The sequence below is a fragment of the Limosilactobacillus sp. genome (assembly GCF_041859915.1).
Taxonomy (GTDB): Bacteria; Bacillota; Bacilli; order Lactobacillales; family Lactobacillaceae; genus Limosilactobacillus.
This window is the reverse complement of record NZ_JBFLGB010000004.1, coordinates 1-57,671: the sequence shown is the minus strand read 5'-3', so window position 1 is coordinate 57,671 and position 57,671 is coordinate 1. Positions and strand designations below refer to the sequence as shown.

At 43.2% G+C, this 57,671-nt stretch carries 59 protein-coding genes, 1 riboswitch and 1 other annotated feature (1 of these 61 running past the window's edge); of the genes, 52 read left to right on the top strand and 7 right to left on the bottom strand.

Translation table 11 applies throughout. The annotated features are described in order from the left end of the window. Positions 1-114, bottom strand: partial view of a lactonase family protein gene (locus ACEYV4_RS01565; RefSeq protein WP_373841687.1) — the 5' end (the start) only. The gene continues 915 nt to the left of window position 1, outside the view; the window shows 114 of its 1,029 coding nt (coding positions 1-114); it begins with the start codon at positions 112-114; its stop codon lies off the left edge, out of view. Between the two features lie 93 nt (positions 115-207). On the opposite strand from ACEYV4_RS01565, the gene ACEYV4_RS01560 reads away from it, so the two are divergent. From ACEYV4_RS01560 to ACEYV4_RS01550, 3 genes are all read left to right on the top strand, one after another. After that, a complete protein-coding gene (locus ACEYV4_RS01560; RefSeq protein ID WP_373841686.1) occupies positions 208-1,062 on the top strand; it encodes a methyltransferase domain-containing protein in 855 nt (284 codons plus the stop codon). Positions 1,063-1,239: 177 nt separating this feature from the next. After that, positions 1,240-1,749 carry a tRNA (uridine(34)/cytosine(34)/5-carboxymethylaminomethyluridine(34)-2'-O)-methyltransferase TrmL gene (trmL, locus tag ACEYV4_RS01555; protein ID WP_373841685.1) on the top strand — a complete coding sequence of 170 codons (510 nt, stop codon included), beginning with the start codon at positions 1,240-1,242 and terminating at the stop codon, positions 1,747-1,749. 14 nt (positions 1,750-1,763) lie between these two features. After that, positions 1,764-4,076: a DNA translocase FtsK gene (locus ACEYV4_RS01550; RefSeq protein ID WP_373841684.1), complete on the top strand. Its 2,313-nt coding sequence runs from the start codon at positions 1,764-1,766 to the stop codon at positions 4,074-4,076. Positions 4,077-4,130: 54 nt separating this feature from the next. Here the strand turns inward: ACEYV4_RS01550 and ACEYV4_RS01545 are convergent, their stop codons facing one another. Beyond that, entirely contained in the window at positions 4,131-4,250 is a 120-nt protein-coding gene (locus ACEYV4_RS01545; RefSeq protein ID WP_003666746.1) for a DUF4044 domain-containing protein, read from the bottom strand. 190 nt (positions 4,251-4,440) lie between these two features. On the opposite strand from ACEYV4_RS01545, the gene ACEYV4_RS01540 reads away from it, so the two are divergent. The 28 genes from ACEYV4_RS01540 to ACEYV4_RS01405 all read left to right on the top strand — a co-directional run bounded on the left by ACEYV4_RS01540 (position 4,441) and on the right by ACEYV4_RS01405 (position 31,911). After that, on the top strand, positions 4,441-4,722 hold the full coding sequence (locus ACEYV4_RS01540) for a hypothetical protein (protein WP_373841683.1): 282 nt from the start codon (positions 4,441-4,443) through the stop codon (positions 4,720-4,722). 155 nt (positions 4,723-4,877) lie between these two features. Next, positions 4,878-5,306, top strand: a complete 429-nt coding sequence (gene mraZ / locus ACEYV4_RS01535) for a division/cell wall cluster transcriptional repressor MraZ (protein WP_373841682.1) — start codon at positions 4,878-4,880, stop codon at positions 5,304-5,306. 24 nt (positions 5,307-5,330) lie between these two features. Then, entirely contained in the window at positions 5,331-6,278 is a 948-nt protein-coding gene (gene rsmH, locus ACEYV4_RS01530) for a 16S rRNA (cytosine(1402)-N(4))-methyltransferase RsmH (protein WP_373841681.1), read from the top strand. A 15-nt stretch (positions 6,279-6,293) separates the two neighbouring features. Beyond that, positions 6,294-6,650 (top strand): cell division protein FtsL, encoded by a 357-nt coding sequence (locus ACEYV4_RS01525; RefSeq protein WP_373841680.1) that lies wholly within the window; start codon positions 6,294-6,296, stop codon positions 6,648-6,650. Then, positions 6,650-8,797: a penicillin-binding transpeptidase domain-containing protein gene (locus ACEYV4_RS01520; protein ID WP_373841679.1), complete on the top strand. Its 2,148-nt coding sequence runs from the start codon at positions 6,650-6,652 to the stop codon at positions 8,795-8,797. The genes ACEYV4_RS01525 and ACEYV4_RS01520 overlap by 1 nt, the downstream gene beginning before the upstream one ends. Before the next feature lie 12 nt (positions 8,798-8,809). Next, positions 8,810-9,781, top strand: a complete 972-nt coding sequence (mraY, locus tag ACEYV4_RS01515) for a phospho-N-acetylmuramoyl-pentapeptide-transferase (protein ID WP_373841678.1) — start codon at positions 8,810-8,812, stop codon at positions 9,779-9,781. Between the two features lie 27 nt (positions 9,782-9,808). Beyond that, entirely contained in the window at positions 9,809-11,188 is a 1,380-nt protein-coding gene (murD, locus tag ACEYV4_RS01510; protein WP_373841677.1) for a UDP-N-acetylmuramoyl-L-alanine--D-glutamate ligase, read from the top strand. 1 nt (position 11,189) lies between these two features. Continuing rightward, positions 11,190-12,293, top strand: coding sequence for an undecaprenyldiphospho-muramoylpentapeptide beta-N-acetylglucosaminyltransferase (murG, locus tag ACEYV4_RS01505; protein ID WP_373841676.1), 1,104 nt, complete (start codon positions 11,190-11,192; stop codon positions 12,291-12,293). A 21-nt stretch (positions 12,294-12,314) separates the two neighbouring features. Further along, positions 12,315-13,160: a cell division protein FtsQ/DivIB gene (locus ACEYV4_RS01500; protein WP_373841675.1), complete on the top strand. Its 846-nt coding sequence runs from the start codon at positions 12,315-12,317 to the stop codon at positions 13,158-13,160. A gap of 125 nt (positions 13,161-13,285) precedes the next feature. Then, complete coding sequence (ftsA, locus tag ACEYV4_RS01495; RefSeq protein ID WP_373841674.1) at positions 13,286-14,650, top strand: cell division protein FtsA; 1,365 nt, start codon at positions 13,286-13,288, stop codon at positions 14,648-14,650. Between the two features lie 21 nt (positions 14,651-14,671). After that, positions 14,672-15,937, top strand: a complete 1,266-nt coding sequence (ftsZ, locus tag ACEYV4_RS01490) for a cell division protein FtsZ (protein ID WP_373841673.1) — start codon at positions 14,672-14,674, stop codon at positions 15,935-15,937. Between the two features lie 75 nt (positions 15,938-16,012). Beyond that, positions 16,013-16,432, top strand: a complete 420-nt coding sequence (locus tag ACEYV4_RS01485; RefSeq protein ID WP_373841672.1) for a cell division protein SepF — start codon at positions 16,013-16,015, stop codon at positions 16,430-16,432. A gap of 6 nt (positions 16,433-16,438) precedes the next feature. Continuing rightward, the gene (locus ACEYV4_RS01480; protein ID WP_373841671.1) at positions 16,439-16,702 is read left to right on the top strand and encodes a YggT family protein; all 264 of its coding nucleotides are present in this window, start codon (positions 16,439-16,441) and stop codon (positions 16,700-16,702) included. Positions 16,703-16,717: 15 nt separating this feature from the next. Continuing rightward, the gene (locus tag ACEYV4_RS01475) at positions 16,718-17,503 is read left to right on the top strand and encodes an RNA-binding protein (RefSeq protein WP_373841670.1); all 786 of its coding nucleotides are present in this window, start codon (positions 16,718-16,720) and stop codon (positions 17,501-17,503) included. A gap of 21 nt (positions 17,504-17,524) precedes the next feature. Further along, a complete protein-coding gene (locus tag ACEYV4_RS01470; protein ID WP_373841669.1) occupies positions 17,525-18,319 on the top strand; it encodes a DivIVA domain-containing protein in 795 nt (264 codons plus the stop codon). 26 nt (positions 18,320-18,345) lie between these two features. Beyond that, positions 18,346-18,557: a binding site (T-box leader), on the top strand. A 63-nt stretch (positions 18,558-18,620) separates the two neighbouring features. Then, the gene (gene ileS / locus ACEYV4_RS01465) at positions 18,621-21,416 is read left to right on the top strand and encodes an isoleucine--tRNA ligase (RefSeq protein WP_373841668.1); all 2,796 of its coding nucleotides are present in this window, start codon (positions 18,621-18,623) and stop codon (positions 21,414-21,416) included. Positions 21,417-21,524: 108 nt separating this feature from the next. Beyond that, positions 21,525-21,725, top strand: coding sequence for a cold-shock protein (locus tag ACEYV4_RS01460; protein WP_373841667.1), 201 nt, complete (start codon positions 21,525-21,527; stop codon positions 21,723-21,725). A gap of 19 nt (positions 21,726-21,744) precedes the next feature. Further along, positions 21,745-22,296 carry an NUDIX hydrolase gene (locus tag ACEYV4_RS01455; protein ID WP_373841666.1) on the top strand — a complete coding sequence of 184 codons (552 nt, stop codon included), beginning with the start codon at positions 21,745-21,747 and terminating at the stop codon, positions 22,294-22,296. Beyond that, positions 22,289-22,564, top strand: coding sequence for a hypothetical protein (locus ACEYV4_RS01450; RefSeq protein ID WP_373841665.1), 276 nt, complete (start codon positions 22,289-22,291; stop codon positions 22,562-22,564). The genes ACEYV4_RS01455 and ACEYV4_RS01450 overlap by 8 nt, the downstream gene beginning before the upstream one ends. A 9-nt stretch (positions 22,565-22,573) precedes the next feature. After that, positions 22,574-23,269 carry a 5'-methylthioadenosine/adenosylhomocysteine nucleosidase gene (locus ACEYV4_RS01445; RefSeq protein ID WP_373841664.1) on the top strand — a complete coding sequence of 232 codons (696 nt, stop codon included), beginning with the start codon at positions 22,574-22,576 and terminating at the stop codon, positions 23,267-23,269. Positions 23,270-23,287: 18 nt separating this feature from the next. Then, on the top strand, positions 23,288-24,457 hold the full coding sequence (locus ACEYV4_RS01440) for a cysteine desulfurase family protein (RefSeq protein ID WP_373841663.1): 1,170 nt from the start codon (positions 23,288-23,290) through the stop codon (positions 24,455-24,457). Between the two features lie 5 nt (positions 24,458-24,462). Continuing rightward, positions 24,463-24,807 (top strand): DUF1831 domain-containing protein, encoded by a 345-nt coding sequence (locus ACEYV4_RS01435; protein ID WP_373841662.1) that lies wholly within the window; start codon positions 24,463-24,465, stop codon positions 24,805-24,807. A 107-nt stretch (positions 24,808-24,914) separates the two neighbouring features. Next, entirely contained in the window at positions 24,915-26,048 is a 1,134-nt protein-coding gene (gene mnmA, locus ACEYV4_RS01430) for a tRNA 2-thiouridine(34) synthase MnmA (protein WP_373841661.1), read from the top strand. Positions 26,049-26,166: 118 nt separating this feature from the next. Further along, a complete protein-coding gene (locus ACEYV4_RS01425) occupies positions 26,167-26,823 on the top strand; it encodes a histidine phosphatase family protein (protein ID WP_373841660.1) in 657 nt (218 codons plus the stop codon). Between the two features lie 12 nt (positions 26,824-26,835). Continuing rightward, the gene (locus ACEYV4_RS01420; protein ID WP_373841659.1) at positions 26,836-27,516 is read left to right on the top strand and encodes a tetratricopeptide repeat protein; all 681 of its coding nucleotides are present in this window, start codon (positions 26,836-26,838) and stop codon (positions 27,514-27,516) included. A gap of 25 nt (positions 27,517-27,541) precedes the next feature. Then, positions 27,542-29,977, top strand: a complete 2,436-nt coding sequence (locus ACEYV4_RS01415) for an ATP-dependent RecD-like DNA helicase (protein WP_373841658.1) — start codon at positions 27,542-27,544, stop codon at positions 29,975-29,977. A 64-nt stretch (positions 29,978-30,041) separates the two neighbouring features. Continuing rightward, positions 30,042-31,019: a ribose-phosphate diphosphokinase gene (locus tag ACEYV4_RS01410; RefSeq protein ID WP_373841657.1), complete on the top strand. Its 978-nt coding sequence runs from the start codon at positions 30,042-30,044 to the stop codon at positions 31,017-31,019. 139 nt (positions 31,020-31,158) lie between these two features. Next, positions 31,159-31,911: a sulfite exporter TauE/SafE family protein gene (locus ACEYV4_RS01405; protein WP_373841656.1), complete on the top strand. Its 753-nt coding sequence runs from the start codon at positions 31,159-31,161 to the stop codon at positions 31,909-31,911. A 56-nt stretch (positions 31,912-31,967) separates the two neighbouring features. Here ACEYV4_RS01405 and dapF read toward each other — a convergent pair whose 3' ends face one another. Further along, on the bottom strand, positions 31,968-32,969 hold the full coding sequence (gene dapF, locus ACEYV4_RS01400; RefSeq protein WP_373841655.1) for a diaminopimelate epimerase: 1,002 nt from the start codon (positions 32,967-32,969) through the stop codon (positions 31,968-31,970). Positions 32,970-32,983: 14 nt separating this feature from the next. Further along, positions 32,984-34,342, bottom strand: coding sequence for an aspartate kinase (locus tag ACEYV4_RS01395; RefSeq protein WP_373841654.1), 1,359 nt, complete (start codon positions 34,340-34,342; stop codon positions 32,984-32,986). A gap of 211 nt (positions 34,343-34,553) precedes the next feature. After that, a riboswitch (Lysine riboswitch) is annotated at positions 34,554-34,735 on the top strand. A 98-nt stretch (positions 34,736-34,833) separates the two neighbouring features. Between ACEYV4_RS01395 and lysA the strand changes: the two genes are divergently transcribed. The 6 genes from lysA to ACEYV4_RS01365 all read left to right on the top strand — a co-directional run bounded on the left by lysA (position 34,834) and on the right by ACEYV4_RS01365 (position 41,607). Next, positions 34,834-36,150 carry a diaminopimelate decarboxylase gene (gene lysA, locus ACEYV4_RS01390; RefSeq protein ID WP_373841653.1) on the top strand — a complete coding sequence of 439 codons (1,317 nt, stop codon included), beginning with the start codon at positions 34,834-34,836 and terminating at the stop codon, positions 36,148-36,150. A 36-nt stretch (positions 36,151-36,186) separates the two neighbouring features. Further along, a complete protein-coding gene (dapD, locus tag ACEYV4_RS01385; RefSeq protein ID WP_373841652.1) occupies positions 36,187-36,897 on the top strand; it encodes a 2,3,4,5-tetrahydropyridine-2,6-dicarboxylate N-acetyltransferase in 711 nt (236 codons plus the stop codon). Between the two features lie 12 nt (positions 36,898-36,909). Beyond that, positions 36,910-38,058 (top strand): N-acetyldiaminopimelate deacetylase, encoded by a 1,149-nt coding sequence (locus ACEYV4_RS01380; protein ID WP_373841651.1) that lies wholly within the window; start codon positions 36,910-36,912, stop codon positions 38,056-38,058. A gap of 15 nt (positions 38,059-38,073) precedes the next feature. Continuing rightward, the gene (gene dapA, locus ACEYV4_RS01375; RefSeq protein ID WP_373841650.1) at positions 38,074-38,991 is read left to right on the top strand and encodes a 4-hydroxy-tetrahydrodipicolinate synthase; all 918 of its coding nucleotides are present in this window, start codon (positions 38,074-38,076) and stop codon (positions 38,989-38,991) included. A gap of 13 nt (positions 38,992-39,004) precedes the next feature. Continuing rightward, entirely contained in the window at positions 39,005-39,784 is a 780-nt protein-coding gene (gene dapB / locus ACEYV4_RS01370) for a 4-hydroxy-tetrahydrodipicolinate reductase (protein ID WP_373841649.1), read from the top strand. A 173-nt stretch (positions 39,785-39,957) separates the two neighbouring features. After that, the gene (locus tag ACEYV4_RS01365) at positions 39,958-41,607 is read left to right on the top strand and encodes a LysM peptidoglycan-binding domain-containing protein (RefSeq protein ID WP_373841648.1); all 1,650 of its coding nucleotides are present in this window, start codon (positions 39,958-39,960) and stop codon (positions 41,605-41,607) included. Between the two features lie 62 nt (positions 41,608-41,669). Here ACEYV4_RS01365 and ACEYV4_RS01360 read toward each other — a convergent pair whose 3' ends face one another. Both ACEYV4_RS01360 and ACEYV4_RS01355 read right to left on the bottom strand, forming a co-directional pair. Then, positions 41,670-42,629: a diacylglycerol kinase family protein gene (locus ACEYV4_RS01360; protein ID WP_373841689.1), complete on the bottom strand. Its 960-nt coding sequence runs from the start codon at positions 42,627-42,629 to the stop codon at positions 41,670-41,672. 79 nt (positions 42,630-42,708) lie between these two features. Then, on the bottom strand, positions 42,709-42,933 hold the full coding sequence (locus ACEYV4_RS01355) for a DNA-directed RNA polymerase subunit epsilon (protein ID WP_373841647.1): 225 nt from the start codon (positions 42,931-42,933) through the stop codon (positions 42,709-42,711). Positions 42,934-43,062: 129 nt separating this feature from the next. Here ACEYV4_RS01355 and ACEYV4_RS01350 point away from each other — a divergent pair, with 129 nt between their 5' ends. After that, complete coding sequence (locus ACEYV4_RS01350; RefSeq protein ID WP_373841646.1) at positions 43,063-43,539, top strand: hypothetical protein; 477 nt, start codon at positions 43,063-43,065, stop codon at positions 43,537-43,539. Between the two features lie 44 nt (positions 43,540-43,583). Here ACEYV4_RS01350 and def read toward each other — a convergent pair whose 3' ends face one another. Beyond that, entirely contained in the window at positions 43,584-44,159 is a 576-nt protein-coding gene (gene def / locus ACEYV4_RS01345; protein WP_373841645.1) for a peptide deformylase, read from the bottom strand. A gap of 256 nt (positions 44,160-44,415) precedes the next feature. On the opposite strand from def, the gene pdhA reads away from it, so the two are divergent. The 14 genes from pdhA (at position 44,416) to ACEYV4_RS01275 (ending at position 57,491) form a co-directional block, all read left to right on the top strand. After that, a complete protein-coding gene (gene pdhA, locus ACEYV4_RS01340) occupies positions 44,416-45,516 on the top strand; it encodes a pyruvate dehydrogenase (acetyl-transferring) E1 component subunit alpha (protein ID WP_373841644.1) in 1,101 nt (366 codons plus the stop codon). A gap of 2 nt (positions 45,517-45,518) precedes the next feature. Further along, a complete protein-coding gene (locus ACEYV4_RS01335; protein WP_373841643.1) occupies positions 45,519-46,496 on the top strand; it encodes an alpha-ketoacid dehydrogenase subunit beta in 978 nt (325 codons plus the stop codon). 45 nt (positions 46,497-46,541) lie between these two features. Then, complete coding sequence (locus ACEYV4_RS01330; protein ID WP_373841642.1) at positions 46,542-47,852, top strand: 2-oxo acid dehydrogenase subunit E2; 1,311 nt, start codon at positions 46,542-46,544, stop codon at positions 47,850-47,852. 5 nt (positions 47,853-47,857) lie between these two features. Next, a complete protein-coding gene (lpdA, locus tag ACEYV4_RS01325; protein ID WP_373841641.1) occupies positions 47,858-49,285 on the top strand; it encodes a dihydrolipoyl dehydrogenase in 1,428 nt (475 codons plus the stop codon). Between the two features lie 133 nt (positions 49,286-49,418). Then, positions 49,419-49,703: a UPF0223 family protein gene (locus ACEYV4_RS01320; RefSeq protein WP_373841640.1), complete on the top strand. Its 285-nt coding sequence runs from the start codon at positions 49,419-49,421 to the stop codon at positions 49,701-49,703. A 1-nt stretch (position 49,704) separates the two neighbouring features. Beyond that, positions 49,705-50,472, top strand: a complete 768-nt coding sequence (locus ACEYV4_RS01315; protein WP_373841639.1) for an inositol monophosphatase family protein — start codon at positions 49,705-49,707, stop codon at positions 50,470-50,472. Between the two features lie 106 nt (positions 50,473-50,578). Further along, on the top strand, positions 50,579-52,423 hold the full coding sequence (typA, locus tag ACEYV4_RS01310) for a translational GTPase TypA (RefSeq protein ID WP_373841638.1): 1,845 nt from the start codon (positions 50,579-50,581) through the stop codon (positions 52,421-52,423). Positions 52,424-52,616: 193 nt separating this feature from the next. Next, positions 52,617-53,750, top strand: a complete 1,134-nt coding sequence (locus ACEYV4_RS01305) for an FtsW/RodA/SpoVE family cell cycle protein (RefSeq protein WP_373841688.1) — start codon at positions 52,617-52,619, stop codon at positions 53,748-53,750. 12 nt (positions 53,751-53,762) lie between these two features. Next, a complete protein-coding gene (locus tag ACEYV4_RS01300) occupies positions 53,763-54,041 on the top strand; it encodes a YlbG family protein (protein WP_373841637.1) in 279 nt (92 codons plus the stop codon). Positions 54,042-54,043: 2 nt separating this feature from the next. Next, positions 54,044-54,604, top strand: coding sequence for a 16S rRNA (guanine(966)-N(2))-methyltransferase RsmD (rsmD, locus tag ACEYV4_RS01295; protein WP_373841636.1), 561 nt, complete (start codon positions 54,044-54,046; stop codon positions 54,602-54,604). A 6-nt stretch (positions 54,605-54,610) separates the two neighbouring features. Further along, positions 54,611-55,132, top strand: a complete 522-nt coding sequence (gene coaD, locus ACEYV4_RS01290; RefSeq protein ID WP_373841635.1) for a pantetheine-phosphate adenylyltransferase — start codon at positions 54,611-54,613, stop codon at positions 55,130-55,132. Continuing rightward, on the top strand, positions 55,116-56,162 hold the full coding sequence (locus ACEYV4_RS01285) for a SepM family pheromone-processing serine protease (RefSeq protein ID WP_373841634.1): 1,047 nt from the start codon (positions 55,116-55,118) through the stop codon (positions 56,160-56,162). Before coaD ends, ACEYV4_RS01285 begins: the two co-directional genes overlap by 17 nt. 144 nt (positions 56,163-56,306) lie before the next feature. Beyond that, positions 56,307-56,939 (top strand): helix-hairpin-helix domain-containing protein, encoded by a 633-nt coding sequence (locus ACEYV4_RS01280; RefSeq protein WP_373841633.1) that lies wholly within the window; start codon positions 56,307-56,309, stop codon positions 56,937-56,939. Positions 56,940-56,999: 60 nt separating this feature from the next. Next, positions 57,000-57,491 (top strand): ComE operon protein 2, encoded by a 492-nt coding sequence (locus ACEYV4_RS01275; RefSeq protein ID WP_373841632.1) that lies wholly within the window; start codon positions 57,000-57,002, stop codon positions 57,489-57,491. Positions 57,492-57,671 lie beyond the last annotated feature (180 nt).

The following is a 57,671-nucleotide window of genomic DNA, read 5'->3' as shown; positions in this document are numbered from 1 at the left end:
TGGAATGGTTAATTTAACATTGGTTAATTTGCCGGCATCATCATCGAGAGTAACGGCATAGACACCCTTACTGTCCTTCTTGGTGTACGTTCCGATAAGAAATTTTTCTTCCAAAATGGAATCCTCCTTTAAAATGTTTACTTACTATAATAGCAAAATTCTGACTATGGTAAACTATAAATATTGAAAAATAAAGGAAGAATTAATGTGAAGAAAGTAGAAAAAAAGCGCCAGCTGGTAGCTCAACACCTAGAAATCTTTCGCTGTCCGGTTTGTCACCAGCCAATTACTAAATTAGTTGGTAATAGTATCGTTTGTACTCAAGGTCACCAAATTGATTTTAACAAGCATGGTTACCTACACTTTCTAAAAGGAGCAGCTGATACTGAGTATGGTCGGGAGATGTTTCTTGCCCGGCGTCAGTTGTTATCAGCAGGATTATTTAAGCCAATTGTACGTCAGATTGCCCAAACTTTACCTAACCGTGCTTTAAAAATTCTTGATGTTGGTACAGGGGAAGGAACACCGCTGAAACAATTAGCTGGTTTTCGCCCCGGTATAACTGACTATCTGGTTGGCTTTGATATTTCTAAAGCCGGGATTACTCTGGCAACCCAGCTTGATTTACCGGCTTTTTTCTGTGTGGCTGATCTGCGGCAACTACCTTTTGTTAACGATAGCTTTGATGTTGTAACGGAATTATTTTCTCCGTCTGACTATGCTGAGTTCAATCGAGTCCTTAAACCAAATGGACAACTGCTTAAAGTAATCCCTAACAGTGACTATTTAATAGAGGTGCGCCATCTTTTGTATGGTTCCACCGCTCGTCATTCCCATTACGATAATTCGCGGGTGCGTGAATTATTTGCTAAGCATTATCCTGGTAGCCGGGTACAACGAATCCGTTATCGCTTCACCGTTCCAACAGGCCTACAAGCTGCCTTGGTAGAAATGACTCCATTGCATTGGGGCAAAGGGATTAGGCAGTTAACAGCAACCGCTTTAGCCAAATTAAGAGTCGTTACGGTTGACGTCAGCCTACTGATGGCCCGGAAAAATTAGAAAAATACTTGCACAAACGATCTAACGGTGCTAAAGTACTAATTGAAATCGTTTAGCAATTGACATCGAACAGATTCGTTGGTAGTTGCTAAGGAGTACTTCATTAAAGCAGCGTTTCGCCGTGCCCACACCGAGACCCTGCTTTTTTTATTTGCTTTGAGGAGAAGATAAGATAAAATGACTAATCATATTGTATTATTTGAACCACTCTTTCCTGCTAATACGGGAAACATTGCCCGCACTTGTGCCGGAACCAATACGGAACTGCACTTGATTAAGCCGCTGGGTTTTTCAACTGATGATAAACATATGAAACGAGCTGGCCTTGATTATTGGAATAAGGTTAAGATTACCTATCATGATGACCTTCAGGAATTTATGAAGAGTGTACCTGATGTTAAGAAGCTTTACCTAGTTTCTAAGTTTGCCAGTCGTGATTATACTGATGTGGATTATACGACTCCGGGTGATCATTACTTCCTTTTTGGCAAAGAGACGACTGGTTTACCGGTCCAGTTTATGCGCCGGTATCCAAACAATGCAATTCGAATCCCGCAAAATGATAACAATATCCGGGCATTGAACCTATCGAACAGTGTCGCAATTGTAATTTACGAGGCTTTGCGTCAACAGAGTTTTCCTAATCTGGCTCGTGTTCATACTTACCATTTTGACAAGCTGAAATAAGCAAGGAGGTTGGCATGGCACAGCGAAAGAAGAAGAATAACCGACGCCGGCGGGTCAACCGTTCATCCAAGAAGCAGCGTCGTTTAGTCGACAACTTGTTAGGAATCATTGTCGCCCTGCTCATGTTAGTGGGCCTTTTTAAGTTAGGTGCACTTGGTACCTTAATTTCTGGAATTTTTAAATTATTGGTCGGGACTGCATATCCTATTTTGATGTTGATTGTCTTCCTTTATGCCGTGGGTTTTGCATTGTATGCCCGTTGGTTACACTTTAGTTTACGGCGAATTAGTGGTTTTGTTGTTGGTTATCTGGGCCTTTTAATTTGGTTGCATGCCTTAATGGTTAACCAATTGAATGTTCATGCCAAAATTCCAGCAGTTACCTGGAGTAACCTTAGTAAGGTTTTGTTAAATGGCGATTCGACCTTGCCAATTGGTGGTGGAATGATTGGCGCATACCTTTATACGGCTAGTGATGCTCTAATTAGTCAGGTTGGAACGGCTATTTTTGCTTGGCTTTTGATGCTTTGTGGAATCATTATTTTCTTTGCCTTACCCTGGCGTGATTTCTTAAAGTTGTGTGGTCGGCTTGTTCAGCGGATGGCTGTTTTGGGAAAGCAAGCTGGACAAGGGATTAAAGCTAAGGCAAATCAACCTGGTGTTACTATTTCACCATTAAAAAGTAATGTGACATCACCCACGACAGCTGCTAAGCCGGCAACTAATTTTAAGGATCATTCAACAACACAGTCGACCAATGCCCCAACAGTTAGGCAGCCGCAACCAATTACGCCGAAAATTACGGTTGCCAGCAACAATCAAGATGAAAAGCCTGCGCCAGATTCATCGCAACCATCTAATTTAGTGATGGCTGGTGGTTCGCCCCAAACGGACAAGGATTATCAGTTGCCACCGTTAACGCTTTTGAGTAAGGTTAAGCCGACTGATCAGCAACAAGACTTAAAGAATATCAAAAAGAATACGAAGATCTTGCAAAAGACTCTCCAATCCTTTAATGTTCAGGCGACCGTTGAAAATGTTAGCCTTGGTCCGTCAGTCACTAAGTATGAATTACGCCCGGCAGTAGGGGTTAAGGTTAGCCGAATTACACATTTAACGGATGATCTGGCGTTGGCCTTGGCCGCAAAGGATATTCGAATTGAAGCACCCATTCCTGGAAAATCTTTGATTGGGATTGAGGTACCGAACCAACAGGTAGCTACGGTGGGCTTTCGTGATATGTTTGAGGCAGCCCCTCAAGATGATAATCCATTAAATGTTCCTCTAGGTCGAACCGTTACTGGAGATGTAGCAATGGCTGACTTAACCAAAATGCCCCACTTATTGATTGCCGGAGCAACGGGAAGTGGTAAGTCGGTAGCCATTAACGTGATTCTAACCAGTATATTGCTGAAGGCCAAGCCTCACCAAGTAAAGATGCTGTTGATTGACCCGAAAAAAGTTGAGCTGAGCGTTTATAACGATATTCCCCACCTACTTAGTCCGGTCGTATCTGATCCTAAGAAAGCGGCCCGGGCCCTGGCAAAGGTAGTAGCAGAAATGGAACATCGCTACGAACTTTTTGCAAAAAGGGGCGTGCGGAACTTGAAGGGTTACAATCGCCTAGTTCAGAAACAAAATGCTGCTCATTCTGATGAACAGCAGCCGACTCTTCCACTAGTTTTAGTAGTAGTGGATGAATTGGCTGATTTAATGATGACGGTTTCTAATGATGTTGAGGATGCAATTGTCCGAATTGCACAAATGGGCCGAGCTGCCGGAATTCACATGATTTTAGCAACTCAACGACCATCAGTGGACGTAATTACCGGATTAATTAAAGCTAACGTGCCGTCACGGATTGCCTTTGCTGTTTCGAGTGGGGTAGATTCACGCACAATTATTGATACTAATGGTGCCGAAAAGCTGCTTGGTCGAGGTGACATGCTTTTTGAACCAATTGACCAAAATAAGCCAATTCGTGTTCAAGGGGCCTTTATTTCAGACCAAGATGTTGAAGCAGTTGTTAAATTTATTAAAGATGAATGTCCGGCTGAATATGACCAACAAATGGTTGTCTCCGACGAAGAAATGGCTAAAGAAGAGAAGCAGGCAGATGAAGATGAGCTTTTCCCACAAGCACTTGATTTTGTGGTGAAAGAACAACGGGCTTCTACGTCAATGATTCAACGTCGTTTCCGGATTGGCTATAATCGGGCGGCCCGGATTATTGATGATATGGAGCAGCGTGGTTATATCAGTCCAGCTAATGGTTCCAAGCCGCGTGAAGTTTATAAAAAAGCGGTTGACCAATCGTCAATCAACTGAACAAACTAATAAGGCTGACGAGAAAAGATCTCGCCAGCCTTATTAGTCTTATAATTAGATTAAATTCAAAGACGCAACGGCGCCAAAGATTAGTGAGCCTAACATAGCAATTAACATTAACCAAATAGCAACCATGGTAATTTTTTGAAACCGCGTTTTCTTTTTTCGCTGCATGAACTTAACCGCCTTTCACGATGATAAACTCCTTGTAGTGTAACGCATTTATTGGGTGTTTTTCAAACATAGGGCTAAACTTATGCTAAAATTTAATGATTGAATTAAAAAGGGCGTGAAAATAAGGATGTTAATTAACTATCGGCAACTGCTAATACAACTTTTGATTGTAGGAATATTATGGGTAGCAATGTTAATCTGGCGTCATTTGACTAGGCGGAGACGAAGCCAACATGTTGTTTGGTCGGTTGTATTTTGGTTATTAGCTTTAAAGAATTTAGACGTTTATTGGATTGCTTATCCCCTTGCTGGTTGGATGATCTGGGCACTACTCCTTATTTTATTACAATTAGTTCACAATCATGAATTTATATACCGACGTTATTGGCCTGTCTTTTGGCGCCTTTCTGCTTATTATGCCGGAATCATTTTTGTTGCTTCGCTTTTTAGTCATAACTTACCGCTGGTGTAGTTGATAAAAGTTCTAAGAAGAGTTAAAGAATTGTTGACTTTCTTTAACTCTTTTTTTGTAGTCTGAATTGTAGTGGAAATTTTTGAAATACCGTGGTGAGAAGTGGGGGATTGTGGTAGACTGGTCGTATAAAGTGGCTAAGGGGATGTGTGCGCTTGTTGATGGGTGAATATCAACATTCATTAGATGCTAAGCGCCGATTAATTATCCCCGCCAAATTTCGCGACCAACTCGGAACTGATGTGGTTTTGACACGAGGCTTAGATGGCTGTTTATTTGGTTATCCGCATGCTGAATGGCAAAAGTTAAGCAGTAAACTGCAGGCTCTTCCATTAACTAAGCGAAACGCCCGGGCATTTGTTCGTTTCTTATATTCAGCAGCTAGTGCCTGTACTTTTGACAAACAAGGTCGAATCAATATTCCTAGTTCTCTCTGTAGCTATGCACATTTAGTCAAAAAGTGCATGGTAATCGGAGTGGCAAATCGTTTTGAAATTTGGAATGTTGATTGTTGGAATAAGTATAACCATGATACCGCCGCTGACTTTGACGAGATTGCGGAGGAACTAAAAATTGATTTTTAATTTTAAGTAAGGAAGTGCAAGTCGATGGCAGAATTTAACCATGTAACGGTATTACTAAAGGAAGCCGTGGCGGGCTTAAATGTACAACCAACTGGCACTTATGTCGATGCAACCCTAGGTGGTGGCGGTCATTCTGGTGAAATTTTGCAACACCTGACTAGCGGCCACCTTTATTCGTTTGACCAAGATAAGACAGCAATTAACTATAATCAACAACATTTGAGCGCCGCTATTAAAGCTGGCAAATTAACGTTGGTTGAAGATAATTTTCGCCATCTGAAGGTGGCCTTGGCTAGGGCCGGAGTTCGCCAAATTAATGGGATTGTTTATGATTTAGGAGTTTCTTCACCTCAGTTTGATGATGCTGAGCGGGGCTTTAGCTATCAACATGATGCACCGTTAGATATGCGGATGAATCAAGATCAATCCTTATCAGCGATGCAAGTGGTTAATGAATGGCCCTATGAACGCCTGGTACGGATTCTTTACCGTTATGGTGAGGAACGCTTTGCTAAGCAAATTGCTCGTAAGATTGAGCGTCGTCGACAACGCCATCCAATTAAAACGACATTCGAATTGGTTGAGGTGATTAAGGAAGCTATTCCGGCAGCGGCCCGTCGTCATGGTGGTCACCCAGCTAAGAAGAGTTTTCAGGCAATTCGGATTGCTGTTAATGATGAATTGGGTGCTCTTGAAGAATCATTAGAGCAAGCATTTGATCTTTTGAAGATTGGTGGACGGATTAGCGTTATTACTTTTCAATCTTTGGAGGATCGCTTAGTCAAGACGATGTTCCGTGAACAGTCGTCTTTGAGCGCCGACCTTCCGCAAGGCCTACCCGTTATTCCGGCGGGAATGGAACCGCATTTCAAGTTGATCAATAAGAAGCCAATTCTGCCGAGTGCTCAGGAATTAGCTCATAATCACCGGGCACATAGCGCTAAATTGCGTATTATTGAGAAAATCAAATAAGGAAGAGTGAGTAAAGTGGTTTCAAATACGGCACGAAAGTTAGAAAAAAAACAACCTCAAGAAAAGCGGCAACCAATTCAATCACCAGATGTTAATAAGGTTAGTTGGTCACCCTTTGAGCGATTGCTGGTAACTATCGGTAGTATTATTTCACTTTGCCTTGTTATTATTCTCTTATCAACGAAGGTTACGATTAATAACCAACAACATCATTTGCAAGACTTACAAGGTCGAATTAGTAAGGTTAAAAATTCTAATACTAGTTCACAACAAGAAATTGCGGAATTGACAAGCCAGTCGCACCTCAAAGCGGCCGCTCATAAATATGGCTTGTCGGATCAAAATTCAAACGTAAGGAACATTAATAAATAATGAATAAAGTGCCAGAACGAGCGAGAAACAAGAGAAATAATAGAAATCAAGGGACCTTTGGAAAATGGTTATTTTTGATTGCGATTGGATTGTTTATCTTGTTTATCGTTCGTTTTGCATATATTGCTATTAATCAAAATGTCCAACATGTCAACCTTCGCTCTAAAGCTGAACAAATTTATACCCAACGGCGGATAATTCAAGCTCATCGGGGAACCATTTATGATGGTGAAGGAAATGCTTTAGCCACGGATACCAGTAAGTATACGTTGTATGCAATTGTTGATCATCATCAACATTCAAATAGCGGGAAGCCACTTTATGTTACGAATAGGCGGAAAACAGCCAAAATATTAGCAAAATATATTAATATGTCACCGGCTAAAATTGAAAAAAGACTGGTAACTGATGGACAAACGTATCAAGTTGAATTTGGCCCGGCAGGTAGCAATCTTTCTGTAGCCACGATGCAAAAAATTAAAAATTACCACTTGCCCGGAATTAACTTCATAGCAACACCAGCTCGGCAATATCCTGAAGGAAATTTTGCCTCGCAGATCATTGGGATGGCTAGTCCCCAGGTTGAAAGCAATGGGACAACTAAGTTAATTGGTCAAATTGGCTTGGAAGGCTACTTTAATAAGCAATTGACGGGTACAAATGGAATTCGTCAAGATAAACAAGACGTTTATGGTTATCGTCTCGCCAATTCTAAGGGGATTACTAAGCCGGCGGTTAATGGTGATGACGTATATACTACTCTTAATTCTCAAGCCCAGCATTTCTTAGAAACTAAGGTTGATCAGGTCTTTAAGGCATCACGTGCTAATGCCGCGACGGCGGTGGTCATGGATGCTAAAACTGGTAAAATTCTGGCAGCAACCCAACGACCAACGTTACATTCTAAGCCCAACCCGGTTTGGCGAAATATGTTGGTTCAAGATGCTTATGAACCCGGCTCAACAATGAAGGTTTTAGCCCTTAGTGCAGCCATTGACTCTGGGCATTTTAATCCTAATGACACCTTTAATTCTGGGACTTGGTCAATAGGTGGTGGTAAAATTACTGATTGGTCATCTTCTGGTTGGGGTGTGATTAGCTATAAGGATGCTTTTGATATGTCAAGCAACGTTGGCTTTGCCCATGTTGAACAGAATATGGGTGCTCAAACTTGGTATAAATACATTAAACGTTTTGGCCTTCTTAAACGGGTCAATGTTGATGGAATGGGTAATGAGGTCAGTGGCTTTACCCAATTTAGAGGAACACTAGAGCAGGCTAATACCGCCTTTGGTCAGGGAATTACAGTGAACGAAATGCAAATGATGCAGGCCTTTAGTGCTGTAGCTAACCATGGTCGAATGATGAAACCATATCTTGTCTCTAAGGTAGTTAATAGTAAGGGTAAGTTGGTTAAACGCAACCATCCCCAAAAAGTTGGCCAGCCAATTAAAGCTAAGACGGCTAAACAGGTACTTGGCTATATGCAAGGAGTAGTTTATGATCAAAAGGGTCTCGGACATATGTACCAAATTAAGGGCCATCGGATCGCTGCAAAAACCGGGACCGCCCAGATCGGTGGCGCAAATGGTTACAGTAAGGGCGATACTAATTATCTGTATTCAATGGTTGGAATGGCGCCAGCTAAGAATCCGCGTTATATTATCTATATTACGTTGCGCCAGCCACAAAATGTTAGTACACCAGCTGCTAAACAGATTGCTAACATTTTCAATCCAACGATGAAGATGCTTTTGGATCGTCAGGCTACTACTGAGAACCTTAATCATAGTATGGTAAAAATACCAAACTTGGTTGGTAAAGATCGTCAGGTAGCTACTAATGAGTTAAATCAACAGCATTTGCAATCAGTAGTAATTGGTAGTGGAAAGACGATTCGCCAACAATCACTAACACCAGGGCGCCAATCCCTAGTTGATCAACGAGTCATTTTAACTACTGGTGGTAATTATCAAATGCCGGATTTGACTGGTTGGAGTTCTGCGGATGTTGAGCAGTTGGCTAAGATGCTGGATTTGCACCTGGATGAACAGGGAGACGGTTACGTTGACTCGCAAAGCATTAAAGCCAATACCATAATTAATCATCAGAAAACGTTGATTGTTAAATATAAACCTAAAGACTAAAGAGGAGATACTATGAATATATTGACTGCTATATTGACGGTAATCAGTGCGTTCCTGATTACTTTCTTGTTAATGCCGTACTTAATTCGTTATTTTCGTGCTAAAAAAGAGGGGCAGCAGATTCGTAAAGAGGGACCAACTTGGCATGCCAAGAAGGCCGGGACCCCAACTATGGGTGGGTTGCTCTTTATTATCTCAGCAGTAATTACCATCTTGTGGGTAGCAGCTTGGCGTGGCCTAATTTCCAATACTCTGTGGGCTTTGCTTTTCATCCTGGTTGTTTATGGTTTGATCGGGATGTGGGATGACAGCATCAAGATTTTTCACCACCAGAATGAGGGCTTTAAAGCCTGGCAAAAAGCTTTGTGTCAAGTAGTAGCAGCGATGGTCTTTACCGTTATCTACCAGCACGAAGGCTTTCAAATGGGCTTTGGAACTAGTCAGGCTGGTTGGTGGTATGGCCTCTTCATCATCTTCTGGATGGTCGGCTTTTCAAACGCGGTTAACTTAACGGATGGACTTGATGGGTTAGTCAGTGGCCTATCGATTATTTCGTTTGCTGCTTATTTAATCATCGCATTAGTCAATATCAGTCAACCTGGTTATCCGGAAATTGCCTTGTTCTGCTTGGCAATGATTGGGACGATGCTAGGCTTCTTCCCGTACAATCATAAGCCTGCTAAAATCTTTATGGGTGATATGGGGTCATTAGCGATTGGTGCTTCCCTAGCAGCCGTCTCATTGCTACTTCACCATGAATGGTCATTACTAGTAATTGGGATTGTTTATGTTTGTGAAACGGCCAGTGTAATGCTCCAGGTAGCTTCTTTTAAACTTACTGGGAAGCGGATTTTTAAGATGACTCCAATCCATCATCACTTTGAATTGTGTGGCTGGAGCGAATGGAAAATTGATATTGTTTTTTGGCTGATCGGCCTTATTGGAGCGATTATTGCCGTTAGTTGGATTTTAATTGCCGGTTAAGAATTTTAATAGTGAGGGAAAATAACTATGAAGCAGATAGATACTTACCAAGGTAAGAAAGTATTAGTGATTGGTTTTGGAATTAGTGGACTCAATGCGGCCCACCTCTTAGTAAAGCTAGGAGCTCAGGTAACAGCTAATGATATGAAGACACCTAAGGATCCGACGGTTGTCAAGGAACTGGAAGATGATGGGATCAAAGTGATTACTGGTTCAAATCCTCTGAGCTTGGCTACGGAAGGCTTTGATGTGGTAGTTAAGAATCCAGGAATTCCTTATGATAATCCGTTGGTTGCCAAGTTTGTTGCTCAAAAGACGCCAATTATTACTGAAGCTGAACTTGGTTGGGAAATTTTCGATGGTCACTTAGTTAGTGTTACCGGGAGTAATGGGAAGACAACGACGACAACACTGACTCAGTTAATGCTGGCCAAAAGTTCGCAACACCAGGTTAAGTATGCGGGCAACATCGGCGTTTCTTTCAGTAAAGTAGCTGAAAAAATGGGACCGGATGATACCCTGGTAACGGAACTATCCAGTTTCCAACTGCTTGGTTGTCCAACGATTCATCCTCATATTGCAATTATTACCAACATCTTTTCTAATCATTTGGATTATCATAAGACTCGGGAAAACTATATTAATGCTAAATTAAATATCACCCGTAATCAGACCAAGGATGACCATTTGATCATGAATTGGGATCGTGATGAATGGCAAGAAATTGCTCGGCGTTCACGGGCAACGATTGTTCCATTTTCTCGCTTGGATAAAAGTCATGCAGGTGCATATGAAGAAGATGGTGTGATTTATTGGCGGGGTGAAAAAATTATGAAGGCGGCAGATATTCGCCTGATCGGTCCACAAAATGTAGAGAATGCCTTAGCGGCAATTGCTGCTGCCAAGTTGAGTGGTGTTTCCAATGAAGATATCATTAGTGTTCTAACCACATTTGGTGGAGTTCGTCACCGCCTGCAATACGTCATGGACTATCAGGGACGGCGATTCTATAACGATTCCAAGTCAACCGATATTGAAGCAACTGAGGTAGCATTAGCTGGCTTTACTCAGCCAGTAATTTTATTAGCGGGTGGACTTGATCGTGGCTATACCTTTGAACGGTTAGTACCGTACTTCCAGAAACACGTTAAGGCCATTATCGTCTTTGGACAATGCAAGGATAAAATGCGTGCTGCTGCTGAGCAGGCCCATATTCCAACAATTTTAGAGAGTGAAAATGCTGTGACAGCGGTACCGGTAGCTTGGAAAGTTAGTGCACCTGGGGATGTAATTTTATTGTCACCCGCTAATGCCAGCTGGGATCAGTTCCCAAGCTTTGAAGTACGGGGTGATAAGTTTATTGAAGCGGTCGAAAAACTAACTGGTCAAAAGGAGAGCGGTAAGTAAAATGCGGTTATTAGTATCTGGTGGCGGTACTGGGGGTCACATTTACCCGGCATTGGCCCTAATTGAACGATTAAAACAAGTAGAACCTGATACTCAAGTTCTGTATGTTGGAACGACTCGGGGATTGGAGAATAAGATAGTTCCGGATGCTGGCATTAAACTGGAAACAATGCATATGCAAGGTTTTAAACGCTCGTTATCCTTGGATAACCTCAAGACAATCTATCTCTTCTTGAAATCAGTTCACCATGCTAAAAAGATTATTCGTGATTTCAAGCCAGATGTTGTTCTTGGCACTGGGGGTTACGTTTCCGGAGCAGTTTTGTACGCAGCAGCTAAACACCATATCCCGACAGTGATTCATGAACAAAATAGTGTGGTTGGTGTTACTAATAAGTTTCTGAGTCGTTATGTTGACCAGATTGCAATTGCTTTTGAGGCGGCCCGTAGTCAATTTCCAGCCGCTAAGGTAACAATGGTTGGTAACCCACGAGCACAGCAGGTAGCTGCTCGGGCGGCCAGTGATTTTTCCTGGACTAGTTATGGCTTGAAAGATAATTTGCCAACGATGATGATTTTCGGTGGTAGTCAAGGTGCACCAAAGATTAATCAGACAGTTGTAGATGCAATTCCAGAGTTCAACCGGCGTCCTTACCAGGTGATTTTTGCGACTGGTCGGAAACGGTATGATCATGTTAAGGCGCAGTTACAAGGAGTTAAGATTGGACCAAATGTTAAAGTGGTTCCTTATATTAAAGACATGCCGGCTAAGATGCCACGAGTTGCGGCACTAGTTTCCCGAGCCGGTGCCACGACAATTGCCGAAGTTACGGCTCTTGGAGTGCCAACTATCCTGATTCCCAGTCCTTATGTAACTGCTAACCACCAAGTTAAAAATGCTCAAGCGTTGGTTAAAAATAAGGCAGCAGTAATGATCACCGAAGATCACCTAGACGCTCGAACATTGTTACTACAGGCGGACCGTATCATGGAAAATGCAGACCTACGTAAACAAATGTCGCAAGCCTCTAAAAAGATGGGCCGTCCAGATGCTGCTGACCGTTTGATTAAAGTTTTACGTACCGCAATTGCTGAACATCACTAAGAAAGATAAGGGGTGAAATAAATGGCGCGCGATCGTTACGTTTCCGAACACCAGCAATATGCTAAACGCTTGGCTGAACTTGAGAAGCGTAGCGCCCAAGCCCGACGTAAAGCAGCTGCTAAACCTGCTCATCATATTGGTTATCGATTGCCACATCTTCGTTGGCATTTCTATAAAACCAATGGAGAACGAGTCTTTAAGTTAGTATTTTTATTTGGGGTGGTTTTGCTCCTAATGCTTTACATCCTTTCACCCTTAAGCAAAGTAAAAACGGTAGCTGTTCAAGGTAATGATCAATTGAGTCAATTGCGGATTGAGCATGCCACTCGTGTTTATCCGGGGCGTTTTATTTGGGGAGTCTGGGTACACCAACGACAGATTTGTCAACAAGCGCAGCTCCGCCAGCCCCGCCTTGCTCATGTTAAAATAAGAGTAACGGGTCCCCAGAGTATCTGTCTGGTAGTTCGGGAGAATGCTCTATTGGGGACGACTCACCTTGGTCACCAGAATTATGCAGTTTTAGCTAATGGTCAGTTGCAAAAGGTCACTAATCATTACCAAGTGGGAATTAATTACCAATGCTTTGCCGGTCATCGTCAGGCACTAAAACAAGTGGCTCGTCAGTTAGGTAAATTAAAACCAGCGGTTCGAGAGGGTATTTCTACTGTTGTTTATCAACCTACTAAGGAAATGCCTGACCGAATCGTCTTGTATATGCGAGATGGTAACACTGTTTTAGCAAATCAACATACGGTTGGTAAGAAGATGTCTTTTTATCCGGCAATTGCAGCTAACATGAAACAAGCAGGGGTAATTGACTTACAAGTTGGTGCCTATTCATATGCTTATGGATCAAAAGATAAATAATATTTATCAAAGCTTTAAATGAAATCCATTTGAGAGTGGGTTCAACTGTGGTAAAATCTTTTATAGGTCAAAATTTACTTACAAAAAAGTTAATATGATAATAGTTTTAGGAGGGTTCCGACCAAATGAATAATTCAGAAATTTATGTTGGGTTAGATATTGGAACCACCTCGATCAAGGCAATGGTCTGTGAAAATGTTAAGGGGCAGTTAAAAGTCATTGGCGTTGGTGTTGTTTCCTCAGCCGGACTAAATCGTGGCGTAATTGTTGATATCGATAAAACCGCTCGTGCAATTTCTCAAGCTGTCAAGCGTGCCGAGGAAAAGTCCAATATCGGTATTAAAAATGTGATTGTTGGGTTACCAGCTAATTATTTACAAATGCAACGCGTGCAAGGCTCTATTACGGTAGCATCACAACATCAATCACGAGAAATTACTGACCGCGATGTGATTGACGTTGCCCAGGAGACTTTAACCCAGAACATTCCACCCGAGCGCGAGGTCTTGGACCTTGTCCCAACTGAGTTTACCGTTGATGGTTTTAACGGGATTAAAGACCCACGGGGGATGGTTGGTGTTCGGCTCGAGATGAAAGGGACGCTTTACACGGGGCCTAAGACTATTATTCATAATACAAAGAAAGCTGTTCGGCAGGCTGGCTATGGCATCCGTGACTTTGTGATTGCGCCAATCGCCACAGATTTTAACCTACTCAATGATGGTGAGCAGGATTTTGGTACCGTGGTGATTGACCTTGGTGGTGGCCAAACAACGACGAGTATCGTTCATGATCATCAGTTGAAATATACTTACGTTGACCCCGAGGGTGGTCAATATGTGACGAGGGATATTTCAACCGTGTTGAATACCTCACTGCGCAATGCGGAACATCTTAAGCTTAATCATGGCTATGCCTTGAGTTCACTAGCAGATGCTCAGGCGCAAGTTGATGTTCCGGTAGTGGGTAAGAATACGCCGGTTCAATTCTCTGAGGCTTACCTAGCCGAAATTATTGAGGCCCGGCTACGGCAGATCTTTCAGCGGAGTCGCCAACATTTAAAGGCAATTCATGCTCCTAAATTACCAGGTGGTGTTGTTCTACTTGGTGGTGGGGCTGCTTTACCAGGAGTAAAAGAACTTGCACAGCAGTATTATAGCGGTAATATTAAAGTAAATGTTCCAAATCAGATGGGTGTTCGTCACCCGAGTTATTCACTGGTAATTGCTTTAACAATGTATGAAAGTCGATTAACTGACGTTGATCGGCTTGTTAAGCAAACCTTGCAGCAGTCTGATATTATTAGGCGTCCTCGCGAGGAAAAGCAACAGACTAACCAGTCGACTGCTGAAAGCTGGAATGACCAACAGCGTAATCAGACCACTAACGAGTCTCAATCGATACCAGGAAAACGGGAACAAGCTAAGAAATCTAAGAAGCACTCATTTGGCAGTCGCTTTAAGAGCATGCTGAATAACTTATTTGACTAAATTTCACGGAGGAACAGCTGTATGGACAATGAAACAAAGACGATGGACAATGAATTTGCTGGTGCTCGCATCAAGGTAATTGGTGTTGGTGGCGGTGGTGGTAATGCCGTCAACCGTATGATTACCGAAAAGGTACAGGGTGTTGATTTTATTGTCGCAAATACCGATTTGCAGGCACTTAATGCATCACAAGCCTCAACCAAGATTCAATTAGGACCTAAGTTAACGAAGGGGTTAGGCGCTGGTTCTAATCCTGAAGTTGGCGAAAAAGCGGCTCAAGAAAGCGAAGAACAAATTCAAAAAGCACTAGAAGGAGCTGACATGGTCTTTATTACCGCCGGAATGGGTGGTGGTACTGGGACCGGTGCCGCTCCAGTAATTGCTAAGATTGCAAAGGGCAGTGGTGCTTTGACGGTTGGAGTGGTTACTCGACCATTTTCTTTTGAAGGTCCTCGCCGTGCTAAATTTGCTACTGAAGGGTTGGAAAATCTAAAATCAAATGTTGATACATTAATTATTGTTGCCAACAATCGTTTACTAGAAATGATTGATAAGAAGACACCAATGATGGAAGCATTTAAAGAAGCAGATAACGTTCTGCGCCAGGGTGTACAAGGTATCTCGGACTTGATCGTGACTCCCGGGTATATTAACCTGGATTTTGCCGACATTAAGACCTTGATGTCTAATCAAGGAGCGGCTTTAATGGGTGTTGGTTCTTCAACCGGTGAGAATCGGGCAACGGAAGCTACTAAGAAGGCCATTTCTTCACCATTATTGGAAGTTTCAATTAATGGTGCCCAACATGTTTTAATGGATATTACTGGTGGCAAGGACTTATCAATGTTTGAAGCTCAGGAAGCTTCTGATGTTATTCGCCAGGCTGCCGGGACGGATGTTGACATTGCATTTGGGATGTCTTTGAATGAAAAGATGGGTGACGGTGTTCGAGTAACCGTGATTGCTACTGGAATTGATAAGACTAAGGCTAACCATAATAATCAAGGAAACCAATCAAAACCAGTTCACCAAACGGCTCCTGAAAAACAACAGACTCGTCCCCAGTCTTCGGCTGCTGAAACGACTAAGCCACAGAGCGATCCTTTTGATGGTTGGAATGACCCAACTGCTGATAATGAAGATTCAAATAATGACGCAACTGCCAATAATGAATTTTCACACGTCGCTAAGCCAAAATTTAATGTTTTTAACGACGATACGGCTAATTCCGATGATGATGATACCAACTTGTCGACGCCACCATTCTTTAAGAATCGGCGTAAATAATTGATTTATGGGGCGACTTAATCTAAGTTGAGGACGCCCCTTTTCGTATTTTCTGCAGATAAAGGAGGAATTAGAATGGCAGTCCATCTTTTTAAAAGTTTATTTGGCGATGATGTTGCTCAGGATGATTATTATGACGACCATCATTCAGCGGACCAGTCAAGGCAGAACACGAATGTGGTCCCAATTGACCAGGCTAAGCAGTTGCGGACTAATCGCACGAGCAAGATTTCTTTATATGAACCCCGTTTATATGCAGATGTGAAGCAAATTGCTAACCAATTACTAAAAGGACAAGCGGTAATTGTCAATTTTACCCAAATGGATGATCGTAATGCTAAGCGGGTAGTTGATTTCTTAAATGGTGCTACTTATGCAATTAACGGTGATATTAAACGAATTGGAAAAGAAATTTTCCTGTGTACCCCTAAAAACTATGAAGTTTCTGGAAATCTGGGGACGGATATGCAATTAGATGGTAAGCTGACAAATTAGGAGGCCATGGTAGTGGGATATATAATCTGGTGTTTAAATTGGTTGATAAATGCCTACATCATGGTGATTGTGGTTTGGTGCTTATTATCATGGTTCCCTAATGCTCGGGGAACTCGTCTTGGTGAAATAATTAATCGCCTCGTGGAACCCTATATACGGTGGTTTAACTTTATTCCACCGCTGGGCGGGATTAGTTTTTCACCGGTAGTAGCGATTATTGTTTTATATCTAGTTCAAGATGGACTACTCTTCTTAGGGCACCTATTTTAAGTGGGGTCGTTAATAATGGACGAACGAAACATTAAACAACATTTTCGGCCGGATGAAGCGCCATTGATTGACCAGATTAATGACTGGATTGCAACGGCAACTAATCAATATCGCCCTGTTTTAACATCCTTCTTGAATCCACGTCAGCGTTACATTGCACGGACCCTGGTTAACCGATCAACTGAGATTAAGATGAGCAGTGCGGGCGGTTGGCCTGGTGCCGAAATGCAAAGATTGCTATTTTATCCGACTTATTATCATCCACAAGCAGCCGACTTTGATTTACAGGCGCTGGCGGTTGATTATCCAATCAAGTTTGCTGAATTGCATCATCGACAAATCATGGGTACTTTGCTAGGAGAAGGATTGAGTCGGGAAGCCTTTGGGGATATTTTGACCGATGAAATTCATTGGCAAGTAATCGTTACACATGAGATGGCACGTTTTCTTCGGCAAAATGTTAATCATGTTGGCCGAGTTAAGGTTAAATGGCTTCCTGTTGAATTGACGGCTGTTTTAACGCCGGTTGAGGATTGGGAAAAGTTAACTACTACTGTAACATCGTTGCGGTTGGATAGCATTGTGGCGGCTGGCTTTAATTATTCACGTAACCGGGCTAAACAGCTGATTGAACATGGTCTCGTGCGGTTAAATTGGGAAGAAATTGATCGTCCTGATTATCCAATCGTTGAACATGATTTATTATCGGTTCGTCATGCGGGGCGTTTACGAATTGATGCGTTTGGTGGCAAAACGAGAAAGCAAAAGGATAAGGTAAGGATGTCCGTGATTCGGGCGTAATTTTAATTGGAGGAATGAACAATGGGGTTAACAATCGATCAAATCAATAATCAAGAATTTTCAACAAAGATGCGTGGCTATAACCAAGAAGAAGTTAAAAAGTTTGTTCAGGCTGTTTCACAAACCGTCCAACAATTAACGGAAGAAAACCATGCATTAAAGGAAAATATTAAAGCTGATGAAGGTAAGTTAAAATATTTTACTGAGTTAAAGGATTCTTTGAATAAGTCAATCTTAGTGGCTCAAGAAGCCGCTGATAAGGTTAAAACAAATGCTAAACGAGAAGCAGACATTATGATTCGGGAAGCCCAGAAGCAGGCAACGGATATTGTCTCTGAGGCTAATGAGAAGTCTAACCAGGTGATTGAAGCAAGTGCGGAGGATACCCGTAAACTGACGACGGAGACCAATGATCTGAAGAAGCAAACGCGGATTTTCCGTCAACGTTTGCAAGTAATGTTGGAATCCCAATTAGAAGTTGTGAAGAGTGATGAATGGGATAAGTTGCTGGCAACGGATGATACGGATAAGTACGATGAAATTCAAAAGATCCTGGGTACGAACCTTGACAATCATTCGACGGACAGTGTAGAATCATCAACAACTACTTCAGATGACGTTGCATCGTCAACGGAAACGGCTATTGACCCGAATCAGCCGGCAGTTGAAATGACAGCTGCCGATTCTTCGACGCCAGATACGACATCAGCGACTACTTCGGCAGCTGGTACTATGGCTGCTGATGATTCTGATTCAGCAGCTAGTGATGCCGGTCAGACGGTGGTTGTTTTCCCTGATGATGATTCTAACGACTAAATTACCGCTGGAGTGAATAGCTCTCTTTAAAAACGTTGAGGAGAATTGAGAAGATTGTAGCAAATACAGCGAGCCAGTGGTTGGTGTGAGACTGGTATTAATACGTTTTCTCTGATCATCTCTGAGTGACTAACTCAAATTACTAGTAGGTTGGTCCGGCCCATTACCGTTATCAATGCCACGAGGAGGTCAATTGACCTTGAATTTGGGTGGTACCACGAAAAGCTTCGTCCCATAGCGGGATGAAGCTTTTTTTGTTAGAGAGTTTACTAAACATGCATAACAGAAAGGAGTAATTGTAATGCGGGTTAAAGACACGCTTAACATCGGCCGAACAAAATTCCCTATGCGTGGGAAGTTACCGGTTACCGAAGCTCAACGTGAACAGCTTTGGGAAGAAAATAAAGTTTATCAATTACGACAAAAATTAAATGCGGGCAAACCAACTTTTGTCCTTCATGATGGGCCTCCGTATGCTAACGGAAATATTCATATTGGTCACGCCATGAATAAAATTTCAAAAGATTTTATTATTCGTTATAAGTCAATGACCGGTTATCGGGCACCGTACGTTCCTGGTTGGGATACCCATGGATTGCCAATTGAACACCAACTGACGAAGGCGGGCTATGACCGTAAGAAGATGTCTACTTCTGCCTTTCGGGACCTCTGTCGCAAGTACGCCTTAGAGCAGGTTGATAAACAACGAAAAGACTTTAAGCGGCTTGGTGTTAGCGCTGATTGGGACCATCCATATCTAACGTTGCATAAGGAATTTGAGGCTGCTCAGGTCCGGGTCTTTGGCGAGTTTGCTAAGAAGGGACTGCTTTACCAGGCTAAAAAGCCAGTTTATTGGTCATGGTCATCTGAATCTGCCTTAGCAGAAGCCGAAGTGGAATATCATGATGTGGTTGCTAAGACGGCCTTCTTTGCTGAACAGGTAAAGGATGGTAAGGGTCAGCTTGATGATGATACTTACTTGGTAGTCTGGACAACGACTCCGTGGACGGTTCCTGCTTCTGAAGCCGTTGCTGTTAATCCTAAGTTCGATTATTCCGTGGTTAAGCCAGCTAATGATGATCGTAAGTTTGTCATCGGAACCGAACTGTTAGAAAATGTTGCCAAGAAGTTTGGTTGGACTGATTATGAAGTCGTTAAACACTTAACAGGTGCAGACATGGAAGGCATGGTTACCAAGCATCCGTATATTGACCGTGATATCTTGGTTGGCTGCGCTGATTACGTGACTGCTGATACCGGTACCGGTTTAGTTCACACTGCGCCGGGATATGGTGATGACGACTATAACTTTGGTAAGAAATACAACCTGCCAATCTTTGCTCCCGTTAATGATCAGGGTGTCTTAACTAAGGAGAATGGGGCCGATTTTGATGGCGTCTTCTACCAAGATGCCGACGACATTTCTTTGAAGAAGTTGAAGGATGCTGGTTCACTATTACTAGAAGAACCTCTTAAGCACTCCTATCCATTCGACTGGCGGACCAAGAAGCCAATTATTTTCCGGGCAACTGATCAGTGGTTTGTTTCGATTGAAAAAATGCGTCAGGACATCTTAGATGCTTTGGAAGACGTTGAATACCATCCATCATGGGGGAAAGTTCGGTTACGTAACATGATTAAAGATCGTGGCGACTGGGTCATTTCTCGCCAACGGGTTTGGGGAGTTCCGCTGCCGATCTTCTATGCGGAAGACGGGACGCCGATCATGGAAGAGAAGACCATTAATCACGTGGCGGACCTCTTTGCCAAGTATGGTTCTAACGTTTGGTTTGACCGTGATGCTAAGGATCTCTTACCCAAGGGCTATACTAATGAACATTCTCCACATGGTAAGTTCACCAAGGAAACCGATATTATGGATGTTTGGTTTGATTCTGGTTCTTCCCACCAGGGCGTTTTGGCCGAAAGAGATTACCTGACTTACCCGGCTGATATGTATTTGGAAGGAAGCGACCAGTATCGGGGCTGGTTTAACTCTAGTTTGATCACTAGTGTTGTTTGCTCCGGACGTGCACCTTACAAAAGCATTATTTCTCAGGGCTTTACTCTTGATAAAAAGGGTAAAAAGATGAGTAAGTCCATGGGAAATGTCATCGATCCAGAAAAGGTTATTAAGCAAATGGGCGCCGAGATCATTCGTCTTTGGGTTATGAGTGCCGATACTTCTGCCGATGTTCGGGTCTCTATGGGGACTTTTCAACAGATCTCTCAAGCCTATCGCAAGCTCCGCAACACCTTCCGCTTCTTGCTCGCTAATACCAGTGATTTTGAACCGGCGGCCGATACGGTTTCTTACGATAAACTGGAAGTGGTTGACCAGTATATGCTGGTTAAATTAAATCACTTCCTCAAGCAGATGCGGGCTGATTTTGATCAGTATGACTTCCTCGATGCTTACAAGTTATTAATTAATTTTGTTAATAATGACCTGTCCGCCTTCTATATGAACGTGGCTAAAGATGTATTATACATTGAACCAGCTAAATCTCATGCTCGGCGGTCGATGCAGACGGTCTTTTACCAGATCTTAGTAACTTTGGTTAAGCTTTTAACACCAATTTTGCCACACACAACAGAAGAAGTTTGGGGTTATATGGATGAACCGGAAAAATTCGTTCAATTAACTGAGATTCCTGACCCTCGGACCTTTAATAATGAAGATGACCTTCTTACCAAGTGGGCCGATTTCATGGAATTACGATCTCATGTCTTGAAGGGCTTAGAAGAAGCACGGGATGCTAAATTGCTTAGTAAAGCATCTCATGCTCAAGTTGACCTTTACCTCAATGATCAACAACAGGCTTCGTTAAAGAACCTGAATGCTGATGTAGCTCTCTTACTTGGCGTACCAGTCTTGGAAATTCACCCAGCTGCCGATGCTCCGGCAGGTGCTGATAAGTACGATGATGGGATTGCGGTTAAGATTACCGCAGCGCCAGGTGAACCATGTGCTCGTTGCCGGATGGTTAAGAAGGACGTTGGTGTTGATAGTGCCTACCCAACCCTCTGTGGGCGATGCGCTAAGATCGTTCGGGAAAACTTTCCGGAGACAGTGGACGAAGGCCTTGAAAAATGATTAAATAATGTTGCTCAGAATAGGCCATTTCATGACAATTATTCTTGAGCGGTGTAAAATACCAAGTGGCGATAACCACTTGGTATTTTTTAATTAGTAGGTGAAAGAATGCTAAAAGGTAAAGTAAAGAGTTTTGATAAGGATAAAGGTTGGGGGTTTATTATCGTTCCCCATGAAGGCGAGATCTTCGTCCACTATCGAGGAATCGAAGGCTCTCAACGTGTCTTGAAAGCAGGTCAAGAGGTTTCCCTGGTGATTGTTCAGGGTAAAAAGGGTCCGCAGGCAGCACATGTACGTATTTTAAATTAGTAAAAGGAAGAATGTAATTATGGATTTTGCGGAAAAGCCAATTGAAAGCAAGTATGTTTTTCATGGCCATTTGATTGACGTTGAGGTTCAGCAGGTAAAAACGCCTCAGGGCAATATTGCTCAACGGGAGATTGTTCACCACGCTCCGGCAATTGCCATCTTGGCCCTCACTAAGGATAATCAGATGATTTTGGAAAAACAGTGGCGGGCGCCAGTTGCTAAAACAACACTTGAAATTCCCGCTGGTAAGCTTGACGGTCGGGATGCGGATAGTGCTGTTCACGCTGCAAAGCGAGAACTAAACGAGGAAACTCGCTATCAGGCCACTGAATTAAAGAAACTTTCGTCTTTCTATACTTCGGTAGGCTGTATGGATGAGTACATGACCCTTTACCTTGCTACGGGTCTAGAACCGGTTGATCACCAGTTACCACAAGACCAGGACGAACAATTAGTGTTACAAACAGTAACCTTGGACCAGGCCTTAAAGATGATCGATGAAGGAAAAATTGAAGATGCTAAAACGATCATGGCAATTTATTACTGGCGAGGAATGAAGAATCATGTCTGAACAACCGACCGGCCCTAAGCATGATGATGGGCAATCGTCGTCATTTGTATCACGGCAACAGTATCGTCAGGAGCAGGAACGAGCGGCTCAAGCAGTCAATGGTCAAGAGTCGTCACCAATAATGCACCGGCATGAATGGGCCGATGACCATCAAGCACAGGAACAAGAAGAGAAAATACAACGTTTGAAAAGACGATTGAATATCGCCATCGTGGCCTTGGTAGCGGCAATTATTGTGGTGTATTTAATTCTTTTTTATGTTGGCTAGGAGGAGAAAATGAAATTTGGAATTATTTGTGCGATGCCAGAAGAAATAAAAGAGCTGACGGCACGGTTATCTGATAAACAGGTTGAAACCATTGGTGGGAAAGATTATCTTTCCGGTAAAATTTCTGATCAAGATGTGGTTTTGGTTGAATCCGGAATTGGCAAGGTTGAAGCCGGCATTACTACGGAACACCTGATTACCGATTTTCAGGTGGACGTGGTAATCAATTCTGGCTCCGCTGGTGGAATTGGTAAGGGCCTGCATGTTGGGGACGTCGTAATTTCCAGTGAAACGGCTTATCATGATGTTGATGCACGGGCCTTCGATTACGTTTATGGACAATTGCCTGGTAAAAAGCCCCGGTTTAAAGCATCAGCAAAGTGGGGACAGGCCCTGGAGAAGGCTGGCAAGCAAACCGGTCTCAATATTAAACGGGGCTTAATTGTTTCTGGTGACCAATTTGTAGCCAGTCGGGATGCTATTGCCAAAATCTTACGTTATTTCCCAGATGCCTTATCCAGTGAAATGGAAGGCGCGGCAGTGGGTCAAGTTGCTACTGACCATGACGTGCCTTACGTGGTAGTGCGGGCAATGTCGGACACCGGGGATGAAGATGCCGGAGTCAGCTTTGACGAATTTATCGTGGAAGCCGGTAAGCGTTCTGCTAAAATGTTGCTGCAATTATTTGCGGACCTAAATAATTAATTGAAAGGAAGTATATTTGTGAGTGAAGTTTATTTAGATAACGCCGCTACAACACCAATGGCGCCTGAAGTGATCAAGACAATGACCGAGGAGATGAAGCACTCCTGGGGAAACGCTTCCACTGGATATTCCTATGGTCGGCATTCTAAGTTAGTGATGGAAAACAGTCGCCATGTGATTGCCCAGAGCATTAATGCCGACGATAATGAAATTGTTTTCACTAGTGGTGGGACCGAGAGTGACAATACCGCCATTATTCAGACAGCCTTGGCCCGTCAGCAGCTTGGTAAGCACATCATTACTACGGCAATTGAGCACGAAGCCGTCTTAAAGCCCCTTCATTTTTTGGAACAACATGGGTTCGAAGTTACTTACTTGCCGGTGAATGAATATGGTGAAATTTCTTTAGATGATTTTAAGAAAGCATTGCGTGATGATACCATCTTGGTAACGATCATGACGGGTAACAACGAGGTTGGTAGTCGGATGCCAATTCATGAAATCGGTGAAATCCTGAAGGATCATCAGGCATGGTTCCATACCGATGCTGTTCAGGCGTACGGCTTGTTACCAATTGATGTTAAACGTGACCACATTGATATGCTATCGACTTCGGCCCACAAATTAAACGGCCCTAAGATGATTGGTTTCCTTTATCGTCGTGACGGAATTAATTTCCCGAGCTTGATCAAGGGGGGCGACCAGGAAACTAAGCGTCGAGCCGGTACTGAAAATGTTCCGGCAATTGCGGCCTTTGCTAAAGCAGTTGAGTTAGATAACCCGGCCGAAAAGCAACGACGTCAGAAACGTTATTACCATTTCAAGCAAAAGATCGTTCATTCCTTACGTGATGCCGGAGTTGATTTTGAAGTCAATGGTAAGTTAGACCCAGATGGGTTGAACCACGTTCTTAATCTTTGGTTTAAGGGTATTTCAACCTATGTCATGCAGACCGACTTGGACTTAGCCGGGATTGCCGTTTCTGGGGGATCCGCTTGCACGGCTGGTAGTATTGAACCGTCACATGTCTTGACCGCTATGTATGGAAAAGACAGCCCGCGGATCAGCCAGTCTATCCGGATCAGCTTTGGCGCTATGAATACCGAAGAGGATATTGATAAATTGATCGCGGCTGTTATCAAAATTGTTAATAAGCTCAAACAAATTAACCAAAAAAAGGAGGACTGATAAGGGTGGAGTTTACCAAGAGTGTACGAATCCCGGGTGATACGGTAACCTACTACATTAGTCCGGACATCAAGAAATATGCCTTGCTCGATCTTGGCTTTGAACAGACCAAGCGGGGAAATTTTGAATATAAGGGTAGTTTAGACACTGATAATCCCTTTAAGCCGGTAGCAAAGTTGCGGATTTTGGTTAATGCCGATTTAACCGGCTTTAAGATGGAAACTCTGTCTGGTAACGAGTTTCGCAAAATTAATATCTTTAAACAGAAACGATCTGCTGAATTTGTCGAACAATACCACTATATTTTAGCTGAAATGTTAAAACGTCAGGTCTTGATGACCAAGGATTAATTCTGTGCAGTGAACGGAATCCTTTGGTACAATGATAAATACTGGATGCATGCGACCTTCAATCGTAGATTATTCCAGAATCTATTTGAAATGATGGTGATGTAAATATGACTGACCACAGTCACACACGAGTTGTTGTTGGCATGAGCGGCGGAGTGGATTCTTCCGTTGCGGCCTTGTTGTTAAAGCGACAAGGTTATGACGTTGTCGGTGTCTTTATGAAGAATTGGGATGACACCGATGAAAACGGGGTTTGTACCGCTACAGAAGACTACAAGGATGTTGCTAAGGTAGCCACCAAGATCGGTGTTCCTTATTATTCTGTTAATTTTGAAAAGGAATATTGGGACCGGGTCTTTAAGTACTTTATTGCGGAATATAAAAAGGGACGGACACCCAACCCGGATGTGATCTGCAACAAGGAAATTAAATTTAAGGCCTTTATAGATTATGCCAATCAATTGGGGGCTGACTACGTGGCTACGGGTCATTATGCGGACTTGAAGCGGGATGCTGATGGTCGGATGCACCTGATGCGGGCTCGTGACCAGCATAAAGACCAGACTTATTTTTTGAGCCAACTTGATTACCAACAACTGGATAAGGTATTGTTTCCATTAGCTAATTACACTAAACCGGAGATTCGACAGATTGCCCGTGAAGCCGGCCTGGCCACTGCTGATAAGAAGGACTCTGTGGGAATTTGTTTTATCGGTGAGGATGGCCACTTTCGAGAATTCCTTAGTCAATACATTCCTGCTCAGCCTGGAAAAATGGAAACGGTTGACGGAAAGGTTGTCGGCACCCATATGGGGTTGATGTATTACACGATTGGTCAGCGTCGAGGCCTCGGCCTAGGAGGTAACAAGAAGAGTAATGCTCCTTGGTTTGTCATCGGTAAGGATATTAAGAAGAATATTCTTTACGTTGGCCAGGGTTACCACAATGAACACCTTTATGCGACGCACTTGGAGGCCAGTGATATTCACTGGGTTGATGACGTGGTTAGTCGTTATGGCCATGATTTCCATTGCACGGCTAAGTTCCGTTATCGTCAAAGGGACGTCGGGGTGACTACCCACATTTCTGCGGATGGTCAACAGGTGACCGTCGAATTTGATGAGCCGGCTCGGGCCATTACCCCTGGTCAGGCGGTTGTCTTTTATGATGGTCAGGAGTGTCTCGGTAGTGCGATTATTGATCGGGCCTATAATAAAAATCGTCAATTACAATATGTTTAACATCTGAAAATAAGGAAGGCCGGATAATTCCGGTTTTTCTTTTACTTATTTGACAAATGCAATGAACAATCACCGCTTTATTTGGTAAAATATTAATAAAAAAGGTCTGCGATATAAATTGACAAGAGTATATTTAATTCGTCATGGAAAAACTGAATGGAATCTTCAGTCACGCTACCAGGGAGCTCACGGTGATTCACCATTGTTAGCCAGCAGCTATCACGAGATTGCTCAGCTTGCCAAATCGTTAGCGGCTGTTTCAATTGCCCATGTTTATGCCAGTCCGCTTAAACGGGCCCGGGTGACAGCAGAGAAATTAATTGATCATCTTAATCGACCAATTCCGTTAACAATTGATAGCCGACTCAAAGAATTTAATCTTGGAAAGATGGAGGGAATGCATTTTGCCGACGTGGAGGCAAAATGGCCGGAAGCGTTGCATAATTTTCGTCACCATCCAGATAAATATGATGCCCAGCTAATCGGAAGTGAAAGTTTCCCACAGGTGATTAACCGAGTAGGAACGGCGATTAAAGAGTTTTGTCGATTGAACCCCGGTAAAAATATTGTGGTGGTTTCTCATGGGGCAGCGCTAAATGCTACTATTAACGCATTGATTGGGACCCCTTTGGCCCATTTAAAAGACCGGGGCGGCTTATCCAATACGTCAACCACGATTTTACGAACCACCGATGCTGAACATTTTAAGCTTGAAAAGTGGAATGACACATCTTACCTTCACAAGACGAAGGTTGATCCAACTGATACAATTTAAGGGGTGAATATGATGACTGAAAAGAAAGATTTTCGGGAAAAGGAAAAGAAGGAAACTGAAAAGCTTGTTCACAAATTAATTCAGGCAATTGATGAGCATCCAGACAAGGTCAATAACTACTATGACCTTGGCTCATTATTAACGCGACTGAATGATTATGAACAAGCTGAAGAGCTCTTCATGAAAGCTCTTGGAATTTTTGAGGCGAAGAATGACCAAGAAGCTCAAGACCTTCTAAACTACGGCTTAGGAAACCTTTACTATGAAGTGGGTAAGGTTGACCGAGCAATTAAGCTTTATAATAAAATTAAAGATGAAAAAAGAAAGGCCGATTCTTACCTGATGTTGGCCCAGAGCTATATGAAGAAGGGTCAACATAAGCAGGCAGTTGCTTATGGGCTCACGGCTCATGAGTTACGCAGAGAAGATCCGGCTATTAACCAGGTAGTTGGTGATTCACTCTTGGCCCTTGGAGAATTTGACCAGGCTAAGAAGTACTATGATGCGATTTTGAAGCGTCACCCAGGCCGGGCCGATACTCAATTTAATCGCGGTTTGGTTGCCATGGTACTGGGAGAGCCTTATCGGGATTACCTGACTCAAGCCAAGCAATTGGATCCTCAGTACTACCAGAAAAGCGAACGACGCTTGAATGATATTGAGAAGACTTTGCGTAAGACCCAGGGAAAATAAAAGATGAATGGAAAGGATGACTTCAATGGCTGATGAAATGGACTTATTTAAGACGCCCGCGGAGCCGTCTTTTTTTATTGGTCAGGTTCAATCGGAAATTTTTACTAGTCCTGATTCTTTTTATAAGGTTCTCATTGTTTCGGTAGAGGATGCTAACTTTGACTGGAATGAAAATGAAATTACGGTAACGGGAAGCTTCGGTGAACTCAGTGATGATCAGACCTATCGCTTTGAAGGACAACTGGTAGATCATCCTCGTTATGGCCGTCAATTTCAGGCCCAATCCTACCATGTTAACCAGCCCACAAGTCGTGAGGGCTTGATTGAATTCTTAGCTAGTAAAAGGTTTAGTGGGATTGGTAAGAAAACGGCGGAAAAGATTGTTGATACCCTGGGCACTAACGCTATCGAAAAAATCAATAATGATCCCCACGTGCTTGATGACCTAACCCTTCGCCACGGGATCAAACAAACTCTCGTAAAGAATTTGGCAGCGAGTCAGGGGATGGATCAGATCATTATTGGCCTAAACGACCTTGGCTTTGGTAGCAACCTCAGCAGCGCCATTTTTGATAAGTATGGGGATGAGACACTGCACGTGATCAAGGATAATCCCTACCGTCTAGCAATTGATATCGCGGGGATTAGCTTTCGACGAGCTGACCAGGTAGCTGCCCATTTAAAAATGTCGGCTGATGATCCCCGGCGAATCAATGCTGCTATTTTTCAAAGCCTTGATGACCTAACGATGGAAACGGGCGACACTTATACCACCACGAAACCCCTTCTTCAACAAGCTGTCCGTCTTTTAAATGAAGGGGACCATGGAATGGTAAGTGTTGATGCCGTTTCTAATCAAATCGTGACTCTCGAAAAGAAAAATGCAATTAATTATGAGGATCAGCGAATTTATCCGGCGGTTCTATATAAGGCTGAATGGCAAATCGCTGATAATTTATATCGGTTAGCCAATGCTCCGGAAGAAAAAATCAATTCAGTTGCTGTAGAACAGGCCGTGACGAAGGCTAGCAAGCAGGCAGGAATCAAATATGACCCGATTCAAAGAACAGCGATTAAGAAGGCCCTTACTAACAAGGTCCTACTGCTTACTGGTGGTCCCGGAACGGGGAAAACAACTATTATTAAGGGAATCGTAGCGGCCTATGCTCAATTGCACCAACTATCTTTAAACCTTGATGAATATAAGGACAACGCTTTTCCAGTTCTACTAGCGGCACCCACAGGACGAGCGGCTAAACGGATGAGTGAGACCACTGATTTGCCTGCCAGCACCATTCACCGAATGTTAGGCTTGAACGGCCGAGAAGTGCCAACGGACCTGAATGCACGGGATATTAAAGGTGTCTTGTTAATTATTGATGAAATGTCAATGGTCGACACCCTCTTATTTAAGACCCTTGTCCAAGCTATCCCTACTTCAATGCATGTTGTCTTTGTTGGCGATAAGGACCAATTGCCATCGGTTAGTCCTGGACAGGTTTTTCACGACCTCTTAGCCTTTTCGGCATTGCCTCAGGTAGAGTTAACCGACATTCATCGTCAATCGGCTGATTCAACAATTATTCCATTAGCCCATGCGATTAAGGAGGGCCATGTACCGGCAAACTTGACTAGTCGGCTGGCCGATCGCTCCTTTATTCAATGTCATGCTCCACAGGTTCCAGGAATTGTTCGTCAGATTATCGCACTGGCTAGTAAGCGTGGTTATACGGCCGATGATGTCCAAATTTTAGCACCAATGTACCGGGGGCAAGCCGGGGTTGATAATCTCAATCAATTGGCTCAGCAAGCTTACAATCCACCAGCTAAGGATAAGCAAGAAGTTGAATTTCGTGGCCAAACCTTTCGGGTGGGGGATAAGGTCCTTCAATTGGTTAATAGCCCGGAGAACAATGTTTTTAATGGTGATATTGGTCGTATCACAGCAGTTGAAGTTGGTGCTAAAAAGGGCGGCAAGCGAACCGACACGGTAACGGTTAATTTTGATGGTAACGAGGTTAATTATGGTCGTAAGGAATGGATTCAGCTTCGCCTTGCTTATTGCATTTCAATTCATAAGTCACAAGGGAGTCAATTCCGGATGGTTTTGTTACCACTGGTTCGTCAATTTAGTCGAATGTTGCAACGGAACTTGGTGTATACGGCGATCACCCGGGCAGCCTCAAAGCTGGTCTTAATTGGTGAACCATCGGCATTAGCAATGGCCACTAAGAATACGGGGGTAAATAGACAGACATCACTTTTGCAACGCCTGCAAACAATTTGGCAACGTCATCATCAATTGGAATCACCATCTGAGTCATCATCAGCTAATAGTGATTCACAGGGACCGACAAATGGTTCTCACCGTTTAACAGTAGCGTTAATTGAGCAGCAAGCGATTGATCCCATGATTGGAATGGATGGGATTACACCCCAAAACTGTACGGGTGCCCCTTGATTGAGTGGCAGTTTGTTGCGATAATAAATGTGGATTTGTGCATGAAACAAAGGAGCAGAAAACGATGACTCAGATTAAAAATGCTAAGAATGTCCGCTTATTTGCCTTAAATTCTAATCGACCGCTGTCAAAAGCAATTGCTCAACGAATAGGTCTTCCTTTAAGTAAGGCCTCCGTTAGCCACTTTGCGGATGGTGAAATTAAGATTACCATTGATGAGAGTGTCCGGGGCTGTGAGGTTTACGTCATTCAGTCTATTTCTGACCCGGTTAACACGAACTTAATGGAACTGTTAATCATGGTTGATGCCTTACGTCGAGCAAGTGCGGCTAAGATTAATGTTGTGATGCCTTATTATGGTTATGCTCGCCAGGACAGGAAGGCGCGTAGTCGGGAACCGATCACGGCTAAACTGATTGCTAACCTTTTGGAAATGGATAAGATTGATCGCTTAGTAACGATTGATCTTCACGCTGCTCAGGTTCAGGGTTTCTTTGATATCCCAGTTGACCACCTTCAAGCAACTGGTTTATTAGCTGATTATTGTGAACAGCACGGGTTGACGGGTGACAAAACGGTCGTGGTTTCACCTGACCACGCTGGTGTAAGCTTAGCTCGTAAGTTTGCTGAACGAATCAAGGCCCCCATTGCAATTGTAGATAACCGGGCAGACGAGGTTCGTGAACGAGCTGATCAAGAAATACCGGAATACGTAATTGGAGACGTCAAGGGACGGGTCGCCCTGGTGGTTGATGACATTGTTGATACGGGGATTCGGATGAAGCTATCTGCGGCTGCCTTACAAAAGTTTGGTGCCAAGAAAATCTATGGAATTGCCACCCATGCGGTCCTGTCTGGGGATGCCGTTAATATTCTGGAAAATTCCGGCATAGAAAAAATGATTGTTACCGATACCATTAACTTGCCGGCCACTAAATGCTTTAAGAAACTGGTGCGGTTGTCCGTGGCTGACCTATTAGCAGAGGCCTTGGTTCGGATTCATAACCATCAATCAATTGATACGCTTTTTAATCATAATTAAAATATAAATACTCGGTATACACAATGGCCTCCAAAGCTCGGGCAAATTCGAACTCTGGAGACCATTATTGCCATTATAAAGTTGATCTGGAAATGGTAAGTAGTTACAATAATCATGCTTAATGTGAAGGGTGACCTAAATGTTACAATTGATTTCATTGGTAATTATTGGCTTCTTAGTGGGAATCTTTGTTATCTCACTTGGTGGTGGTGGCGGTGCTATTTACTTGGGTGTTTTGTCTGGCCTTTTTCGATTAGCACCAGCGGCCGCCGCTGCTACCTCAATCGTAACCGCCTTGCCCGCACTAGTAATTGGTGCATGGTCCTATTATCGAAAGGGATTAATTGATTTTAAGTTAGGCAACCGGATGCTATTGGCAGCAATTCCCAGCATCATTGTTGGCTTCTTAGTTTCACCCTTAATTCCCAAGCGAATCTATAAAATCGTGATTGGTCTAATTTTGGTTATCTTGGGATTGCAAATTATCTACCAACTTTATCACAATGCACCTCAGCAAAAGCGTCGCTTGTCACCGAAGACGGCCAGCATTTTATACGGTATCATAGGTGGCTTGATGGTTGGTATTGCTGGTCTGAGTGGTGGCGGGCCGATCACAGCTGGCTTACTGATTCTTGGTGTTTCGATGAAACAGGCATCGGCGACTTCTTCTTATACTTTAGTGGGAATGTCAATTGTTGGTGCCTTATTGCATTTAACCGGTGGTAACGTTGATTGGCAAGCTGCGGGGGGCTTGATTGTTGGTTCGCTGTTAGGTGCCTTTTTAGCACCATCGGTTATTATTTGGTTAACAAGTAAGCCCTCACGAGCCTTTATGGTGAAATTGTTTATGGGAATTTTTATTGCTATTATGGGCTGTATGTCAATGAAATGATTAAAAACAAAAATGAGTTTAAGCAGTGAAATTTGCTTAAGCTCATTTTTTTATGATTAGTCAATTAAATTAAAATGCGGTAACTGTTTTACAAAGTCAAGGTAATATGCTTGTTCGCCAGTGTCCGTGATTTGAACATTTTCTGGGTGAAGATTAGCTTGGTGCAAGTTAGTTTCGCTCACTTTAATTTGATGGGTGAAGGTCGCGTTGCCAATTAATTCAATCCAGTAGTGCTGATCTTGGTAATGAACGATTGTACGGACCTTACCGCCAGGATTGAAAACATCAATCGGCTGATTAAAGGCTGATTGATCAGGGTGAAGGAGGACAAACGCCAGGCTGGTAGCAGACATTCCGGTTCCGCAGGCGTTTGTAAAACCAACTCCTCGTTCGTAAGTACGGACGAAAAGCTTGTTCTTTCCTAAAATATATCCAAAGTTAACATTGACACCATCTGTAAAGTAGGGGTTCTTGGCGTTGAGACGTTTGCCAATTGTTCCTAAAACACCATCCTGAAGGGCGGGACGGTTAACAAAGGAGATCAAGTGGGGATTAGGAACCGCAATTGCTGAAAACCTGAGGCGGGGCCAAATTTCTGGGACCGGGGTATTAAGGAGACGCTCATGACCGAGGTTAGTAAATGGCAAGGCCGCTGCTGTAAAGCGAACGGGAGAGATTTCAACGGCGAAGGCAGGTACTCCTTGAGCCAAGTTTGGTTGCTGACGGACCTGCAGGCTGGCATTCAGGGTATCAACTTTAAATTGGCTTAAGTGGTCTCGCTCGGCAACGTAACGGGCAACGGTTCGTAATCCATTGCCACACATTGTTGCTTCGCTACCGTCAGCGTTGATGATCCGCATTTGGGCTTGCGAGCCGGGACGGGTTGGGCGATTGACAACCAGTAGCCCGTCGGCCCCACCAAGTAAACCAGTTTGGTGAGCAGTAATTTGCTGGGTCAGCTTAACCAGCTCTGGATCAGTTAGGGGTTGGCTTAGCTGGGTTTGATCAAGAATGAAAAATTGATTTTGAGAACCATGAACTTTTAATAGGGTTGGCATGTAAGAAGACCTCCTTAGTTAGCAAAGAAACGGTGGTAGATAGCCTGAACGGCTGCGTCGGCATCCTTGTCATAAGTACCAATCATGATGGAAATCCGCGAAGCCCCTTGGTTAATCATTGGAACGGCGATATGGTGCTTGGCAAGCGGCTCTAGGATATCATTAATCACACCAATTCGGTTACGCATTCCTTCGCCAACAACCATTGTGATGGCATAGTTGTTAATCCATTCTAAATGGTCGGGATTGACTTCTTCTTGGATCTCATTACCGATTTCGTCAATTAATTGGTCGTTCAGGAGCCGCCGATCAAGGATGATCGTGATATCGTCAATTCCAGAAGGCATGTGTTCGTAAGGAATGTGGTGCCTAGCTAAGATTTTCAAGATCCTAAGGGTGAATCCAATTTGCTTATTAAGCAAATATTTATGAAGATACAAAGCCGCAAAATGCTTGTCACTAACAATCCCGGTGACAATATCACGAGGTTGAAAGTTCTTTTCGGGAACGATAAGGGTACCCGGCTTTTCGGGATGTTGAGTATTTTTAACATTGATTGGAATGTTGCCTTGAATAGCAGGAATTAAGGCCTCATCATGAAAGACGGAGAAACCAGCATACGAAAGTTCTCGCATTTCGCGGTAGGTCATCTTGGTGATTGGTTGGGGATCAGTAATGACATTAGGGTTGGCTGAATAAATTGCATCGACATCGGTGAAGTTTTCGTAAAGGTCGGCATGGAGACCACGTGCCAGGATCGCACCGGTGATATCGGATCCGCCACGAGAAAAGGTCGCAATCTGGCCAGCCAGGGTAATGCCATAAAAACCAGGAAAAATCAATAACTCACTCTGCTTGGCAGTAAACCGGTCGAGCAGGCTGTAAGTCTCGGGGATAACATTAGCGTTGTTGGGGGTTCCGGTTACCCGAATACCGGCTTCACTAGGTGTTACAAACCGGGCTTCATAACCAAGGTGGTGGAGGATGATTGCCATCAGCATGGCATTGGAACGTTCACCATGAGCCTTGAAGGCGGCCATTAGGTAATGACTATTTGGATAATGGCCTGTTGGCAAATTGCGTAAGCGTTGGATCAAATCTTCTAGCTTTTCTTGGGGAATGTTGAAATAGTTGGCAATTGCTAGGTAGCGGGTGATGATCTGGTGTAGGACATCATCATAGGGTTGTTGGTTAAGGACACGGTGGGCGTATTCAATCAGGAGGTCGGTAACTTTAGTATCATCGGGGTTCCGCTTTCCTGGCGCAGAAGTTACGATAACCCGCCGTTCGGGATCGGCCGTAATAATTTTAATGGCTTGGGCAAAAGATTCACCATCAGCCAATGAGCTGCCACCAAACTTAACTACTTTCATTTTTCTAAGTCTCCTTAATAACTAAAATTAGAATTACTAATTATCGTTAATCTTTTTTAACCGAATTTTAACATGGAACTTAAAATAAGCAAGTCATATTATTTTGCTTAGCTGCTGCAATAACGTTTTACTTCATATAATCAATTTATTTAATTTGTGAAAATTTAATTTATGCTATTGACTTTCTCATTATTTGTTATAAGCTATAGACATAAATCGAAGAGGCGCAGCCAACACTAGTAAGTAAGCGGAGTGATGCCAAGCGATGATCATTACTGAACAGGGCGGCTGCCGAAGCACTTAACCTGGCCCGGTTAGGTTAGCTGGGGCGTGACCTAATAAGTTGCGGACTGTCGCAGGACATTTTCAGCCTGCGTTGCGCTATCGACAGATTAAATGGATAATGAAATTACATCCACTGTTTGTTTGCGCAAACAGTGGATTTTTTTAAGCAGTCGATTCCCCAAGCAAACGTGATGGAGGGACAATAGATGAATGAGCAAATAACAGAGCAGGAGATTAATGCTGCTGGTCACCTTACGATTGGGGGGTGTGACACTCTTAAATTGGCCCATCAATATGGAACACCACTGGTGGTTTATGATGTTGCTAAGATTCGGGACCAAATTCGTCGTTTTCGTCGGGTCTTTGAAACTAACCATGTTGCCTACGCAGTCAGTTATGCTAGTAAGGCTTTTGCCGCAGTTGCAATGTATCAAGTTGCTGCCGCTGAAGGTGCTCACGTGGACGTCGTTTCGGCTGGTGAGCTTTATACGGCGATTAAAGCTGGCTTTCCAATGGAACGGGTTAGCTTTCATGGTAACAATAAATCACGGGCTGAACTCTTGATGGCTATTCGCCACCACGTCGGCTTTATTATGCTGGATAACTTCCACGAGATTGATCTTTTAGCTGACTTACTCGAACAGGAAGATGCCACGATCAAGGTTATGCTACGAATTACTCCTGGAATTTCTGCCCATACTAATAAGTACATTCAAACTGGTCAGGTTGACAGTAAATTTGGTTTTGACCTGCAATCCGGCCAAGCAGATGAGGCCTTAAAACGGGTATTAGCTAATCCACGGATGAAAATGAAGGGACTCCATGCCCACATTGGTTCACAGATCTTTGAACTAGCCGGTTTCGAAGGGGTCGCTAAGAAACTGGTTGAAGTAGCAAACCACTGGCAAAAACAATACGGTTATCAAGCAGAAATCATTAACGTTGGTGGCGGCTTTGGTATTCGTTACGTAAATGCGGATCATCCATTGATGCCTGAAGAATTCGTTGATGCCATCATTAAGACCATTAAAAAGGTGGTGGCCCAAACTGATTTGACCATGCCTGCCATCTGGATTGAGCCAGGGCGTTCAATTGTTGGCCCGGCTGGCTATAACCTTTATACGGTGGGCTCTCGTAAGGATGTGCCTGGTTTGAAATCCTATGTTACCGTTGATGGGGGAATGGGGGACAACATTCGTCCCGCCCTTTATCACGCGCAATACGAGACGGTGCTGGCAGCGGATCCACATGCACCGCTTAAAGAGCACGTTCGCTTGGCCGGTAAGTATTGTGAATCTGGCGATATTTTGAGTCAAGATCAGGCCCTGCCGGCGACCAAGCCCGGTGATGTCTTAGCAATGTTAGACACAGGGGCTTATGGTTATTCAATGGCTTCCAATTATAACCGCAACCCACGGCCGGCAGTTGTCTTTGCAGAAAATGGTCATTCTCAAGTAGTTATTGCCCGTGAGAGTTTAGCCGATTTAGTTCATTTAGATCGTCCTTATAAAGCTAATGATTAGCTACCATATATAATATGTAAAAAGAGGTTTTGAATAATGGCAGAATTAGATGCACAAGCAATTATTAATTATATTGGTAACGCCCCTAAGAAGACTCCAGTAAAAGTCTATTTGAAAGGCAAACTAACTAACTTAGATTTTCCAAAGGAAATTGATAACTTCACTGAAGCACATAGTGGAGTAATTTTCGGTGATTGGTCAGTGGTTAAACCATTTTTGGAACAACATCAAGACGTGATTACCGATTACCGGGTTGAGAACAGCGCCCGTAATTCTGCCGTACCGTTGCTTGATCTTAAGGGTGTTAATGCGCGAATCGAACCAGGTGCGATTATTCGTGATCGGGTCTTGATTGGTAACAACGCCGTTATCATGATGGGGGCGACGATTAACATTGGTGCCGAGATCGGGGACGACTCAATGATTGACATGGGTGCAATCCTTGGTGGACGAGCAATTGTCGGAAAGCATTGTCATATCGGTGCTGGAACCGTTTTAGCGGGAGTAGTTGAGCCGGCATCTGCCCAACCAGTCCGAATCGATAACAATGTTCTGATTGGTGCGAACGCTGTAGTAATCGAAGGTGTTCATGTTGGCGAAGGAGCCGTAGTTGCTGCCGGTGCGATTGTAACCCATGATGTGGCACCCCATACGATGGTTGCCGGTGTACCAGCTAAATTTATCAAAAATGTAGATGCGCAGACTAAGAGTAAGACCGGGTTACAGGATAATCTGCGAAAACTTTGAGGAGGAATTTTGATGCTAACTGAAAAACAGTTAATTCGGGTCCGCCGCCACCTTCATCAAATCCCGGAGTTGGCCCTGCATGAATTTCAAACTCATGATTATTTAATGAAAATAATCAAGGACTTTAATCAAGATCATTTGGAAATCATGGTACCGGACAAATTACCGACGGCGATCCTCGTGCTGGTTCATGGAACTGCTCCCCAACGAACAATTGGTTACCGGACGGACATTGATGCCTTACCAGTAAAAGAACAGACTGGTTTACCTTATGCTTCACAGCACCCTGGTGTAATGCATGCTTGTGGCCATGACATTCATATGACTGTAGCGTTGGGTGTCTTGTCCTACTTCAGTGATCACCAGCCTCAGGATAACCTCGTCTTCTTTTTCCAACCAGCCGAGGAAAGTGATTATGGTGGTAAGCGTGCTTATGAGGCGGGTGTCTTTACTGGCCAATGGCGACCTGATGAATTTTATGGTCTCCATGATAATCCTGACCTGCCAGCGGGTGCCATTGGTTGCCGGATGGGAACACTCTTTGCTGGTACAACTGAAGTCAACATTGACTTGATTGGCAAGGGTGGCCATGCTGCCTATCCCCAGGATGCCAACGATACAGTGGTTGCTGCTGCCAGTTTGATTACTCAGGTGCAGACGGTGATCTCACGAAGTATTGACCCGATTCAAAGCGGGGTAATTACCTTGGGGAAGATTCGTGGTGGTAGCATTCGAAACGTTATTGCCGGTCATACCCGAATTGAAGGTACTATCCGTGGGCTGACACAGAAGATGATTAAACGCATTGACCACCGCCTAGCAGAAATTTGTCGTGGGATCGGCACCAGTTTCAATATGAAGGTTCAATTAGAACTTAACCAAGGAGGCTATTGGCCAGTTGAAAACAACCCCCAGTTGACTAAGAACTTTATTCAATATATGCAACAAGCTCCGGATGTTAACTTTATTGAAACACCACCGGCAATGACTGGAGAAGACTTTGGCTTTTTATTAGCCCAGTTTCCAGGAACCATGTTTTGGTTGGGAGTCGATGATGATTCTCAATTGCACTCCGCAACCTTGACGCCAAAAGAGAGTGCCATTCAAAAGGGCGTCAATGCTATTACTGGTTTTTTGAATTATCGAATGCAACAAAATTAATTGGAGGAATTACCTATGATAACTTTACAAGATGCTGATTTACTAACCGCAATCGTTACCCCATTTGACAATCAGGGGAAGCTCAACTTTGCTAGTCTTGAAAAATTAACCAATCACTTAATTGCTCAGGGAAGCAACGGCTTTGTTATTGGTGGGACCACCGGAGAAACACCAACCTTATCCCATGATGAAAAGCTGTCCCTTTATCGACATTTTGGTCAAATTATTGATGGTCGTTTTCCAGTAATTGCCGGAACCGGGAGCAACAATACTCAAGAAACAATTGATTTTACCAATGAAGTTGCCAAGATTGATGGTATTGACTACGCATTGGTTGTAGTTCCGCCTTATAATAAACCAAATCAACGGGGGATGATTGCCCACTTTACGGCCGTGGCTGACCAGGTTAACATTCCAATTATTATTTATAATATTCCAGGACGGACTGGTGTTAAGATGGACGCCGCAACGGTTGTCGAGCTTTCTAAGAACCCAAACATTGCGGGTGTTAAGCAGTGTGCCTCCCTTGAAGAAATGGAATACATTATTGAACATAAGGCTGACGATTTTGCGGTCTTTAGTGGCGAGGATGCCCAAGCATTGACAGCCCGAGTCCTTGGTGCCAATGGTGTTGTTTCTGTGGCCTCACATTGTTATGCTAATGAAATGCGGCAGATGTATGATCAGCTTTATGCTGGTAATTATCAGAAGGCCGGTCAATTGCAACGGCTATTAACACCAAAGATGGCGGCACTCTTCATGTATCCATCACCATCACCGGTTAAGGCCGTCTTGAATGCACAGGGTTATGAAGTTGGTGGTTGTCGTCTGCCGATCTTACCGTTAAATGATGAAGAAAAGGGTGCCTTGGAGACGGCTCTGAGCCTACCAACAGGTTCATTGAATGCTCGGGACCTTCCCGATAACTTATAAGGAGGAACTTGAGATGCGAAAAGTATTAATTGCTGGTGCTGCTGGTGCAATGGGGCAAAAAGCGGTTGCCTTGGTTAATACCATGGACGGTTATGATTTGACGGCCGTTTTGGCCCCTCATCTGAAGACAGACGAACGTGCCCGGTACCATTTAGCTAATTCAGTTAAAATTTATCATCAATTGGACCAGGTTGAAGACGGAATTGCTGATATTTGGATTGATTTTACCGTACCAACAGCTGTGTATAAAAACGTGAAGTTTGCACTCCAGCACGGTTTTCGACCAATTGTTGGAACGACCGGTTTGACTGATGAGCAGGAAACAGAGTTAGTTCAATTGAGTAAGCAGCAGCAGTTAGGTGGTTTAATTGCGCCTAATTTTGGGATGTCAGCCGTCTTACTGATGAAATTCGCTCAAGAGGCAGCGTCCTACTTTCCAGATGTTGAAATTATTGAAATGCACCATGCTGATAAGAAGGATGCACCATCTGGAACTGCTTTGAGTACTGCTAAATTGATTGACCAGGTTCGTCAGTCTCATGAAACTAACCCAGCAGAAACCGAAAGCCTAGCGGGGGTCCGCGGTGGTGATTATCATGGTATTAAAATCCATTCTGTACGTTTGCCTGGCTACATTGCTCATGAACAAGTGCTTTTTGGTGGAGCGGGTGAAGCCTTAACAATTCGTCAAGATTCCTTTGACCGGCAATCTTTCATGAGTGGGGTTAAAGTAGCCTTAGAAAAGGTGGCAACATTATCTCACCTAGTGATTGGCTTAGAGAATATCTTATAAGAATAAAGGGTCGGCTTATCGATGATGGGTCAACCCTTTATTTTAACTATTGAAAGACCACGTGTTCGCTATACTAGTTTCTTAAAAAATGGTAAAGTTAACATTGTATACTTAACTATAATAATTATAATGATTTAAAAATGTTGATTTTATAACGAAGGGAAGTTTTGTGGATGGTTAAACGTACACGCCATCGATCAATGGTTCGACGTTTTCTGACAGGAGCTTTAGGAACCCTAGGAGTATTAGCGGTAACGACTCAGGCAGCAAGTGCCGATAGTGTCCTTGTAAAAACCGGTGATACTGTTTGGAAGATCGCCCAAGAAAATAAAACAACCGTTAAGGCCATGGAAGACGCTAATCCTGAATCAATTAAGAAGATTAGCAATAGCGTTGATTTGATTTATGCTGGTCAACGGTTGAACCTTCCGGGAACTACTGATGAAACGATGGCCAGCGCTGATGAGAATGGACTTTACACGGTTGTCCCGGGTGATACCCTGAATAAGATTGCTCAGCATTTTGGCCTGTCTGTGACAACACTAAAGAATTTAAACGGTTTGACTGGTGACCAACTTTATATTGGCCAGCGCTTATTGGTAGCCGGTTCCATGGCCCCTGCTGCAACGGTTAACCAATCAACAGCACCAGTACAACAAGCTGCCACAACGGTCACTTCATCAGTAACTACTAATAACCAAGAACCTTCCCTTAATCAAGAGAATGAGCCCATTACTACTATTACATTAAAAGCTGCTGCCACCAACAACGCAACTAACGATACCGCAGCTGTTACTAATAGTGAAAATGGGTCAAATGTATCTAGTGACACAGCGACTCCGGCCAGCACAAGTCTAGCTGGTACAAGTTCAGCTGTTGCTACGACTACTATGACTACTGGTCCAGTAAGCAGTAGCGCTGCTGTACAATCATCATCTTCAACGTCTGTGACGACTACGAATGAAGTTAGTGCTAATACTCAGATGGCGAATGCAGCCACAGTTAATTCGGTTAGTGATGGCACTCAGTCTGCAGTAATAGTGCCTACGAGTTCCACTTCGGCAAGCACTAATCCCCAAACAGCAACCAGTGCTCAACCAACTGTCAACAGTAGTGCTTCGATCCAGGCCCAGTCAGTTGCACCACAGCAAGCTGTTCAAGTAGCTAGTTCAGCAATGGTTACTTCTTCTGCTAATAGTGCGACGACGTCTGTGACAACAACTAATTCTGTGGCTTCAGCAGCGTCATCCGCACAGCCACAATCATTTACTACTTCTAAGGTACAATCACAGTCAACCACTGGTGTTACTAGCACAGCTGTTCAACAGCCCGTTAAACAGAGTCAACAGTCATTGGCCCCTAGTCAGGCTCAACAAGCTACTAGTCAAGCACAATCATCTGTCACAGCGGCTGCTTCTACTGCAACGCAACCGCAAAGTACGGCTAACAATGATTTGAATTCTGGTTCCGTAGTTAGTCTCGCTACTAAGATTGCTAGCTCTAATAGTGTTCCTTATGTTTGGGGTGGGGCTTCCCTGAGTGGAATGGATTGTTCTGGTTTAGTTGACTACGTTTATGCTCATGCTGATGGTAAACAATTGCCACATAATACGGTTGCCCTAGAAAGTTGCGTTAATCAGCATGCTGTTAACCAAGCTCAAGCTGGCGATATCCTGTTCTGGGGACAGCATGGTGCTACCTACCATAGTGCAATTTATATTGGTAATAATCAATTTGTTGCCGCTGCTAAGCCGGGGACCAATGTAGCTACTTACACGATTAGTAAGTATTTCATGCCAAGCTTTGCTGGGACAGTTAAATAATTGTCTTAATTATTATTGAAAAATAAAGGGCAGTGAATGAATTTATTCTCATTCACTGCCCTTTATTTATTAGTTGATGTTTGCCAGAAAGGATAGGTTGCAACTGACATTGTTAGGTCCATAAATTGATTGCCCATCTCTTCACCATCAACTTGACCAAATTCTAGCGAGGTGGTCGTACAATGAAATTGGTGCCCGTGATAATGCTTTGCAAAGCGTGAATCAGCTAGTTTCCCTCGGGCAAATTGAATTAATTGCCAGAAAGTTACGAGCCAATTCTTACGTTCGGCAACCACCAGGTCTAACGCTGGTTCTTTAATGGTAGCGGTGGGCGCAATTCGAAAGCCCCCACCAATATAAGGGTGATTAGTAACGATTGCAATATACGCCTTGCTAAAGAATTCTCGTTCGTGGTCTCCTTGAGCCATAAGGGTAAAGGGAGCTTGATCGTAGAGAACACCAAGAGCTTGTGAGGCATAAGCAAAGTGACCAATTCGGTGGTGCCGATTTAGTTTCTTCTTGGCTTTGGAGAAATTGGTACGACTGACAATTGCGGCATCAAAGCCGATTCCGACATTATTGAGAAAATAATGATCTTGATTCTTGATGGCATCACGATAATGTCCAATGTTAATCACTTGTGGATGATCGGTCGCGAGAATTTGCTGAAGAGCTTTCACTGGATCCAAGATGATCCCGTAAGCACGTGCAAAATCATTGCCAGTACCTGCAGGAATATAAGCTAAGGGTAGGCGTGATGTTTGATGTTTTTTAGCAGTTTTAAGCAGACCGTTAAGGACCTCATGAAGGGTGCCGTCTCCACCCATAGCGATGACGACGGTATTAGTAGGTTGTGATTTTTCGGCGAGCTTAGTGGCAAAGTAAGTGGCCTGACCAGCTCGTTTGGTGAAACGGTAGTCATAGTCAATTTGTGCTTGATCAAGGGCTTGGTGTACTGCTGGCCAAGCTGATTTAGCATAGCCATTACCTGCTATTGGGTTAATGATAATTGAATAGTGCATCGTATGCTTCCTTTTATCCATCTTGATAAGCGAAAGGGGTTGTGACAAATATTGCTTTGTCACAACCCCCTAACCAACATTATTCTTGATTATCAAATGTTGTGATCTTAAAGTTAGGATTTTGCTTTTCGTAAGCGAGGGCCTTGTCATCTAACTGTTCAACATATTCAATAGTGTAATCCGTATTATGTTCGACCATTAGTAATGCTTCGGCTTCAGAATCAGCTTCTAGATATAATGAATGGGTGTTTTCACGGACAGGACGTTTGGTTTTGTCCGGTTGATAGTATACCTTGAAAGTCATACTGTTTAAAACTCCTTATTTCCAAATTTGAATTACTCTATTCATTCTAACACAACTAATCAACGCTGTCTTGGAATTCTTCAGCATGGTATGATTAAGGCAAGAATTATCACAAATGGGGTGGAAAATATGCGAATTTTTTGGATCTGCTTGGTGGCGGTAGTAATTGTAATTGCCCCATACGTAGCAATTCATCGAGTTTTAATTAATCATGCTACGATCATGTTACGTAATCAAGCCCAGCAGACAACTGATGGTGCGGTTAATGCAGGCTTACAAAAACTTCTTAAGTGGAATCGAACCCTTTCTTCACAATTAGTGGCAGATGTTTGGGGCAAAGGGGTGATGGCCTTTGAGTACCATTTTAATTACCGTCAGTTGATTGATAAGGGACAAGCATTTACAAAGGCTCAATTACAAAAGCAACTTGCTGACTATGCTCAAACACAAGGATTAAAAGCTGTGAAAACGGGTCAACCAGTTTTTAAAGTTACTGATTGGTGGGTTTACGAAGGAATCTTACATATTGACGTTGCTTACCTATTAAATGAGTCAACGGTGGAATATGTTAATGATTTGCGACGTTTAAGTCGACATAGTAAATAGTTAAGAGCCGGTAAGAATTCTTACCGGCTCTTAACTATTAAGTGCTAATTAATCATGATGGTACCTTCAGGAGCTTTGAATGGATTCTGTTTATTGATATGGTCATAGAATAACATTCCATGTAGGTGGTCGATCTCATGTTGACAAACGATCGCTGGGTAACCCTTTAACCGTACCTGGTGTTTCTGACCATTAACGTCTTGGTAGCGAAGCGTGATTCTGTCATGGCGTGGAACGTAACCAGGAACGTCCTTATCAACGGATAGGCAGCCTTCACCTTCAGTTAATGCTGCGTATTGAACGGATTCGCTAACGATAACCGGATTGATGATAACATCCTTAAAAAGTGGCTTATTGTTCTGATGATCATCATCTTCTTCTAAAGGTGGAACCAATACGGCAGCCATTTGTTCAGATACATCCACCTGAGGAGCGGCGAGGCCAACTCCCGCACGTAACTTATATTTTTTGCAAAGTTCAGGATCCTGACTCACTTCTAGGTATTTCATCATATTTTTTGCTAGGTCTTGATCTTCTTTTGAGAGGGGGAACTTAACCTTAGCCGCACGTTTCCGTAGGACGGGATTGCCGTCACGGGTAATATCCTTCATTAAGTACAAGAATATTCGCCTCCAAATTTTACTCTATCCTATTAATGTTATCATATTGAGATTAAATAGCTAATAAAATTTGTACTTTTCGTAAAAAAGATACGAGAATCTTTAAAATAACTCTTTCACAAGCACTTTTTAGTCAAAAAATAGGTGAAAAGTCTATGAAAGCGCTTGTTTTATGGCAAAAAGGGACTATACTAGAAAATGTAAGTAGGCAATCGCTTACATGATGTTAATTGGATTTGGAAAGGGATGTTTTATAATGGCCAAAGCTGTTGACTTTGCAAAGATTAAGGCCGAGGAAGGCGCTGCATATGCAAAGCCTGTTCAAATTCTTGATAATGATGGAAACGTTGTTAACAAGGATTTAATGGCTAATTTTACTGATGACCAAGTAGTAGACTTAATGAAGAAAATGGTTTGGGAACGTGCATTGCATGAACAAACCATGGCCTTCTCACAACAAGGTCGGTTAGGCTTCTACGCACCAACCTGGGGCGAGGAAGCTTCTGAAATGGGAACGGCATCAGCATTTAAGAAGCAAGACTTCCTTTGCCCTGCTTACCGTGACTTACCACAATTAATTCAACACGGTGCTACTGTTGCTCAAATGTATCTCTGGTCTAAGGGTCACCTAAAGGGCAACCTGTTTGAAGCACGGGCACTTCGTCCACAGATTATCATTGGTGCTCAGATGGTTGAAATGGCCGGCGCTGCTCTTGGTATTAAGAAGAACGGTGAAAAAGACACTGTTGCTTATGCCTACACCGGTGAAGGTGGTTCTTCACAGGGTGATACTTATGAAGGTATGAACTTTGCTGGAGCCTTCCAGTCACCTGCTGTATTTATTATCCAGAACAATGGTTGGGCTATTTCTTACCCACGGAAGTTACAAACTAAGGCACAAACTATTGCTCAAAAGGGTGTTGCTGCTGGTATCCCAGGCGTTCAAGTTGATGGGATGGATGTACTGGCTTGTCACGAAGTTGCTAAGGAAGCCCGTGACTTTGCCGCTGCTGGCAATGGCCCAGTTCTGATTGAAACCTTAACTTACCGGTTTGGTGCCCACAGTTCTGCTGGTGACGATCCTAGTCGGTATCGTACTAAGGCCGAAGAAAAGCCTTGGTTCGACAAGGACCCTCTGATTCGTGTACGGAAGTACTTAACTAAGAAGGGTCTCTGGTCTGAAGACGAAGAGAAGAAGTACTCCGATCAATGCAAGGAAGACTTCAAGAAGGCTATCAAGGAAGCCGACTCAGTTGAACCTGAAAAGGTATCTGACATGTTGAAGCGGACCTTCGAAGTACCAACTCCAGATATTAAGGAACAAATCAAAGAGTACGAAGCAAAGGAGTCGAAGTAATCATGGCTAAAAAGACATATATCAAAGCTATTACTGAAGGTATCGACATTGCTTTGGATGAAGATCCAAAGACGCTGGTCTTCGGTGAAGATGTTGGTAAGAACGGTGGTGTCTTCCGTGCCACCAATGGCTTACAAAAGAAGTATGGTAAGGACCGTGTATTCAGTACTCCATTAGCTGAATCAGGAATCCTAGGAATGTCAATTGGTTTAGCTGCTACTGGCTGGCGTCCAGTTCCGGAAATTCAGTTCATGGGCTTCACTTTTGAAGCAATTGACTCTATTGCTGGACAGATGTCACGTGTACGTTTCCAATACAATGGTACTAAGAATATGCCAATTACCATTCGGACTCCTTATGGTGGTGGTACGCACACTGCTGAACTTCACGGGGATGACCTCGAAAACTTCTTCGTTGGTATCCCAGGTCTGCGGGTAGTTACCCCAAGTACTGCATATGATGCCAAGGGACTAGTAATTTCTGCTATTGAAAACAATGACCCAGTTCTGTTCCTTGAAAACCTTCGTCTCTACCGTTCTGTTAAGGGCGAAGTTCCTGACAAGAAGTACACTGTTCCGTTGGACAAGGCTAAGGTTGTTCGTGAAGGGAACGATGTTACTCTAATTGCTTATGGTGGCATGGTTCCAGAAGCTGTTAAGGCTGCTAAGAAGTTAGCTAAGGACAATATTTCAGCTGAAGTTATTGACCTTCGTTCACTTTACCCACTTGACACTGACACTATCTTTGAATCTGTTAAGAAGACCCACCACGTTGTAGTTATTCAGGAATCTCAAAAGATGGCCGGTGTTGGTGCCCAGGTTGCTTCTGCAATTTCTGAAGGTGCTATCATGTACTTGGATGCTCCAATCTCCCGGGTTGCTGCACCTAACTCCGTCTACCCATTCCCAATGGCTGAAGACGTATGGCTTCCACGGGCCAAGGAAGTTGAAGAAGCAGCTCGTCAAGTAGTTAACTATTAATCACGGCTTTGGCTACTGATTAATTAGAAAGGAAGTTAAATTAATATGGCTTACAAATTCAGACTACCTGAAATGGGTGAAGGCCTTACTGAAGGTGACGTTGCTTCATTCCTGGTTAAGGAAGGCGACAAGATTAAGGCTGATGATCCATTAGTAGAAATTCAGACTGATAAGTCAACCACCCAATTGGTATCACCAGTTGACGGGACCATTACTAAACTAGACGTTAAGGAAGATGATCACGTTGAAAAGGGTGACGACCTGGTTGAAATTGATGATGGTAAAGATGGTGTAAGCACCAACGTTGAAGCTGAAGAAAGCGATGAAGACGAGGACGAAGATGAAGAATCATCTGAAGAAGAATCTGCAGCTCCTAGTGAAGCACCAGCTAAGCCAGCCGCACCTGCTAAGGGTGGGGTAGCACCACTGGCACAACCAAATAAATTAGTAATGGCAATGCCATCAGTTCGTCAATATGCTCGTGATAAGGGTGTTGACATTACTTTGGTACAACCAAGTGGTAATCATGGCCAGGTATTGAAGGAAGATATTGATAACTTCAATGCTGCCGCTGCTGCTCCAGCTGCCGGTGCTGCTGCTCCAGCTGCTGCTAAGGGTAACACCATTAAGCCGTACACTGGTGCTGGTGAAGATGCTGAAACCCGTGAACCATTGTCTAACATGCGGAAGATTATTGCTAAGGGTATGCGTGACTCCGTTGATATTAGTCCAATGGTTACGGTCTTCGCTAATGCTGAAGTATCCAAGATTATGGCTAACCGGAAGAAGTACAAGCCGGTAGCTGCCGATCAAGGTATTCACTTGACCTTCTTGCCTTATGTTGTAAAGGCTGTTATTGCCATGATGAAGAAGTATCCAGAATTCAATTCTTCAATTGATGACAGTACTCAGGAATTAGTTCAGAAGCACTACTACAACATTGGTATTGCTACAAGCACTGATCATGGTCTGTACAACCCGAACATTAAGAATGCTGACTCCAAGAGTATGTTTGAAATTGCTAAGGAGATTTCTGACAATGCTCAGGCCGCTGAAGACAACAAGTTGAGTCCAGAAAGCATGGCCCATGGCTGCATTACCATTTCTAACATTGGTTCTATGCGTGGTGGTTTCTTCACACCAATTATTAACCAACCAGAAGTTGCTATTCTTGGTATGGGTACCATTGCTACTGAACCAATTGTTAATGACGAAGGCGAAATCGTGGTTGGTCACAACATGAAGCTGTCTCTGACTGTTGACCACCGTCTGATTGATGGTGCTTTAGCTACTGAAGCTTTGAACTACCTGAAGAAGCTTCTTGAAGATCCTGATTTGTTAATGATGGAGGGCTAATAAGTATGGCTGACGTTGAAAAGAAAGATACAGTTATTGTTGGTGGTGGCCCAGGTGGTTACGTTGCTGCCATTCGGGCTTCCGAACTAGGTCAAAAGGTTACCTTGATTGAAAAGGGTGATCCTGGCCTGGGTGGTGTCTGCCTGAACATTGGTTGTGTTCCATCAAAGGCTTTAATTGCTGCTGGTCACCGTTTTCAAGAAACATTGGATTCTAGTACCTATGGTGTTTCTAAGACGAAGGCAACGATCGACTTTAAGAAGACCCAAGACTGGAAACAGAAGAAGGTCGTTGACCGAATGACCCGTGGGGTTAAGATGCTCCTCAGAAAGCACAAGGTTGAAATCATTGATGGTGTTGCCATGATGGATAATGATCATCAACTTCGTGTTTTGAAGGCTGGCCCTAAGCAATTTATGGACTTTGATGGTGGCAAGAAGATCACTTGGAACAATTTGATCTTGGCTACTGGTTCTCGTCCAGTAGAAATTCCTAACTTCAAGTTTGAAGGACGGGTAATTGATTCTACTGGTGGTTTGAACCTGCCAGAAATTCCAAAAGAGTTCGTTGTTATTGGCGGTGGCTACATTGGAACTGAATTAGCTGGTGCCTATGCTGATCTTGGATCACACGTTACCATTATTGAAGGTACGGACACTATCCTTGGTGGCTTTGATAAAGACATGGTAAAGGTAGTTGTTAAGAACCTGAAGAAGAAGGGAATTGACATTATTACCGGAGCTATGGCTAAGAGTTCAACCCAGGATGATTCAAGTGTAACCGTTACCTATGAAGTTGATGGTAAGGAACACAGCATTAAGGCTGACTACTGCATGGTTTCTGTTGGTCGGAAACCAAATACCGATAACTTTGGCTTGGATATGACAAGTGTCAAACTTGATAAGCATGGCAAGGTTATTGTTGATAAGCAGGGTAAGACCAATGTTGATCACATTTATGCCGTTGGTGACATGGTTCCTGGCCCAGCATTGGCTCACAAGGCATTCTTTGAAGGTAAGACTGCCGCTGGAGCGATTGCCGGTAAGAACACTGCTAATGACTGGGTAGGAGTACCTGCTGTCTGCTTCGCTGATCCTGAACTAGCTCAAGTTGGAATGACTGCCAGTGATGCGAAGGATAAGGGTATTGAAGTTGCAACCGCACAATTCCCATTTGCTGGGAATGCTCGTGCCGTATCACTGGATCAACCAGAAGGCTTTGTTCGTTTCATTTACACTAAGAAGGAAAAGAACATTGTTGGAGCTCAAGTTGTTGGTCCAGAAGCAAGTACCTTAGCTGGTGAATTATCCTTAATTGTCAACTGTGGTATGAATGTTGAAGATGTTTCCTTGACGATTCATCCACACCCGACGCTTTGTGAACCAGTTCAAGAAGCCGCGGATGTTGCAATGGGTCTGCCAACCCACATCTAATTAAGTCACATCTTAATCAAATCCAAAGTGCGTTGCTAGAAATAGCAACGCATTTTGAATTTTAAAATTAATTTAGGTAATTATCAGAGTAGAATTGTTATAATGGAATCAGAATGATAAAGGTGGACTAAAAATGCAAAGCAAAAGTTATTCTTATCCATTAAACCCTGCTTGGTCAACTACCGAGATAGAGACAGTAGTTGCAATGTTACGAGCAGTAGAAGATGCCTATGAGGTCGGAATTAATCGTCAAGTGCTACTGAGACGTTACCGAGCTTTTAAGAAAATTGTGAATTCAAAGGCGGAAGAAAAACAAATTGGTCGGGAATTCGAGAAAGAATCAGGCTATGTTTTATATCGAGTAGTTAAAGCAGCTCAGGAAACTTCTGCAAAGAAAATTAAGATGGCTGGCGAATAATGTGTTAGAAGAAATTGATCATCAAGTGCAAACTTTATTACGACGTGTCAATCAATCAACCCTTCAACGGATGAGTGGTCATTATCGGGTAGCTACTAAGACTAGTTACAATGACTTGGTAACGACCATTGACCGGCAAAATGAACAAACAATTAATCATGACTTGCGTCGAATTGACCCTAACGCACAGATTTTAAGTGAGGAAGGCATTGGTGATGACCAGGTCACCAGTTTGCGTGGTCATGTTTGGATTGTTGATCCGCTTGATGGAACCCTTAATTTTGTTAAACAACATGACCATTTTGGCATTATGTTAGCATTGTACATTGACGGACAGCCAACACTGGGTTACATTATGGATTCAATTAATAATGATCTCTACCATGGTGGTAATCAGTGGGGAGTCTTTAAAAATGATACTCGTTTGACATCACCGGCTGACTTAGGTCTTCATGCCAGCTTGGTGGCGATCAGCAGCCCATTAATTTTGCGCAATGTTGCTCGGTTACCATTAGTAGCACAACATGCTAGTGGTTTACGGATGTACGGTAGTGCAGCGATGGAAATGACTAGTGTCTTGACTGGTGAGCTAGGTGCTTATATTTCTTACTTAAGGCCTTGGGACTTGGCACCCGGTCGAGTTTTGGCGGAAGAATTAGGCCTGGTTGTCAAATCAATTGACGGTGATAGAATAGATGTGTTATCATCTAATCTTGTATTAGTAGCAACGAAGAGGGTTGCCCAGGATATTCTTCGGTTAACCAAGTAGTTGTTGAGGCTGTGGCGGCTTTGTCACAGTTTTTTTATGAAATCAATCTCAAACCAGTGTATACTAGTGAAGATGAATAGATTGAAACGAAAGGAAGAATTACGCATTGAAATCTCGTGATGATATTCGTAATATTGCGATTATTGCCCATGTTGACCACGGTAAGACCACTTTGGTTAACGAAATGCTGAAGCAATCTGACACCCTGCCAGAGCACTTCCACATTCAAGACCGGGCAATGGATACGAACGCAATTGAACGTGAACGTGGAATCACTATCTTGTCTAAGAACACGGCCGTTAAATATGGTAAGTATCAAATTAATATTTTGGATACTCCAGGTCACGCCGACTTTGGTGGTGAAGTAGAACGGGTTATGAAGATGGTTGATGGGGTTTTGTTAGTTGTTGATGCCTTTGAAGGTACCATGCCCCAGACTCGGTTCGTTCTGAAGAAGGCCTTAGAGCAGCACCTAACACCAATTGTAGTTATCAACAAGGTTGACCGAAAAGGTGCCCGTCCGGAAGAAGTCGTTGATGAAGTTCTGGACCTCTTTATCGAATTAGGTGCTGATGAAGATCAACTGGACTTCCCAGTAATTTATACTTCTGCCATGAATGGGACTTCTAGTTATGACTCAGACATTTCAACACAGAAGCATACCATGAAGCCGCTTTTTGACACAATTATTAAGACTATTCCGGCACCGGTTGATAATTCTGATGAGCCGTTACAATTCCAAGTTGCCATTTTGGACTATAACGACTTTGTTGGCCGGATTGGAATTGGCCGGGTCTTCCGTGGAAAAATCAAAGTTGGTGACAAGGTTACCCTGATTAAGCTGGACGGTACTAAGAAGAACTTCCGGGTTACCAAGCTCTTTGGTTTCTTTGGCCTGAAACGACTGGAAATTAAGGAAGCCGAAGCTGGTGATTTGATTGCTGTTTCTGGGATGGAAGATATTAATGTCGGTGAAACGGTAACCGACCCACAACATCCTGATGCATTAAAGCCACTGCGAATTGATCCACCGACGTTGCGGATGACGTTCCGAACCAATGATTCACCATTTGCCGGCCGGGAAGGTAAATTTGTGACTGCTCGGCAATTGGAGACTCGTCTGAAGCGTGAAACCGAAACCGACGTGTCATTGCGGGTTGATGATACTGATGATCCAGGTGCCTGGACCGTTTCCGGTCGTGGTGAACTGCACTTATCTGTTCTAATTGAAACCTTGCGGCGTGAAGGTTATGAATTAGCTGTTTCTCGTCCAGAAGTTATTTATCGTGAAATTAACGGGACCATGTGTGAACCATTTGAAGAGGTCCAGATTGATACTCCTGATGAGTATACAGGAGCAGTGATCGATAGCCTTTCTAAACGGAAGGGTGAAATGCAGAACATGGAACCTTCTAAGAATGGTGAGACGCGTTTAATCTTCTTAGCACCATCACGAGGCCTGATCGGTTACTCAACCGAATTCATGACAATGACCCGTGGTTATGGCATCTTGAACCACACCTTCAAGAAATATGCGCCAGTGATCAAGAATTGGAACCCTGGTCGGCAAAAGGGTGCCCTGGTTTCCATGAACGCCGGTAAAGCTACTACCTATGCCATGATGGGAATTGAGAGTCGTGGTAAACTTCTGATTGATCCAGGAACGGAAGTTTACGAAGGAATGATTGTTGGTGAAAACAGCCGTGAAAATGATATTACGGTAAATATCACTAAAGGAAAGAACCTGACTAACGTTCGTGCGGCTGGTTCTGATGAAATGGCTCACATTAAGACACCAACTCACCTTTCCCTTGAAGAGTCACTCGAATTCTTAAATGAAGATGAGTATTGTGAAATTACCCCTGAAAATATTCGTCTTCGTAAGCAAATTTTGAACACGAATGCTCGTGAAAAGGCAACTAAGCGTCGTCGTGCTGCTTCACGTAAGTAAAGAAGACACTAAAGATTTAGTTAAAACCCGAAAAGCCTATTAAGCTTTTCGGGTTTTTGTGTTTTCTAATGCTATAATAAATGGGATAATTTATTTTGAGCAGGTGTGCTTAGTGAAAAGAGTAAAATTAAAGCAACCACATTTTAATTGGTTATTAATCAAACAGAATTTTCATTCCTGGGACTATTATTTAATGGTTCCCTACCTCTTATTGTGTATAATTGGGATCATCATGGTTTATTCATCTAGCGCCGGAATTGAAATGCAGAATGGGGGGACTCCCCAATCTTATCTGATCAAACAAACAATTTATGTGATTATCGGTGTAATTATCATGGTGTTTTTTGCTAATTATCCATTGGCCCATTACCGACGACGCCGTTTTTTAGAATATTCGACAGTTATTATGGGAGCACTTTTGTTAGCCGTACTGATAATTGGCCACGCTGTTAATGGTGCGAAGGGGTGGATTAATCTAGGACCAATTAATATTCAACCCGCAGAATTTTGTAAACTTTACTTTATCCTTTACTTAGCAGATCGAATGGCTCGTGTTCGTCAACATGGTCGACACTTTTTGGAAACAAAGTCATCAATTGGGCCCTTGTTAATGGCAGCTTTCTTTCTCTTACTGATTTTAATTCAACCGGATACAGGTGGGGGAATCATTAATCTTGCTATTATTAGCGTTATGATTTTAGCGTGTGATATTCGCTGGGCTTTTGGTGTTTCATTGATCATTGGCTTTCCCCTAGTTGCTTATATTGGCCTTCAGCAGGCGGTTGTTAATGGTTGGCTACATGGTGGCTACCGGGCTCAGCGTTTTATTGCCTTTATGAATCCCTTTGGTAATGCTAGTGGCTCTGGTAGCCAGTTGGTTAATTCTTACTATGCCATTAGTAACGGTGGTATTTTTGGGGTAGGACTTGGCAACAGTGTCCAGAAGATGGGTTATCTTCCAGAACCTAACACTGATTTTATCATGGCGATTACCAGTGAAGAACTCGGCTTGGTAGGTGTTTCAGTTATTCTAATTTTACTGTTAATTTTAATTTGTCGAATAATCCAATTAGGAATTCGCAGTAATTCGTTATATGTGACCTTAATCTGCTATGGAGCAGCCACCTTTTTTAGCGTGGAAACGTTTTTTAATATTGGTGGGGTATTGGGCCTTTTACCGATTACTGGTGTGACCTTTCCCTTCATTTCGTACGGTGGTTCTAGTATGTTAGTTCTTTCTGCTACGGTGGGTATTATCATGAACATTAGTGTTCAACAAAATAAGCAACGTTTAGAAATGGCTAGTCCGTTTTTATCAAGGAAATAAGGATATGATTTTATGTTTAAATTAACAGCACGGCGGGCCCTGGTGGTTTATATCGATGGCAATCGTGTTGTAAAGACATTGCGTCATTTTGGAATAGTGCGTTACGTTTCACGGCGGATGCATTACGTGATTCTCTACGTTAACCAAGACCAGATTAAACAATTGAAAGGTAAGATTAATCGTCTACGAGCAGTTCGTTCGGTTGAAGAATCCTACCGGCCTGACTTGGATCCGACGTTAACGGATCTTGAAATGACAGGTTTATATAAACTACATGATGAGGATGATTAGAAATGAGAGTAGTAGCAGGTAATTTTCGGGGGCGAAAGTTAACCGCAGTTCCTGGAATGGCAACCCGGCCAACAACTGATAAGGTCAAGGAAGCACTTTTTAATATTATCGGTCCCTACTTTAATGGTGGTCAAAGCTTGGACCTCTTTGCCGGTAGTGGGGGATTAAGCATTGAAGGTGTCTCTCGGGGCATTGCAAGAGCAACCTTAGTTGACCGTCAATACCAGGCCATTAAGACGATTAAGCGTAACATCGCTGTGACTAAACAACCGGCTAAATTTACTGTTTACAAGATGGATGCCAGAAAGGCACTGCGTATGTTGGGCAAACAGGGGGAAAGGTTTGACCTAGTTTATCTGGATCCCCCTTATGCCAAGCAACAAATTCTAAAAAATCTTGCTAAAATGGTGGATTTAGATCTCTTAAATGATGGAGCAATTATTGTCGCCGAGACAAATCAAGCGGCTAAATTACCAATAACGGATTTACCACATTTTACCTTTATCCGACGACAAACTTATGGTATTACGGTCTTAACAATCTATCGCTTTCGAAAGGAGTAGTTATTAATGAAAGTAGCAGTATTTCCGGGAAGTTTTGATCCTTTGACGTTAGGACACCTTGACTTAATTAAGCGGGGAAGCGCCCTGTTTGATCAATTAGCGGTGGCAGTAATGACTAATACTAGTAAAAAGCCACTTTTTTCTGTTGAAGAGCGGGTAGCTCAGATTAAAGAAGCCGTTTCCGGCCTTGATAATGTCTCCGTAATTACCGCCACTGGTTTGACGGTCAATTTAATGAACCGTATCGGTGCTGATTATCTAATGCGTGGATTACGTAATAATACCGATTTTCAATATGAACGTGATATTGCGGCAATGAATAATTTCTTGGATGATCAATGCGAGACGGTTTTCTTTCTTGCTAAACCAGAGTATCAGCACTTGTCATCCAGCTTATTGAAAGAAGTTACACAGAATGGTGGGGACATTTCTGCTTATCTGCCGGCAAATATTAATGTAGCATTGAAGAAACGGTTGGAAGAACGACAACTAATGCGGGTAAAGGAACACAATGAAAAGACAAGATAATAGAATATTACGGTGGATTGCGGTCATCCTTGGGATCGTCCTTTTCTTGGGGTGGTTCTTATTATGGCCGCTTAATTCATACATTGAGGGCCCAGGGAATGCCACTAATTTGCGCTCCTTTGTTCGGGTTAAGGGTCATCCCGATCCTGGTAAAGGGAGCTTTATGATCACTTCGGTTGCTTTGCAGCAAGCGCGACCGGCTACCTATTTAATGGCCAAGGCGGTCCCTTATCTTTCAATTGAGAATGCGGAAGATGTTACCGGTGGGCAGAACGGTCCAACTTTTGATCGGGTTCAACATTTCTATATGCAAAGCTCGATTAATGAAGCCATTGCGGTTGCCTGCCAGGCAGCTCACCAGAAAGTAATGAAAAAGTATTTAGGAATTTATGTATTGCAAGTACAACCCAATTCTAAGTTTAAACATGCTATTCGTGTTGGTGATACCATTACGAAGGTTAACGGACACCACTATAACACAGCTCAGGGTTATCAAAGGTATATTGGTAAACAGAAGGTCGGCTCTCCACTAAGGGTGACTTATGAACGTGCTGGCCGCCAACGAAATACGACGCACCGGTTAGTTAAGTTAACTAGTACTCGTTCAGGGATCGGGATTATTTTGACTAATAATATGAAGGTCAAAACTAAAGTTCCCATTAAGGTTGATCCTGGGCAATTAGGTGGACCGTCTGGTGGCCTGATGTTTACCTTACAAATTTATGAACAGCTTAGCGGTCACGATCTCCAGCGGGGACGTAAAATCGCTGGCACGGGAACCATTGATGCTGATGGCAACGTTGGCGAAATTGGTGGAATCGATAAGAAAGTTATTGCTGCTCATCGGGCAGGGGCAACCATTTTCTTAGCTCCGTATGTTAAGCCAAGTAAGCTCTTGCTTAAGTATGAGGAGGGTCACCAAACAAATTACCAGTTGGCCCGCAGAACCGCTAAACGATATGCACCGGGGATGAAGGTTGTCCCGGTAACTTCATTTCGGCAAGCAGTTCACTACCTTCAAAAACATTAACAATTATTATAAGTTAAGGCGGAAAAGGATTCTTACTCACTTTGTTCTTTTCCGCCTTTGATTATTTTAAAGTAGTAATTAAATCTTTAATTTTCATTAAAAAAACGTTATTTACCGTATTTATTATATGGGAGGGGGAAGTTAATGGAACGCTTACGTGAACTTTGGGATAATTATCGCTATCAGATATTAATCTTGTTATTCTTGCTCATGGTGGTAGTCGGCTGGTATTTAAAGGGCTCATCAGCACCGTCGTCATCGTCGACCCCCGTTAGTTTCACCAGTAGTAGTCAACCCTTGACTGCTAGTCAATCAACAATATCAACCGCCTCAGGACGAGTTTGTGTTGACGTGAAGGGTGCCGTTAAGCATCCAGGTGTTTATAAATTACGGGGTGGATCACGTGTTGATGAGGCCATTACAGCTGCCGGAGGAGTTTTACCAGCAGCGGATATGAAGCAGGTTAATCGTGCTAAGCAGTTGACCGATCAGCAAGTTGTCTATATTCCACGACCTGGGGAGTCGGTTCCCGCGGCGGCCGGTGGCACAGCTAGTGACGCAACCGCCACGTCATCAAGTGCTCAGCCAGTTATTAATTTAAATACCGCTACTAAGGATCAGCTTTGCCAAATCACGGGAATTGGTGATAAAAAAGCTGATTTAATTCTTCAATACCGACAGGAACATGGTCAATTTAAAGCAGTTGATGATTTGAAACAGGTCAGTGGCTTTGGCGACAAGAGTGTTGACAAGATCCGGGATCAGTTAGCCGTCTAGTTTTTTGGTTTAGGTGAATTATTTGCTATACTAGAATTCAAATAAAGGAGTTGATACAAGATGGTAAAGAAAAGAATTGATTGGGATCAATATTTTATGATTCAAGCGGCATTATTGGCTTCACGAAGTACTTGTAATCGCTTATCAGTCGGTGCAGTTTTGGTACGGGATAAACGGATCATTGCTGGTGGCTATAATGGTTCAGTATCTGGTGACGATCATTGTACTGATGTTGGTTGTTATTTACGGGGTGGTCATTGTGTTCGGACGATCCACGCGGAAATGAATGCAATTCTCCAATGTGCTAAGTTTGGTATCTCGACGGATGGGGCAAGTTTGTATGTGACCGATTTTCCGTGTCTTCAATGCACCAAAAGTTTGCTCCAAGCCGGTATTCGAGAAATTAATTATATTCGTAACTACCATAATGATGACTATGCAATGAAATTAATTCACCTTAAAAATGTTCACCTGCACCAAATTAAATTAGACGATAACATCCTAGATGAGGTTCACTTAGGCCAATACATCCGGCCTGAGCATCAGAACTGATTCGCCATTATTGGATTTTTCCGGCACTAGTAGCGGGATTAGCAACAGTTGCAATGTTGCGACCATGTAGCTGGTTTTGGATCTTGGGGCCGCCGCAGGCGCCGTGGCGTCTCGGGAAGCCGGCGATAGAACGCGACGGGCGAAGCCATCACAGGTGAACTCCAGGTACTAGTGGAAAGC

Coding starts and splice junctions, on each gene's coding strand:
- coaD (WP_373841635.1), top strand. CDS start 54,611: ATGAAAGTAGCAGTATTTCCGGGAAGTTTTGATCCTTTGACGTTAGGA.
- ACEYV4_RS01280 (WP_373841633.1), top strand. CDS start 56,307: ATGGAACGCTTACGTGAACTTTGGGATAATTATCGCTATCAGATATTA.
- ACEYV4_RS01455 (WP_373841666.1), top strand. CDS start 21,745: ATGGATTTTGCGGAAAAGCCAATTGAAAGCAAGTATGTTTTTCATGGC.
- ACEYV4_RS01410 (WP_373841657.1), top strand. CDS start 30,042: ATGACTCAGATTAAAAATGCTAAGAATGTCCGCTTATTTGCCTTAAAT.
- ACEYV4_RS01540 (WP_373841683.1), top strand. CDS start 4,441: ATGTTAATCTGGCGTCATTTGACTAGGCGGAGACGAAGCCAACATGTT.
- ileS (WP_373841668.1), top strand. CDS start 18,621: ATGCGGGTTAAAGACACGCTTAACATCGGCCGAACAAAATTCCCTATG.
- ACEYV4_RS01405 (WP_373841656.1), top strand. CDS start 31,159: ATGTTACAATTGATTTCATTGGTAATTATTGGCTTCTTAGTGGGAATC.
- dapB (WP_373841649.1), top strand. CDS start 39,005: ATGCGAAAAGTATTAATTGCTGGTGCTGCTGGTGCAATGGGGCAAAAA.
- mnmA (WP_373841661.1), top strand. CDS start 24,915: ATGACTGACCACAGTCACACACGAGTTGTTGTTGGCATGAGCGGCGGA.
- ACEYV4_RS01355 (WP_373841647.1), bottom strand. CDS start 42,933: ATGACTTTCAAGGTATACTATCAACCGGACAAAACCAAACGTCCTGTC.
- ACEYV4_RS01545 (WP_003666746.1), bottom strand. CDS start 4,250: ATGCAGCGAAAAAAGAAAACGCGGTTTCAAAAAATTACCATGGTTGCT.
- ACEYV4_RS01475 (WP_373841670.1), top strand. CDS start 16,718: ATGGACGAACGAAACATTAAACAACATTTTCGGCCGGATGAAGCGCCA.
- ACEYV4_RS01360 (WP_373841689.1), bottom strand. CDS start 42,629: ATGCACTATTCAATTATCATTAACCCAATAGCAGGTAATGGCTATGCT.
- dapD (WP_373841652.1), top strand. CDS start 36,187: ATGGCAGAATTAGATGCACAAGCAATTATTAATTATATTGGTAACGCC.
- dapA (WP_373841650.1), top strand. CDS start 38,074: ATGATAACTTTACAAGATGCTGATTTACTAACCGCAATCGTTACCCCA.
- ACEYV4_RS01330 (WP_373841642.1), top strand. CDS start 46,542: ATGGCTTACAAATTCAGACTACCTGAAATGGGTGAAGGCCTTACTGAA.
- ACEYV4_RS01380 (WP_373841651.1), top strand. CDS start 36,910: ATGCTAACTGAAAAACAGTTAATTCGGGTCCGCCGCCACCTTCATCAA.
- ACEYV4_RS01300 (WP_373841637.1), top strand. CDS start 53,763: ATGTTTAAATTAACAGCACGGCGGGCCCTGGTGGTTTATATCGATGGC.
- ACEYV4_RS01275 (WP_373841632.1), top strand. CDS start 57,000: ATGGTAAAGAAAAGAATTGATTGGGATCAATATTTTATGATTCAAGCG.
- murG (WP_373841676.1), top strand. CDS start 11,190: ATGCGGTTATTAGTATCTGGTGGCGGTACTGGGGGTCACATTTACCCG.
- rsmH (WP_373841681.1), top strand. CDS start 5,331: ATGGCAGAATTTAACCATGTAACGGTATTACTAAAGGAAGCCGTGGCG.
- mraY (WP_373841678.1), top strand. CDS start 8,810: ATGAATATATTGACTGCTATATTGACGGTAATCAGTGCGTTCCTGATT.
- ACEYV4_RS01365 (WP_373841648.1), top strand. CDS start 39,958: ATGGTTAAACGTACACGCCATCGATCAATGGTTCGACGTTTTCTGACA.
- ACEYV4_RS01305 (WP_373841688.1), top strand. CDS start 52,617: ATGGTTCCCTACCTCTTATTGTGTATAATTGGGATCATCATGGTTTAT.
- ACEYV4_RS01350 (WP_373841646.1), top strand. CDS start 43,063: ATGCGAATTTTTTGGATCTGCTTGGTGGCGGTAGTAATTGTAATTGCC.
- ACEYV4_RS01445 (WP_373841664.1), top strand. CDS start 22,574: ATGAAATTTGGAATTATTTGTGCGATGCCAGAAGAAATAAAAGAGCTG.
- ftsZ (WP_373841673.1), top strand. CDS start 14,672: ATGGACAATGAAACAAAGACGATGGACAATGAATTTGCTGGTGCTCGC.
- pdhA (WP_373841644.1), top strand. CDS start 44,416: ATGGCCAAAGCTGTTGACTTTGCAAAGATTAAGGCCGAGGAAGGCGCT.
- ACEYV4_RS01395 (WP_373841654.1), bottom strand. CDS start 34,342: ATGAAAGTAGTTAAGTTTGGTGGCAGCTCATTGGCTGATGGTGAATCT.
- ACEYV4_RS01485 (WP_373841672.1), top strand. CDS start 16,013: ATGGCAGTCCATCTTTTTAAAAGTTTATTTGGCGATGATGTTGCTCAG.
- ACEYV4_RS01520 (WP_373841679.1), top strand. CDS start 6,650: ATGAATAAAGTGCCAGAACGAGCGAGAAACAAGAGAAATAATAGAAAT.
- ftsA (WP_373841674.1), top strand. CDS start 13,286: ATGAATAATTCAGAAATTTATGTTGGGTTAGATATTGGAACCACCTCG.
- lysA (WP_373841653.1), top strand. CDS start 34,834: ATGAATGAGCAAATAACAGAGCAGGAGATTAATGCTGCTGGTCACCTT.
- ACEYV4_RS01285 (WP_373841634.1), top strand. CDS start 55,116: ATGAAAAGACAAGATAATAGAATATTACGGTGGATTGCGGTCATCCTT.
- murD (WP_373841677.1), top strand. CDS start 9,809: ATGAAGCAGATAGATACTTACCAAGGTAAGAAAGTATTAGTGATTGGT.
- ACEYV4_RS01480 (WP_373841671.1), top strand. CDS start 16,439: ATGGTAGTGGGATATATAATCTGGTGTTTAAATTGGTTGATAAATGCC.
- ACEYV4_RS01460 (WP_373841667.1), top strand. CDS start 21,525: ATGCTAAAAGGTAAAGTAAAGAGTTTTGATAAGGATAAAGGTTGGGGG.
- ACEYV4_RS01420 (WP_373841659.1), top strand. CDS start 26,836: ATGACTGAAAAGAAAGATTTTCGGGAAAAGGAAAAGAAGGAAACTGAA.
- ACEYV4_RS01335 (WP_373841643.1), top strand. CDS start 45,519: ATGGCTAAAAAGACATATATCAAAGCTATTACTGAAGGTATCGACATT.
- ACEYV4_RS01415 (WP_373841658.1), top strand. CDS start 27,542: ATGGCTGATGAAATGGACTTATTTAAGACGCCCGCGGAGCCGTCTTTT.
- ACEYV4_RS01450 (WP_373841665.1), top strand. CDS start 22,289: ATGTCTGAACAACCGACCGGCCCTAAGCATGATGATGGGCAATCGTCG.
- dapF (WP_373841655.1), bottom strand. CDS start 32,969: ATGCCAACCCTATTAAAAGTTCATGGTTCTCAAAATCAATTTTTCATT.
- ACEYV4_RS01500 (WP_373841675.1), top strand. CDS start 12,315: ATGGCGCGCGATCGTTACGTTTCCGAACACCAGCAATATGCTAAACGC.
- ACEYV4_RS01320 (WP_373841640.1), top strand. CDS start 49,419: ATGCAAAGCAAAAGTTATTCTTATCCATTAAACCCTGCTTGGTCAACT.
- ACEYV4_RS01550 (WP_373841684.1), top strand. CDS start 1,764: ATGGCACAGCGAAAGAAGAAGAATAACCGACGCCGGCGGGTCAACCGT.
- ACEYV4_RS01470 (WP_373841669.1), top strand. CDS start 17,525: ATGGGGTTAACAATCGATCAAATCAATAATCAAGAATTTTCAACAAAG.
- lpdA (WP_373841641.1), top strand. CDS start 47,858: ATGGCTGACGTTGAAAAGAAAGATACAGTTATTGTTGGTGGTGGCCCA.
- trmL (WP_373841685.1), top strand. CDS start 1,240: ATGACTAATCATATTGTATTATTTGAACCACTCTTTCCTGCTAATACG.
- rsmD (WP_373841636.1), top strand. CDS start 54,044: ATGAGAGTAGTAGCAGGTAATTTTCGGGGGCGAAAGTTAACCGCAGTT.